This is a genomic window from Pseudomonas sp. BYT-1, assembly GCF_023611805.1.
GTDB classification, from domain to species: Bacteria; Pseudomonadota; Gammaproteobacteria; order Pseudomonadales; family Pseudomonadaceae; genus Aquipseudomonas; species Aquipseudomonas guariconensis.
This window is the reverse complement of the sequence record NZ_CP072559.1, coordinates 3,033,705-3,090,806: the sequence shown is the minus strand read 5'-3', so window position 1 is coordinate 3,090,806 and position 57,102 is coordinate 3,033,705. Positions and strand designations below refer to the sequence as shown.

Below are 57,102 nucleotides of genomic sequence, written 5' to 3'. Positions count from 1 at the left end.
CCTCTTTAACTGATGCAACGCTCTCGAGCGTGTGATTGTTTTTTATTAATACGTGATCAATAGCGTCGATCACACCCGGAAAGTTCGCGGGGATAAAGCCCTGGCGGCAGTGATAGATAAACCTGATCATGTCGTCATTACTTTTGATTTGACGGAGGGTGGCGGCAAAAATAGTCTGCGGCTGTCAAAGTTTGAAGTGTGTTTTTCAACTTCTGTACGTGAGTTGAACGTGAGCGCTTCAATTCGATCTCCCGCCGAGTATCAATCAAAGGGTAGCCCGATGAGCGAAGAAGAACATATCAGAAGTTACAACGGCCCGGCCGCCGGTTGGGGCGCGCTCAAGAGCGTGACCAAGGCCTGGCTGGGCAGCGAGAATGCCTTCAAGAACCTGCGCATGATGCTCAAGACCAACCAGAACAGCGGCTTCGACTGCCCCGGTTGTGCCTGGGGCGAATCGCCGGGAAGCGACATGGTCAAGTTCTGCGAGAACGGCGCCAAGGCGGTCAACTGGGAGGCCACCGGCCGTTCGGTGGACCCGGCCTTCTTCGCCAAGTACAGCGTCAGTGCCCTGGCCGAGCAGAGCGACTATTGGCTCGAATACCAGGGCCGACTGACCCACCCGATGCGCTACGACGCGGCCACCGACCATTACGTGGAAACCTCCTGGGACGACGCCTTCGCGCTCATCGCACAGCACCTGCAGGCGCTCGAGTCGCCCAACCAGGCCGAGTTCTATACCTCTGGGCGGGCCAGCAACGAAGCGGCGTTCCTGTACCAGCTGTTCGTGCGGGCCTTCGGTACCAACAACTTCCCGGACTGCTCGAACATGTGCCACGAAGCCAGTGGCGTGGGCATGGGCGAATCCCTCGGCGTGGGCAAGGGCACTGTGGTGTTCGATGACCTGGAGGAAGCCGACGCGATCTTCGTCATCGGCCAGAACCCCGGCACCAACCACCCGCGCATGCTCGAACCGCTGCGCGAGGCGGTCAAGCGCGGTGCCCAGGTGGTGTGCTTCAACCCGCTCAAGGAGCGTGGCCTGGAGCGCTTCCAGCATCCGCAGCACCCCTTCGAAATGCTCAGCAACGGCTCGGAGCCGACCAACACTGCGTACTTCCGCCCGGCGTTGGGCGGCGACATGGCGGTCATGCGCGGCATCGCCAAGTTCTTGCTGCTGTGGGAACGCGAGGCCCAGGCCAAAGGCGAGCCGGCGGTGTTCGACCACGCCTTCATCGAGGCGCACACCTCGGGTGTGGACGCCTACCTGGCAGTCCTGGATGCCACGTCCTGGGAACATATCGTCGAGCAGTCCGGCCTGAGCCTGGCCGAAATCGAGCTGGCCGCACGCATGTACCGCAAGGCTGAGCGGGTGATCATGTGCTGGGCCATGGGTGTGACACAGCATCGCCACTCGGTGCCGACCGTCCAGGAGATCATCAACCTGCAACTGCTGCGCGGCAACGTCGGCAAGCCTGGCGCGGGCCTTTCGCCGGTGCGCGGTCACAGCAACGTGCAGGGCGACCGCACCATGGGTATCGACGAACAGCCGCCGGCGCGACTGCTCGATGCGCTGCAGTGGCGCTTCCAGTTCGAGGTGCCGCGTGAGCATGGGCACAACGCAGTACTCGCCATCAAGGCCATGGAAGAGAAACGCGCCAAGGTGTTCATCGCCTTGGGCGGTAACTTCGCCCAGGCCACACCAGACACTCCGCGTACCCACGCGGCGCTGCGCAACTGCGAACTGACGGTGCACATCGCCACCAAGCTCAACCGCTCGCACCTGGTGACCGGCCGTGATGCGTTGATCCTGCCGTGCCTGGGCCGCACCGAAATCGACCTACAGGCCGAAGGCCCGCAAGGCATCACGGTCGAAGACACGTTCAGCATGGTGCACATCTCCCACGGCCAGCTCAAACCCCGCTCGCCGCACCTGCGCTCGGAGCCGGCGATCATTGCCGGCATGGCCAAGGCGACCCTTGGTAACCATCCGATCGATTGGGAATGGGTGATCGGCGACTATGCCCGCATCCGTGACCTGATCGCCGACACCATCGTGGGCTTCCAGGATTTCAATGCCCGACTGCAGCAACCGGGCGGTTTCCACCTGGGCAACGCGGCGGCCGAGCGCGAATGGAACACCGCCACCGGCAAGGCTCAGTTCACGCCCAGCGAACTGCCGGTGCACCTGGTCAACGAGGCCGTGCTCGAGCGTGGCGAGCGGCCCGATCTGATTCTGCAGACCTTGCGCTCGCACGATCAGTACAACACCACCCTGTACGGCCTGGACGACCGCTACCGGGGCGTGTTCGGCCTACGCGAGGTGGTGTTCGTCAACGAAGCTGACATCCGCCGCCTGGGCTTTGAGCCCGGCGAGCAGGTGGACATGGTCTCGCTCTGGGAAGACGGCCGTGAGCGGCGCGTATCGGGCTTTCAGTTGGTGCCCTACGACCTGCCTGAAGGCCAGGCCGCGGCGTACTACCCGGAAACCAACCCGCTGGTGCCCCTGGAAAGCTACGGCGACCGGACCTACACGCCCACGTCCAAATTCGTCGCCATCAGGTTGGAAAAGGCGCGGCCCGACAATCTGATCCACACCGTCGCCGAATAACCCTCACGTTCCCCTGTGCACAGGCCCTGGCCGGTAACGGCCGGCGGCCTGCAAGGATATTGTCATGTCGAATCTAGATGCGTTGGACCTGGCGCGGATTCAGTTCGCCTTCACGGTCTCGTTTCACATCATCTTTCCGGCCATCACTATTGGTCTGGCAAGCTTTCTGGCAGTGCTCGAAGGTTGCTGGCTGAAGACCGGCAACGCGGTCTACAAGGACCTTTACCACTTCTGGTCGAAGATCTTCGCCGTCAACTTTGGCATGGGCGTGGTCTCGGGCCTGGTCATGGCTTACGAGTTCGGCACCAACTGGGCGCGTTTTTCAGACTTCGCGGGCAGCGTGACCGGGCCGTTGCTCACCTATGAGGTGCTGACGGCGTTCTTCCTGGAGGCAGGCTTCCTGGGCGTGATGTTGTTCGGCTGGGACCGGGTAGGGCGCAAGCTGCACTTCTTCGCCACCATCATGGTGGCCATCGGCACGCTCATCTCGATGTTCTGGATTCTCTCGTCCAACAGCTGGATGCAGACACCGCAAGGTATCGAGATCGTCGATGGCCGTGTCGTGCCGATGGACTGGTTCAGGATTGTCTTCAATCCGTCGTTCCCGTACCGCCTGGCGCACATGGCGTTGGCCGCATTCCTGTCGACTGCGTTGTTCGTGGGCGCCTCGGCCGCCTGGCACTTACTGCGTGGCCGTGATACGCCACAGGTGCGCAAGATGCTGTCGATGGCCATGTGGATGATCCTGGTGGCCACGCCTGTGCAGGTCGTGGTGGGCGATGCCCACGGGCTCAATACCCTGGAGCATCAGCCGGCCAAGATCGCAGCCATCGAAGGGCACTGGGAAAATATCCCGGGTGAGGCCTCGCCACTGGTGTTGTTCGGCCTGCCGGACATGGACGCCGAAAGGACCCGCTACAGCCTGGAGGTGCCTTACCTGGGCAGCCTGATCCTGACCCACAGCCTGGACAAGCAGATTCCGGCGCTCAAGAGCTTTGCCAAAGAGGACCGACCCAACTCTACGATCATCTTCTGGAGCTTCCGGGTCATGGCTGGACTGGGCATGTTGATGCTGGCTTGTGCACTGCTGGCCTTGGTATTGCGCCGAGGCGGCGCTCTCTACCGCAACCGACTCTTCCTGTGGTTCGCCTTGCTCATGGGGCCTTCGGGCTTGATCGCCTTGCTCGCCGGGTGGTTCACCACCGAGGTCGGCCGTCAGCCGTGGGTGGTCTACGGCATGTTGCGCACCACTCAGGCGGCGTCCAATCACAGCGCCACCCAGATGAGCATCACCCTGGCGCTGTTCGTCCTGATCTACTTCTCGGTGTTCACGGTGGGTATCGGCTACATGATGCGTCTGGTACGCAAAGGGCCGAAGACCCATGAGGCGCACGTATTGCCTGAGCAACCGGGCCAACTTGCGACAGCGCGTCGTCCGCTGTCGGTAGCGGATTGATAGGGGAGCGCAAGCATGGCAATTCAAGGTATCGATTTGTCGGTCATCTGGGGCGTGATCATCGCCTTCGGCCTGATGATGTACGTGATCATGGATGGCTTCGACCTGGGCCTGGGGATCCTGTTTCCCCTGATCAGCGACTCCAGCGAGCGCGATGTGATGATGAACACCGTCGCGCCGGTCTGGGATGGCAATGAAACCTGGGCGGTGTTGGGGGCTGCGGCGCTGTATGGCGCATTCCCGCTGGCGTACTCGGTGATTCTCGAGGCGCTGTACCTGCCGCTGGTGCTGGTTTTGGCCGGGCTGATCTTCCGCGGCGTCGCGTTCGAGTTCCGCTTCAAGGCGCATCCGCGCAAGCGCCACCTCTGGGACAAGGCGTTCATCGGCGGCTCGGTGCTGGCCACGTTCTTCCAGGGCGTTGCCATCGGCACCTATATCTCGGGCATCCCCGTGCAGAACCGCCAGTTCGCCGGCAGCGCGCTGGACTGGCTGGCGCCGTTCCCGCTGTTCTGCGGCGTGGGCTTGATCCTGGCCTACGCGTTGCTCGGCAGCACCTGGTTGCTGATCAAGACCGACGGCATGCTGGAGTCGCGCATGCGCCATTACAGCCGTCCGCTGCTGTATTTGCTGGCAATGGTGATCGTGGTGATCTGTGCCTGGACGGCCTGGCTGCACGCCGACATTGCCCAGCGCTGGTTCGCCGGCAGCCACTGGATCCGCTCTGCGCTGATTGCCGGTTTGGCCGTACTGGCGGTGGTGGTGATCCAGAAGACCCTGCGCAAGCGCCATTCGCATTTGCCGTTCATGGGCGTGGTGACCTTGGTATTTCTCGGCTACCTGGGACTTGCGATCAGCATCTGGCCTAACATCGTGCCGCCCTCGATCAACCTCTGGCAGGCCGCCGCGCCGCTCACAAGCCAGCTGTTTGCCTTGATGGGCGCGCTGTTCATCATTCCCATCATCCTGGCCTACACGTTCTGGAGCTACCACGTGTTCCGCGGCAAGGTCAAAGCGGGGGATGCTTACCACTGACCGCGCCTGGTGTTTGGGCGGGCCTCTGACTGGCCTGTGCTATACCGATAGACCAAGCCTGCGTCGCACAGCCGTGCGCAGGCGAAGGTTCCTGCTAGCTGACTGTCAACAAGGCGAAAGCTGTGATGAACATTTCCGAGATCGAACCCCAGGCTGTCGAAACCCCGATCACCCACAGTGCCATTTTCCTCGTGGCTACCTTGAACCCCGGCGACGCCAGCCGGGATTGCGTCCGCGGTTTGTGCGGCGACCTTGCCGGGCTGGTTCGCTCGGTGGGCAAACGGGTACCTTCGGGCAACTTGTCCTGCGTCGTGGGTTTTGGTGCGAGCGTGTGGGATGTGCTGTTCCAGGTACCGCGCCCGGCGTCGTTGCATCCGTTTCGTGAAATCGGCAGTGGCGATCGCGTGGCGGTAGCCACTGCCGGGGACATTCTGCTGCACATCCGCGCCGAACAGATGGACCTGTGCTTCGAGTTGGCTGCGCAGATCATGAAGCGTCTGGAGGGCGCCGTAACGGTGGTCGACGAGGTCCAGGGCTTTCGGTACTTCGACATGCGCAGCATCATCGGTTTCGTCGACGGCACCGAGAACCCCACGGGCCGCGAGGTCGGCAAGTTCACCCTCGTCGGCGACGAAGACCCTTCGTTCGCGGGCGGAAGCTACGTGCTGGTGCAGAAGTACCTGCACGACATGACCGCTTGGAACGGGCTGTCCACGGCGGAGCAGGAACACATCATCGGGCGCACCAAGCTTTCGGACATCGAGCTGGACGAGTCGGTAAAACCCAGCAACTCGCATAGCTCGCTGACCACCCTGGAAGAAAACGGCCAGGAGGTGAAGATCCTGCGCGACAACATGCCGTTCGGGCGCCCTGGGGCAGGGGAGTTCGGCACCTATTTCATCGGGTATGCGCGCTCGCCGGCGCCGATCGAGCAAATGCTGGAGAACATGTTCATCGGCAAGCCGCCCGGCAACTACGACCGGCTGCTGGACTTCAGCCGTGCCGTCACCGGTGGGCTGTTCTTCGTGCCGTCGGCGACGTTCCTGGCCGTATGCGAACAGTGACCGGTTGATACGACAGCGCCCACGTGACGACGTGGGCGCTGTCGTATCCGGAACGTGCTCGATGTGTCCTTATCGCCTCTCCGAGCCCGCGACTGCGCGGCACTGAGCAAGGGCTACACATCGGGCCAGCACGATCGCGCTGGCTGATTACACTGTTGGAAGCGCCACACATGGAGTACCTGGGATGGGCTGTGTGCTGATCGTTGTCGCTCGCCAGTCGGCGGGCTTTGTGTCCGGGGTATGTGCGGCCAGGTGCTCAGGGGGGCTGCGGCGATGAACACCCCCGGGCGTGGCCTTTCTTTGCAGCTTCTGGTGGCGCTGGCAATCATGCTGGGCATGTTGCTGCTGGGCGCAGGCCTGGCCTGGCAGGGCTACAGCGGAGTTCGAGAGACCCTGCTGGCCGCCGCTGGGGATACTGCCCAGCAGGTGGGCAAGACGATCGACGAGCGTGCCCGCCGGCTGGTCGATCCGGTACAGAGCAGTCTGCGGTTGCTGGCCGCCGATCCGCTCGCCGGCGACCTGGCCCAACGTCTGGAGCGGCTCCCGCAACTGGTCGAGAGCCTGAACGCCAACAAGATGCTCAGCGCCGCCTATGTGGGTTACGCCAATGGCGAGTTCCTGCTCGTGCGCAGGCTTCGGGAGCCTCAGCTGCTCGAGCGTTTCGCGGCGCCACCTGGCACGGCCTTCCTGGTGCAGAGCGTTAGCCGGCAGGCGGGCGGGTCGATGTCGGGCCAATGGCGATTCTATGACCGCCAACTCAACCTGCTCCAGGCCCAGGACAAGCCGGACTACCAGTTCGATCCACGCGCGCGCCCGTGGTTCGTCGAGGCTTCAGGGCAAAGCACCACCGTGCTGACGCGCCCTTATGTGTTCTTCACCACCCGCGAGGTCGGCATGACCCTGGCCCAGCGCAGCGTCAAGGGCGAGGCGGTGATCGGCATGGATGTCTCGGTCGATGACCTGGCCAGCGAAAGCCGGGACCTGCGCATGACCGCAGGGACCGAGCTTGCGGTGATCGACGATCAAGGCAGCGTGGTGGCCTATCCGGATCTCAAGCGGGTCATCGTGCACGAGGGCGAGACGGTGCGCCTGTCGCGCATCAGTGAGCTGGGGATTCCCAGCCTTGCGCAGCTGTATGCCGACCAGTCCCAAGGCGCCAGCCCCAAGCGTTTCCAGGTAGACGGGGAAGCCTGGTACGGCATGCGTGTGCCGCTCACCAGCTTGGCCGGGCAGGACTTGCAGGTGCTGATCGCCGTGCCTGGTCATGAACTGTTGGCGGGTGCGCGCAAGGTGTTGTTCGAGCAGTTGCTCTGGACCGCGGCGCTGATGGCCGTTTTGCTGGTGCTGGGCGGCTTGCTCGGCCAGCGTATCGGTCGTCCGTTACGTCTGCTGGCCGAGCAGGTGCGCGGCCTGGCAGGTTTCGACTTCAGCCGCGAGGTGGGGGTCAGGTCACGGGTGTCGGAGGTGCGCGAGCTGAGCCAGGTGCTCAGCCGCATGTCCGGGACGATCCGCAGCTTTCAGGCGATCACTCTCACGCTCAGCCGTGAGAGCCAACTCGAACGCATGCTCGAAGGCGTGTTGGCGCACTTGGTCGATGCCGCTGGCGTGCACGCCGGAGCGGTCTACCTGTTCGATGCGGAGCCTGCGCAGTTGCGCCTGGCCACTTGCTGCGGTAGCGAGGCCTATCCAGCGCAGCTCCAGATTCAAGCGGACGATCACCGGGACTTGGCGGCAGTCGTCAGCCATGCCCTTGAACTGTGCGGGCGCAGCCTGGCGGTCGTGCTCAACGACCGAAGTCAGGCGCTGCTCGGCATTCTGGTGCTGCAATTGGAAGCTGATCGGACAGGCGAAGGGGTGGGGCAGCCATTTCGACGCTTTGTCGAGGAGTTGTCCGGCGCCGCGGCCGTGGCCATCGAAACACGTCAGTTGGTCGAGGCTCAGCAACGCCTGCTCGATGCCATGATCAAGTTGTTGGCCGATGCCATCGACGCCAAGAGCCCCTACACGGGAGGTCATTGCGAGCGGGTGCCGCAACTGGCCCAGATGCTGTTGGACAAAGCCGTGCAAGCCGACAGCGGCCCTTATGCCGACTTCACCCTGAGTGATGCCGAGCGCTATGAGTTCCATGTCGCTGCCTGGCTGCACGACTGCGGCAAGGTCACCAGCCCCGAATACGTGGTGGACAAGGCGACCAAGCTGGAAACCCTCTACAACCGCATCCATGAAATACGCATGCGCTTCGAAGTGCTCTGGCGCGATGCCGAGCTCGATTACTGGCGTGGGCTGGCCAGCGGCGCGGATCAACCGCCACTGCAGCGTACGCTCGAGCGCGCCCAGGCCGAACTGCAGGAAGCGTTTGCCTTCGTTGCCAAGGCCAATATCGGTGGAGAGTTCATGCAGGAGCAGGACATCGAGCGACTGCAGCGTATCGGCCAGCGGCGTTGGCAACGGCACTTCGACAATCGGCTGGGGCTCTCGCGGGACGAGGAAGAGCGATTGGCAGGTGTTCCTCCCGTGCCGTTGCCGGCCGATGAGCTGCTGCTGGCTGACCGCGATGATCACCGGATGCCCTGGGGGGCGCGCAAGCCACCTGTGGCCAAGGATGACCCGCGCAACATCTGGGGCTTCGACATGCGCCTGCCGGCTCATGCCAGTAACGCCGGTGAGCTGTACAACCTCTCGATCCGCCGCGGCACGCTCAACGAGGAGGAGCGCTTCAAGATCAACGAGCACATCGTGCAGACCATCATCATGCTCGACTCACTGCCGTTCCCACGTCATCTCAAGCGTGTCTCGGCCATCGCCGGCAGCCACCATGAGCGGATGGATGGCGCGGGCTATCCGCGCCGGCAGGGCAGGGATGACTTGGGGATTCCTGAGCGGATCATGGCCATTGCCGATATTTTCGAGGCTCTGACCGCTGCCGATCGGCCTTACAAACCGGCCAAGACCCTGTCCGAGTCGGTGAAGATCCTGGTCACGATGGCCCGCGACAACCACATCGATGGGCAACTGTTGCGGTTGTTCCTCACTAGCGGGGTGTACCAGGAATATGCGCAGCGGTTCTTGCGTCCCGAGCAGATCGACGAGGTGGATGTGTCGTATTGGGTGGGGCAGCTTTAACGTGTAACTGGGCCGTATCGGTCCGATCAGCCCACCCTGGGCGAGTCTCGTGAAGACGCGGTCGCTTGCCCGCGCTATTTGATACACCGCATCACAAATGAAGTGCTCCGGCCTGTATTTATCCTTCCATGGCAACTTTCTACAGTCTTCTCCACCTGCTGCCCCGTCATTCCGACACCGCAGCGAACGGAGAGCACACCATGCCTTTCATCAGCGTACGTATCACTCGCGACGGCGTCACCGCGCAGCAAAAGGCCCAGGTGATCCAGGAGATCACCCAAACCATGGAGCGTGTCCTGAACAAGGACCCAGCGCTCACCCATATCGTGATCGAAGAGATCGACACGGATAACTGGGGGTACGCGGGCATGACCACGACGGCCTATCGCAAGCAGCAGGCGCAGTGAGCTGTTCGCGCAAAACGCTAGCGCAACGCTTTTCCTGAACTCATCGCTTTGACCGAGGAATCACCATGAACACTTCAAGCAAGGTCGTCATTGTTACCGGCGCCTCCCAAGGCATTGGCGCAGGCGTCGTCAAGGGCTTTCGCGAACGCGGCTGGCAGGTGGTCGCCACCTCCCGCTCCATCCAGCCGTCGAGCGACCCGGACATCCTGACCATCGCTGGCGACATCGCCGACCCGCAGACTGCCGAGCGCGTCGTTGGCGAGGCGATCGCCCGCTTCGGGCGGATAGACACCCTGGTCAACAACGCCGGCATCTTTGTCGCCAAGCCGTTCACCCACTACACCCATGCCGATTACGCGCAGGTCGTGGCTACTAACATGAGCGGCTTTTTCTACATCACCCAGCAGGCGATGGTGGAAATGGAAAAACAAGGGCGCGGCCATGTCGTCAGCATCACCACCAGTCTGGTCGATCATGCGATCGACGGCGTGCCTTCGGTATTGGCGTCCCTGACCAAGGGCGGGATCAATGCGGCGACCCGATCCCTGGCGATCGAATATGCCAAGCGCGGCATTCGGGTCAACGCGGTCTCTCCAGGCATCATCAGAACGCCGATGCATGCTGCTGAAACCCACGAGGCGCTGGGCAAGCTGCACCCGGTCGGTCATATGGGCGGGATTGACGATATCGTGCAGGCGATCCTGTACCTGGAGGGCGCAGGTTTCGTCACCGGCGAGATCCTGCATGTAGACGGTGGCCAGAGCGCAGGCCATTGATCCGAAGGTGGCTTTACCGGCTCGCACGGGCGGTAAAGCCGTTGGGGTCACGATGCTTTTCTGTTGCCGGGTGTGGTAAAGATCTGCCTTAGGATCTTCCTACCCGGTACCTGTGATGAAGCGCCATTTCGACGATTTGCAGTTGGGCAGCATCGAATTGTTCTGCCTGGCTGCAGAGGCCGGTAGTTTCACTGCCGCGGCCCAGCTTGCCGGTGTTACCCCCGCGGCGGTCAGCCGCTCGATTCTTCGTCTGGAGAAGCGACTGGGGTCGCGACTCTTTGCCAGAACCACCCGCAGCATCCGCCTGACCGAGGCCGGGCGAACCTTCTTCGAGCAGTGCAGCCAGGCGCTCAGTCAACTGGTGGAAGCCCAGCAAACCGTCATGGGTGCGCAGGCGACACCGTCTGGGCGTTTGCGTATCAGCCTGCCGACCACCTACGGGCATCACCGCATCCTTCCGTTGCTGCCGCTGTTTCGCGAGCGCTATCCGCAGGTCACCGTGGAGATTCACCTGGGCAACCGGAACATCGACTTCGTGGCGGAGGGATACGATCTGGCGATCCGGGTCAGGGCTCAGCCGGATTCGACGCTGGTCGCGCGCTTGCTCGAAGACGCCAAGCTGGTCGTGGTGGCCTCGCCTGCGTATCTGGCCAAGGCCGGCACACCGCAGGTGCTTGAGGATCTGGAGGCTCACGAGTGCATTCAGTTCGAGCTGCCCAGCAGTGGGCGGCGGATTTCGTGGCTGTTCCAGGAGCAAGGCCGAGAGCGAGAGATCTTCACCGACGGTGGCTATGCCTGCTCCGACGATGTCCTAGGCGGCGTCACGCTCGCTGAACACGGTGCGGGGCTGTTCCAGACCTACAAGTTCATTGTCGAGCAACAGCTGGCCGATGGCCGTTTGATCGAGGTTCTCGCCGCTTATGGCGGGCGTTCCCGGCCCTATACCTTGCTGTATCCCCATGGGCGCTCCATTCCTCAGCGGGTCAGGGTCTTCGTGGACTTTCTGCTGCAGTACCGCGAGCAATGGGCAGCGCTGTAATCCGACGCCTGGGCTGAATGTATCTCTGTGTATCTAAGCGCCTGCTTGCAAGGCTTCGCTTACAAATGCCGCTACCTGCGGATACGTGCGCGATACACGCGTGAGGCCAAATGAACCTGCCTGAACGAAACGGCCCTAGGCCACGTTCCCCGGCACGTTCGCCCTAGCGGCCAATCGCATAGATATTTCGGAGAATCACCATGTCCCGTTCCCAGTTCCCAAGCAAGACCCGCCTCGGCCTGCTCACCATCGCCCTGGTCGGAGGCATCAACATGACATCCGCCGCCTTTGCCGTGGACGCAATGCCTCAGGGCTATCAGCTTGCTTCCGCGCAAAAAGCCGGGGAGGGCAAGTGTGGTGAGGGCAAGTGCGGTGCCAGTGGTGCCAAGGCGACCCAGACTGAAGGCAAGTGCGGCGAGGGCAAATGCGGTGCCGATGGCGCCCAGGCCAAGGCGACCCAGGCTGAAGGCAAGTGCGGGGAGGGCAAGTGTGGCGATGCCTCCTTTGCCCGTACCGACACCAACCATGATGGCCGGGTCTCGCGTGCCGAGCTGCTGGCGGTCGCGCCCAAGGCCAATGCCGAGTTCGATGCCATCGACGCCAATCACGACGGCTTCCTCTCCGAGGGTGAGGTGTACCAGTTCCGCAAGAACCAGTTCGACGCCAACGGCAAGCCATTCCCTTCCGATCTGTACAGCAAGTTGAGCCAGGCCAGGAACTGACCTTCGCTGATCGCCTCCCCGAGCACGTCGGCCGGGGAGGCGACAGCCCCCAGGAGATCACCCATGAGTACTTCGTTTGCCTTGCACGGTGCCGGGCTCGGCCTGCGTCGGTCGCTTTTGCCTGAGTTGTTGAATATGGATGTTGGGGCGGTGGATTTTCTCGAGTGTGCGCCAGACAACTGGATCGGTGTCGGCGGCGCCTACGGTGAGAGCCTGGCCCGCCTGGCCGAGCGCTTTCCGCTGTCCTGCCACGGCCTTTCGTTGTCCCTTGGTGGCCCCGAACCGCTGGATCATGAGTTCTTGCGGCGCATCCGTGCCTTTCTCGACCAGCATGATGTCCCGCTGTTCAGCGAACACCTGAGCTATTGCAGCGATGACGGCCATTTGTACGACCTGATCCCCATGCCTTTCACCGATGAAGCGGTGCGCCATACTGCCAGGCGCATTCGTGAGGTTCAGGATGCCCTCGGTCGACGCATCGCTGTGGAGAACATTTCCTACTATGCGGCGCCTTACCAGGCGATGTCCGAGATCGATTTCTTGTGCGCGGTGCTGAATGAGGCCGACTGCGATCTGTTGCTGGACATCAACAACCTGGTCGTCAACGCCTGCAACCACGGTTACGACGCTGACGCTTTCCTTGCCCGTGTGCCAGCCGGGCGGGTGGCTTGCCTGCATGTGGCCGGTCATTACGATGAAGCGCCTGATCTTAAGATCGATACCCACGGTGCTGCGGTGCAGCATGACGTCTGGCAATTGTTGCACAGCGCCTACCAGTACCTGGGGGTGGTGCCGACTTTGCTGGAGCGCGATTTCAATTTCCCGCCACTTGCCGAACTGCTCGGCGAGGTGGAGGCCATCCGGATGCTGCAGGTCGCCGCGCAAGCGCCGGAGGTGCGTCATGGCTGAGACTTTGCGCGAACAGCAACTGTGCATGAGCCGTTTCATTCGCGATCCGCACGCCAACCCTGCACCGCCCGGCATCGAAGCGCGGCGCCTGGCGGTGTACCGACAACTGTTTCTGGGCAATATGCGGTCGCTGCTGGCTGGCAGCTTCCCTGTGCTGAGCGCCACGTTGCCCCAGGCGCAATGGCAATCGCTGACTGCGGATTTCTATGCCAGCCACCGCTGCAAGACGCCGTTGTTCACTGAAGTGGCAGGCGAGTGGGTCAACTACCTGGAGACCCGCGCCGACCTGCCGGGCTGGGTCGCCGAACTGGCCCACTATGAATGGGTCGAGACCCTGTTGCTGCTTAGCGACGCCGCCGACGCGTCCCATGATCCAGAGGGCGACCTGCTCGACGGTGTGCCGCTGCTATCGAGCCTTGCCATGCCCTTGGCCTATGCCTGGCCGGTCAGCCATATCGGCCCCGACCACATTCCGCTGGCAGCACCAGCCGAACCCACGTTGTTGCTGGCGCGACGCGGTGCAGACCAGAAAATCCACTTCGCGCGGCTTGCGCCGTTGGCCCATGCGCTGCTGGTGTCAATGCAACAGCAACCGCTCACCGGTCGGGAACACCTCGCCGTGGTAGCTGATTGGGCGGGTGTCGAACGAGCGGCTATCGAATCCCACGGCAGTGCGTTGCTCCATAACCTCAAAGCCCAAGGCGTCGTCATCGGCACCGCGTGACCAATCAAGCGCTTGACGTCAGGCTGCAGGCTAGGAGGTCGTGGCGTTTTGAGCCGTAAATGCCGGGCCTGTGGTTGTTAAGGCATTTGGTCTGAAATTGCTGAAGAAAATGCATAGCGCGACGACTTCTGCCACTCATACAGGAACACAGATCTTCCTGTGTTTGACTTGAGGTAAGCGATCATGGCTAACAATCAAGACAACCGTGGCGACCAAGGCGGCAGCACCGGCGCAGGTCAACAAGGTGGCCAAGGGTCCAATCAGCAAAAAGGTGGCTCCGAATCCGGCCGTAAGCCTGAGGACAAAATGAACAAGGATTGGGATCGCTCCCGGGATTCGGGAAGCCAAGGTGGGCAGTCTGGCCAGAACATGACCGACCAAAAGAACCCCTCGCAGCAAGACCGCATGGGTGGGCAACAGCCGCAAGGCGACACTGAAAAGTGGGACAAAGACCGCTGATTGCCTTTGAACCGCGCTGGGGTGGATAAACCGCCCCGGCGCACCGGATTCACGCCATGGTGGCCGCCGCCGCTTCTTCCAACCACGTCAGCAACGCTTTCATTTCTTCCTGTCGCTCTCGGCCCGGCACGCACACCGCCATGTAACGTGGCCCTGGCAGGCTGATTTCAGGCCTGAAGGTCATCAGTTCACCTCGCTTGAGGCTGTCGGCCACCAGCACGTTGCTTGCCAGCACCAATCCATGGCCCGCGATGGCGGCCGCCAACGCATAATGCTCATCATCGAACTCACGCATGCGTGCCCGTCCCAGCCAGTGCGCACAGCCGGCGGCTGCACACCAGCTTTGCCAATTGATCGTGTCGCCTTGCGGAATCTGCCAGCGAAGGTCTATCAGCTGCAATTGGTCCTCATCCAGGCGGGCCAGCACGGCTGGTGCGGCATAGACCGAGAAGCGTTCGTTCATCAGTGGCTGGCTGAACAGCTTCGGATCTGGGCGGCTGACGGCTCGAATGGCGATGTCGACGCTGGAGTCACGTAACAGGTCCACCAGCTCGTTACGGGTGTCGACCCGTATGTCCAGCTGCGGGAAAGCACGATAGAAAGCGCCGAGCCTTGGGATCAGCCAGCTCGCGGCCAAACCGGGCGTCGTGGTGAGGGTGAGGGTCAGCGAAGTGGTTTTCGGCAGGAAGTGTTCCAGGCTCCGGCTGATATCGAGGAACGCTTGGTGGACCTGGCGATAGAGCTGTTCGCCTTGCTCGGTCAGTGCCACGCCTTGCCCGGAGCGCTCGAACAGCAACGTGCCAAGCCGGGCCTCCAGCGCCTTGACCTGGTGGGAAATGGCCGCCGGTGTGACAGACAGTTCCTCGGCGGCGGTCTTGAAACTGCCTAGGCGTGCCGCAGCCTCGAAGCTGCGCAGCGCGTTGAGCGCAAGCGTGGAGAACACCCACCACCTCCCTGGATGAATTGGATTGGGACCGGCTCAATTTATCTCATTTTTCCTGGCTTTCATCGGGCGCTAAGGTGAGCGGCACTCGCTCAATCATAGGTGTATCGTCATGCAAGGCCCTCTTCGAAAAGTCGTACAGGCTGTGCTTTATGAAGCCATCGCCGTCGCCGTTCTGTCACCTGCAATCGCCCTGGTCTACAAGAATGGCTTGGCGCATGCCGGTGCCCTGTCGTTGATGCTGTCTGCCAGCGCCTTGCTTTGGAACGTGGTGTACAACTACCTGTTCGAGTTCTGGGAGAGCCGTCAGGCGAACCGGGCGCGTACTGTCGGAAGGCGTCTGCTTCATTCGGTGGGGTTCGAAGGCGGGCTGGTGGTGCTGTTGGTGCCCTTGGTCGCCTGGTGGCTGCAGATCTCGTGGTGGGCCGCATTGGTGACCGATCTGGGGTTGTTCGTGTTTTTCTTCTTCTATGCACTGGTATTTCAGTGGAGCTTCGATCGTGTGTTCGATGTGCCTCTGTCGGCGCAGGGCAAGGCGCCGGCCGATGCGTGCACTGGGCCTTGAAAGCGACTTCGGTCTGCACGCTTGACCTTAGGTTAACTCGAGGTTTCAGAATGCCCGCTCTCACCACTGGAGTAGCCCTATGTTCAACGATTCTCGTCCTGTGTTCGAGCTGTCCAATCCAGCTGGGTTGTATGACCCGCGCGATAATGGATATTCCCACGTCGCGGCAGTGGCGCCTGGGGCCAGGCTGTTGTTCATCGCCGGGCAAGGCGGTGAGGATGTCCATGGGCGACTGCCATCGGCGTTCTCTGAGCAGGCCAGACAGGCATTGGCCAACCTGAGCACCGCACTCCAATCGCAGGGCGCAAGCTTGCATCAAGTGTTCAAGCTGACCTTGCTGATCGTCGATCATGATGAGCATCGCCTGCGCGAGTGGGTCAGGGAGGTCGATCGGGTCTGGAAGGACAGGGCGCCCGTCTGTACGTTGATTCCGGTGTCACGACTGGCGCTGGATGAGATGCTTGTGGAAATCGAGGCGGTGGCTGCTTGTAGCTGAGCGGCATTCGCGAAACGCTGGGGGCACGGGCTTCGCCCACGTCCATTGGATTGCGACAACTAAATTGAGCAAGACCATTTCTTGCACTTCGATCGCGGTAAGCGTTGTTGCAGTGTGTCGCAGTTCAGCCGCTGCGTTTGACCATGCCCAGTATGGTCTGGCGCAGCTCTTGCTTTGCCTGCTCTGCAGTGATGTCTCCCACTACCGCAGCATCGGACAGGGCGTCGGCGGCGCCAAGCATGGCCCACAGGCTAGCGCTCGATAGGCCAGCGGAGCCGGCGAAGGGCGCAAACACGTCCGCACATTTTTGGATGAATGCTTTCTGATATCGGCGTTTGACGGCCGCAAGCTCCGGAGACCCGCTGAGTGCCGCCAGGACCCCTTGGATCTCACGCCCTTGTGTCAGCACGCAATCGACATAGGCAGCGGCGAAGATACGTGCTTTGTCCGTCAACGTGGGCTCGGCGGTTGCGACGGCGGCATCGAAAAGGGCTGTCTGGCGGATGTCGTAGTCTTCGTAGAGGGCGGCGAGCAGGCCATTGCGGGTTCCGAAGTGATCGTAAACCACAGGTTTGGTGATGCCTGCTACATCGGCCAGGCGACCCAGCGTGAGGGCATCCGTACCCTCATCGCCGATCAATGCCCAGGAGGCCTCCAGCAACTGGCGGGTGCGGGCTTCTCGGGGCAGGCGTCGGCGCGAAGGTACGGAAGTTGGTGAAGTCATGCTGCCGATTGTCCCACTCTTGTTCAGTGCTGGGAAGCTGCCATACCGGCGCCTATCTTGTACGCAGTCTCCAGATGAACCTGCGGATAACCCTCATCCGATGCCAGAAGCAAGGTGGAGCTGTGCACACGGGCTCCGCAGTAATCGAAAATCCCGTGGTCGATCTGGGTCTTCATCGCAGGCCCGTAGCCGTGTCGAGTGAAGGTCCCTTCATCGGCGCCGCCAACGGCAACCAGGTGAACCTGCAGACGCTGCAGCTTTTTCACGACTTTGCCATTGCCACTGTCCTCGTAGGCCCAGCCCATCGAAAACACCCGATCAATCCAGCCTTTGAGCAAGGCAGGGAATGACCACCAATAGATCGGGTAAACAATGACCAAGGCATCGGCACGATCCAGTCGCTCTTGCTCACTGGCCACGTCAGCAGGCGCTGCGGCTTGTTTCATGAAGAGCGCTTGATCCTCTTGGTTGAAACGCGGATCGAAACCTTCGGCCGCGAGATCTGCAAATTCACTAGTGTGCTGCGCGTCAGAAGCGGCTATGCCCAGGGCGACGTGCCGGGCAATGGCATGAGTCAAGGAATCGGGATTGGGGTGGGCGACGACGATCAGGCTGTGCATGGCGATACTCCGGCAGTTTGGCGAGCGGCTGTCGAGATCATAGGTGTCCGCTGGCTGTTAGCTACGAAAAGTAACCTACCATTGGTAACTTGTCGAATGTCTTGCGCAGTGCCGGGCGACGGTACCGATTTGTAAGGTCGATCACTGTAGAACGGTGTTTCGGTAGAAGAGTTCTTGTTTTTGAACTATGCGGCTATAAAAACCCAATTATTCGAAGTGCATAGCAATATATGTTGGAAATTTGGCATTTTTGAGCTACAAAACGCAATCCTCCTGAAGCGGCCAGGGTTTAGATTGGATCCAATGTCGCTCCGGTTCTGTTCGGGCGGCTACACAGCAAACCCAGGCAGAGGAGAAGCCGCCATGATGTTGAAGGATCCTTCCCGTAAGTATCGCCATTTCGCCACAGTCAATTTGCCAGACCGCCAATGGCCCAATCGCGTTCAAAAGGCCGCTCCCCTGTGGTGCAGTGTCGACATGCGTGACGGTAACCAGGCACTGATCGAGCCGATGAACGCTGAACGCAAGCGGCGTTTTTTCGAGTTGCTGGTGAAAGTCGGTTTCAAACAGATTGAGGTAGGTTTCCCGGCCGCCTCACAAACCGACTTCGACTATGTGCGTGAATTGATCGAGAGCGGCGCCATTCCCGAGGATGTCACTATTCAGGTCATGACCCAGGCGCGCACTCACCTGATCGAACGTACTTTCGAAGCGCTCAAGGGCGTGCCACGGGCCATCGTGCATGTTTATAACGCCACTGCTCCCGTGTTTCGTGATGTGGTGTTCGGCGTGGATCGGGCTGGCTGCATCGAGATTGCCACTCAGGCCACCCGTGAGATCAAGGCGCTGATGCAGGCCAACCCGCAGACGCAGTGGACTTACCAATATTCGCCTGAAACCTTTTGCTTCACCGAGCTCGACTTTGGCCTGGAAATCTGTGAAGCGGTGATCGATGTATTCGATCCGACACCAACCAACAAGATGATCCTGAATCTGCCCACTACCGTGGAAGTCTCCACCGCTAACGTGTTCGCTGACCAGATCGAATGGTTTTGCCGCCATGTACGCAAGCGTGACAGTGTGATCATCAGCGTCCACCCACACAATGATCGTGGTACCGGCGTGTCTACTGCCGAGCAGGCCTGCCTGGCGGGAGCCGAGCGGGTCGAGGGGACGTTGTTCGGCAATGGTGAGCGTACCGGTAATGTCGATCTTCTGACCTTGGCGATGAACCTCTATACCAGTGGCATCAGTCCAGGGCTGGATTTCTCCGACATCATCCACGTCCAGCGCGAGGTCGAGTTCTGTAACCAGTTGCCGACCCACCCACGTCACCCCTACGCGGGAGAATTGGTATTCACGGCATTTTCCGGCTCTCACCAGGACGCTATCAAGAAAGGCTTCGCCCGCCGCCAAAGCGATCCCGACGGGTTCTGGGAGGTTCCGTACCTGCCGATCGATCCGGCCGACATGGGACGTAGTTATGAAGCCGTCATCCGGGTCAACAGCCAGTCAGGCAAGGGTGGTGTGGCCTATCTGCTGGAGCAGCAGGGTATCGTCCTGCCGCGCCGGTTGCAGATGGAATTCAGCGGGCTGGTGCAGCAGGTTGCCGATAGCGAAGGCAGGGAGATCACCCGTGAGATGATTTGGTCGTGCTTCACCGAACACTATCTGGAGCAGGGCAATCCATACACCTTGCTGCAACCGGTGCTCGCCACGGACGAAACCCGTACGTACCTTGACGCACAACTGGCAATTGACGGTGAGCACCTGGCGCTTGCTGGCGAAGGCAACGGCCCATTGGCCGCGCTGGTAGATGCGCTTGCCCAACAAGGTCTGGCCTTCGATATTGCCGATTACCACGAGCACGCTGTGCGTGATGGCGCCCAGTCCGAAGCCATCGCTTACATCGAGATACGTGTCAACAACCAGCTGCTGTTTGGAGTGGGCAGGGACGGCAGCGTGCTCCAGGCATCACTCATGGCTGTCGTGAGCGCTGTCTGCCGTGCCACGCGTCTGGGATTGCTCAAGTCTCTGAGCGTAACCGCCACGGCTTAGGCAGACCGCGCTTGGCGATCAAAGGCTGTCAGGATCGCCGAAGAACATCTGAATCCGCGACCTCAACCACCGCTCGGCCGGGTCGTTGTCCTGTGCGCCGCGCCAGGCCATGTGCAGCTCGAAGGTGCGCACGTCCAGGGGGAGGTCTTCGGCGCGCAGGCCGCCGGCGGCGGTCAGTGCGTCGGCGGTGTAGTCGGGCACCGTGGCGACGATGTCGGTGCCCGCCAACAGGCTACCCAGGCCGTTGAACTGCGGCACGGCCAGGACCACATGGCGCTTGCGGCCGATCTGTTCGAGGGCTTCGTCGATGAAGCCGGACAGATCGCCTGCGAACGACACCAGGGCATGGGGCCGTGCACAGAAGTCATCCAGGCTCAGGCTGCCGGGCATGCTATCGGCGCGCAGCAACTTGGGCTGGCTGCGGCGCAGGATCTTGCGCTTTGCGTTGGCTGGCAGTTCATTGGTGTAGCTCACGCCTACCGAGATCTCGCCAGAGGCGAGCAATGTGGGCATCAGCAGGTAGTTGACCCGACGCACCACCAGCACGATGCCCGGCGCTTCGGCGCGAATCCGTTTGAGCAACAGCGGCAGCAAGGCGAATTCGGCATCGTCGGAGAGGCCGATGCGAAACACCGAGGTGCTGGTGGCTGGGTCGAAGTCGGCGGCGCGGCTGACGGCCGTGGAGATCGAGTCCAGCGCCGGCGAGAGCAGGGCGAAGATCTCATGAGCCCTGGCCGAGGGCTCCATGCTGCGGCCGGTACGCACGAACAGCGGGTCATCGAAGAGGGTACGCAGGCGCGACAGGGCGGCACTGATCGCCGGCTGGCCGAGGAACAGCTTCTCGGCGGCACGGGTCACACTGCGTTCGTGCATGAGTGTCTCGAACACGATCAGCAGGTTCAGGTCTACGCGGCGCAGGTCGTTACGGTTCATCGAAGAGTGCTCGGCCTAGAGTAGGTCAGGGATGAATCTTAAGGCCAAAGGCTGGTACCCTGCACCGATTTCCGGGGACCAATGCACGGATTTGCCAGGAGCCCAATCGATGACAGGCATGTCAACTATTAATAGCCACTGATGGTCTTACGGTAAAAGCCCGGATAAAGTCCGTGGTAATACGAGATTCACGAAGGCGAGGTATGTGATGTCCCGCATGATTCGTTTCCACAAGTTCGGCGCCGCCGACGTTCTGCGCTGCGAAGAGCAGACCGAGCCGTCCCCCGCGACGGGCGAGGTGCAGATCCGCGTCCAGGCGATTGGCGTCAGCTGGTACGACGTGCTCTGGCGGCAGAACCTGGCACCCTCCCAGGCACGCCTGCCGGCGGGCATCGGTCATGAAATGGCCGGGGTAGTGACAGCGGTCGGCGAGGGCGTCGAGGATATCGCCGTGGGCGATCGGGTAGCCAGCTTTCCGGCCACCAGCGCCAACGAACACCCGGTCTATGGCGATGTCATCGTCCTGCCGCGTACCGCCATCACCCGTTATCCCGATATCCTGACGCCGATCGAAGCCAGCGTGCATTACACACCGCTGCTGATTGCCTACTTCGCCTACGTCGACCTGGCCCGTGCGAAAGCCGGCCAGACTGCATTGGTCACTGACGCCAGCCATTGCGCGGGGCCTGCCTTCGTGCAACTGGGCAAGGCATTGGGTCTGAAGGTGTTTGCCGCCACCAAGGACCCCGAGCAGCGCGACTACCTGCTGAGCCTTGGCGCCGAGAAAGTGATCGTCACCGAAGAGCAGGACCTGCTCATGCAGGTGGCCAAATACACCGATGGCCGTGGCGTCGACATGGTCCTGGACGGCATGGGCGGGCCGCAGATGTCGCTGCTTGGAGATGTCCTGGCACCGCGTGGCAGCCTGGTGCTGTACGGCCTGCAGGGCGGAAACCAGACGCCATTCCCGGCCTGTGCGGCGTTTCAGAAGAACATTCAGTTCTACGTGCACTGCATCGGCAATTTCACCGGTAAGCCGGAGCTGGGCATTGCGCAGGACCAGGTTGCCTTGCAACGTGCCCTGCGTGACATCAATCAGTTCACCGCCGATCAGTTGCTGACACCCCAGATCAGCAAGGTCTATCCATTCACCGATGTGGTCGAGGCACATCGCGAGATGGATGAATGCCCCTGTGGGGGGCGGATCGTCTTGACGATGGGTTAATGCCAAGCTTGTCATCGTGCAAAAAAAGCCCGGGCCTTTGGTCCGGGCTTTTTCTTTGGGTCGAGCTAAAGATAATTCCTACGCATCATTGAATATTGTCTTACAGGTAGAAGTTGACAATTAATAAATGAGGTGTGGGGCTGCAGTCATGCAATTACGTCTTAACTTTTAACGATTAAAGCGGACGTGGGTGAATGGTTTTTTTACCCAGATCTGTATCTTTTATTCGTAATGCAACCTTCGATAATGACCCTGTACGGATGATTCATAGGAGCGATGGATGGGCTTGGGAAGGCTTTGGCGCGCGTGCGCCAGTGTGCGGGGTGAATTGGCTTGGGTGGTGTGCTTCGGTATTTCCCAAGACTTTGTAGGAAAGGTCAGCAAAGTTGGGCTGGCCCAACTGTTTATTTCGCACTTTACGTTTAAACACCGTGATGAAGAACAGGGAGTGTTCCGATGAGCAGTCTTCATGACCAGGCCATGCAGTCCATCTATCAACAAGTATTGGACCGTGTATGTAATCAGATGCCCCGCGGGCAACACGCCTCGCTGCAATTGTTGATCCAGCGGTTGACGGTCGCCGCAGGCGGGGAGCCGTACATCGGTGAGTTCCAGCTGGTGGTGGTGCTGGGGGGTGACCGTCGCAGTGCGCATCTGCTGGCGAATTTACGCGCTGCACAGTTAAGTCTGGCCTTGCGTGGCGGCCGGACCTTCCGTTTGAGGGTGATCGTGAGCTGTCTGCCCGCGCCCGACCCACATATGCAACTGAGTCATGAGCGCCTGTTCAACGCGCTGTTCATGCAGGATGACCCCAGGGTACAGCTGCTCATGCTGGAAGATGACAAGGTGGTGCCGTTCAGCACCTGCGTGGCACAAGCCGTGCGGCCTTGGGTGGCTTCGCGGCAGGCCTTGCTGATGTTCGGGCACCTCACCGAGGCGACGCCCAAGGCCCTGCTGGGCTGCCGCTTGCATCTGCAACTGGCTGGCGCCTTGCAAGGGACGCTCGATCACAGCGGCGCTGCCACCGCCTTGATCACGGCCTTGCCTGATCGTGAGCGCAGACGTGTCATGGCCTGGGGGCGGCGGATCTTGCGACTGACTGGGGAGCTCGAGGGGCTTGGCGACGTGGCTCGGTGTGCTGCGGCCTTGGCTGAGGGGTTGAGTCGCCTGCATATGCGGGTCGGGGCACCATTGGGACGGTGTCTGGACATGCCCACGGCAATGCGCCCTGAGTTGCCGCTCAAGATGTTGACGGTGGACGACTTGCTTTGCCCCTCGAGCGAAGCGCATCACCTGGACGCGATGCTGGGCCCGCCAAAAGAGCATGGCTTAGCCAATACGCCACTGGGCGCCTGGACAGCGTCCGGCATCGTGGAAAACCTGACGGGGGCGCATGCACATCTGCGGGCGCGACAGCCCCGGGAGCGGGAGGGGCAGCTCTCTATTAAGGATGTACGCGCCAGCTGGTGGCTGCGGGTACAGCAGCAGGGAAGGGTGTCGTTCCTGCAGGGGCTGGGGCTCAATGAGGAGCAACTCACGTGCCTGCTGTTCACCCCCTTTAGCGGGCGAGGTAAAAAACTGGCGGACTTCGTGCACGCTTGCCATCCACGCATGGGAGTGGCCTTGCCTTATCTGCACAAGGCACTGCAAGGCAAACCTTGCCCTGAAACCATCAAGCACTGGCTGGTGGACGTCAGTGGGTTGAGCCTGGTGCAGTTGCAGGCGATCTACGCGGCTCGCCTCGAGCCATCCGCTTGGCGTCTGCTGGTGAGTTTGACGCGGCGGGATGCAGCGCTGCGGTGGTTGCCACCCCTGGACTCTACGCCTGTGATCGTCCGCCAGGCGGCATTCTGATGGGGCGTTCGGCGCGTGGGGAATTCGCCTACCAGGGCGTATATCGCTATCTGGATGCCCTGATTGCCCAAGCCGATTATGCAGAACGGGGGCGTCTACCCTCCTTGCGCGACCTGGCCCGGCGCCTTCGGGTTTCGCTGGCGACCGTACAGTGCGCGTACAGCCTGTTGGAGCGTCAAGGCCGGGTTCGTTCGGTGCCCAAATCAGGGTACTTCGTGAATTTCGCCGAACCGCAGATCGCTTCGACAGGGGCGCATGCGCCCTTGGTCCCTCCGGTATCCGTCCTGGCCATGCCATCGCCTCATACACTGGAACGCACGTTGCTCGCCCATGAACGACGCCTCTCGCGCCAGGGCGGGCAGGCGACGTGGCGCTTGGGCAGCGGCGCGTTGTTGCGTAGCGTTTTGGCCGCACGCTACACCCGCGCTTCTGGCCATTGCTGGAATGCTCGGCACGTGCACTTGGCCACGGATGTACAGGCCTTGCTTGAAACGCTGTTGCTTGCCCTGCGTCTTCAAGGGGCAACGGCTGTGGTGGCAACCCCTTGCTGCTGGCGCCTGTTGCATGGCTTGCAGCAGGCTGGCATGCGAGTACTGGAAGCACCGTTGGCTGCTCATGGGGGGATGGACATGGGCGCGTTCACACGCTTGCTCGAACATGAGTCGGTACAGCTTGTGGTGATGCCTTCCTGCTTGTCCATGCCACTGGGCCGCCTGACGCCTGTGCAGGATCAGCAGCAACTGGCCCGTGTGCTCGCCGAGCATCCCGCTTTGCTGCTGGAGAACGACATGGACAGCGACCACTGTTTCGCAGGCCCTCCGGCGTCGCGGCTACGCGATGACATCGACGCGAGTCGCCTGCTGATACTCGGTTCGCTGGAGGCCACGTTGGGCGCTGAAGCGCCTTACACCTACCTGCTGTGTCGCCAACCCTGCGTCGACGAAGCCATCACCAGACGAGGCTTTCTGTTACCCCCACTGCGTCAGCAAGCGGTAGCGCATACGTTCACAAAAGGGGAGGTCGACGATAGCTTGCCTGCCTTGCGCTTCGATCTGCAGACTCGAATGGACTACCTGTGCAGTCGAATCGAACTGCGTCTGGGCACGCACCTGGCGTTTGCCAAGCCTGATGGCGGGCGGGGGATCTGGGCACGCCTGAACCAACCGATCGATATGGACGCCATTCTGGCGGCAGTGGCGGGTAGCCCGTTGTCTGTCATTCCTGGGGAGTTGTTCGGGCTCAAAGGCAGTTTCCCGCAGCACGTGCTGTTGGTCTGGTGCGCCGAGTCATGGGAGGGGCTGGACCAAGTGTTGCGCCGGCTGGGAAGGGTACTTGTCGGTCGTTGAGTGAGTGCGTCCGCTGATCGGTTCCGCCAGGGATCATTGTGTTTTCAATATTAAAGTGGCCAAAGTGAGTTAAGTCTTCATTGTTGCCTGAGTACGACATTTAAATAGCCTTGTACGACGCACTTTCAAGTTGGTTAATAACATTGGCGTGTCTTTTTATAGGCGGTGTTGAAACACGTTTTCCTACACGCTATAAGGGGCGACACTTTGTCTGGAGTCGTCTACATGGCCGTCGTATTTCGTCCGGGTCGCAGCTCGGATGCGCGTGACATTGCTCGGTTGTTTCAAATAACTTCCGAAGGGGTAGCCGATTATATTTGGAGCCAGTTGGCAGAACCGGGCCAGGATTTGCTGGATGTCGGCACTGCCCGTTATGCCCGTGATAACGTGGATTTCTCCTATCAAAATTGCCTAATTGCAGAAGCCGACGGGCAGGTCATCGGCATGATGCATAGCTACGCGATGCATCACGATCCAGACCCAGCCCCGATGACTGACCCTGTATTGGCACCTTATGCCGATATGGAAGTTCCCGACACGCTCTATATTTCGAGCTTGGCTCTTCACGATGGCTGGCGTAATCAGGGCTTGGGTGTACAGTTCCTTGAGCAGGCTCAGCAACGCGCTGATCAACTGGGGCTCAAGGGCCTGAGCTTGATCGACTATGCTGCGAACACCGGTGCCCGGCGCTTTTACGAACGGCACGGTTTCAAGATCGTCAAAACCTGCACGATCGTGCCCCACCCGATGGTTCGAGTGAGCGGGGAAGCCTATCTAATGCACAGGCCTTGACGGCACTTGAACGGGCATTGCAGGCCCCGTTTCAACGCAGTAGGGGCGGGTGCGGATCCATTTTTTAAGACCCTGAGCTCACCAGCGAGGCGACCTGTAGCACTTGCCAGTGCTTGGGGTCTGTATGTATAACCAGTGCCTGTTCCCATACCTGAACGCGCACCGTGATTGCCCATTCCGTCGACGACCCTCTTTATTACCTGCATAACTTCCGGCAGGTCCTGGCCTGGGTCGAGCAGCGCTACGCCGATCTGCTCGATGAGGTCGAGCACTGCTTTCTACAGGCGTTCGAGCGGTTGCCCGAGCCTGCCCAGGCCTTGATGGTTCGAATGGTCATGCGCAAGGGCGAACTGTTTCGCAGTGACAGGCTCGACTACGCCGAAATCGGTGATTGCTCATCGGCATTGCAACCACTGCTGGCGTTGGGGTGGGTCAGCGACGACGCCGTCCTGACCCTGGAGCAATTGTTCGATGTGCTGCGCAAACAGGAGCTGGCCCAATGCTTTGCCGCACACCTGAGCAAGCCACGGGCCGCCAAAGGCGAACTGCTTGCGCAGTTGCAGCCGTTGGCGCTGGCGCCCCGCACGTTGACTGAGTGGTTTGCGCAATCTCCGATACGTATCTTCCATTGGCGCCTGCAGCCATTATGTGATCGCTTGCGCCTGTTGTTTTTCGGCAATCTTTATCAGGACTGGTCGGAGTTCGTGCTCGCCGATCTGGGTTTGCTGCGTTATGAGCAAGTGCCGCTGAGTGTCGATTCACGCGTCTTGCGCCAGCGCACGGAGATCGACCTGGCCATGGCGTTGCACCAGTGCGCCGACCGGCTGGAGCAAGGGGAGGACGCCGACTCGCTGCTGGCCACCCTGGAGGGACTGCACAGCGACAACCCGTGGTTGGTACGGCGACGCGGGCGATTGATGTACAGCATCGGTCAGCAGTGCGAGCGCCGGGGGGACTGGGACCAGGCCTTGGTGGTCTATGCTCGCAGTGATCATCCCGAAGCGCGTGTACGCCAGGTGCGGGTGCTGGAGCGCAGTGAGCAGTGGGACCGGGCGCAGGCACTGGCGCTGGAGTTGGCCGCCTCGCCTGTCAATGCGCAGGAACAACAAGCGTTGGCGCGCATGTTGCCACGCCTGGCGCGCAAGCTCGGTGGTCCGCCGCAAGCGCGCCGCCGCCCGGCGGACCTGGCGTTGATCGAGTTGCAGCTACCGATCGAACGTTCCGCCCTTGGTGTCGAAGAGGCGGTACGCCTGCACCTGGCTGAGGGCGCAAGCACCTGTCACTACGTCGAGAACACCCTGTTCAACAGCCTGTTCGGTCTTTTGTGCTGGGAGGCAATCTTCGCCCCGGTACCAGGCGCGTTCTTCCACCCTTTCCAGGCCGGCCCGCAGGATCTGCACGACAGTGACTTCCAGCAACGACGCGCGGCGTTGTTCCAGGCCTGCCTGAGTCGGCTCGACGATGGCAGCTACCGTCAGGCCATGCGCGACTGTTTCACCGCCAAGCATGGGCTGCAATCCCCGTTCGTATTCTGGCCGATGCTCACTCCTGAACTGCTCGAGCAAGCCCTGGCGTGCATACCGGCGGCTCACCTCAAACAGTGTTTCATCCGTCTTTTGCAGGACATCCGCAGCAATCGCGCGGGCATGCCTGACCTGATCCAGTTCTGGCCTGCCGAAGGCCGTTACCGCATGATCGAGGTCAAGGGGCCTGGAGACCGACTGCAGGACAACCAGTTGCGTTGGCTCGCTTTCTGCCGTGAGCACGACTTGCCGGTGGCGGTGTGCCATGTACGCTGGACCGAGACGCCGACATGACCTACACCGTGGCAGTCCGTGCGTTGTGCGAGTTCAGCGCTAAGGTAGGCGACTTGGACCTGCGCTTCACGCCATCGCCCACGGCCCAGGAAGGGATCGCCGGTCATCGTCGGGTTGTGGCGCGGCGCGGCGCAGACTACGAGGCGGAGGTAGCGCTGCAAGGCCAATACCAGAGCTTGTGCGTGCGTGGCCGAGCCGATGGATATGACCCGGTGCGCAATCGTCTGGAAGAGATCAAGACCCACCGCGGCGACCTTGCCCGTCAGCCGCACAACCATCGTCAGTTGCACTGGGCGCAGGCCAAGGTCTATGCCTGGCTGCTGTGCCAGGCCCGGGGGCTGGAGACGATCGACGTCGCGTTGGTCTACCTGGACGTGGACAGCGACCGCCAGACACTGATCAGCGAAGAGCACAGCGCTTCGGACCTGCAACGCTTTTTCGAGGTCCAGTGCCAGCGATTTCTGGTCTGGGCCGAAGTCCAGCAGCAGCGCCTGGTAGAACGTGACAGGGATCTCAAGGCTTTGGGGTTTCCCTACCCGCAATTTCGCCAAGGCCAGCGCCAGTTGGCCGAGACGCTGTACAAGGCGGTGAGCACTGGCCGCTGTCTGATGGCCCAGGCCAGCACGGGCATCGGCAAGACCCTAGGGACTTTGTTCCCATTGCTCAAGGCCATGGCACCCCAGCAACTGGACAAAGTGTTCTTCCTGACCGCCAAGACTCCAGGCCGGGCCCTGGCGCTGGATGCCTTGCGCCAGATCACCGATGCCACCCCGCAGCCGGCTTTGCGCACTCTGGAACTGATCGCGCGGGACAAAGCCTGCGAATACCCCGCAAACGCCTGTCACGGCGAGTCCTGTCCGTTGGCCCGAGGCTTCTACGACCGGCTGCATGCAGCGCGCGAGGAGGCGGGGCGCCGGCCGCTGCTCGACAAGGCGGTGCTCCGCGAGGTGGCGTTGGCGCACCAAGTTTGTCCTTATTACCTGGGGCAGGAAATGGCGCGTTGGGCCGATGTGCTGGTGGCCGACTACAACTATTATTTCGACGCCCACGCCTTGCTGCATGCCCTTACCCAAGCCAACCAGTGGCGTGTGGCGGTGCTGGTGGACGAGGCGCACAACCTGGTCGAGCGGGGGCGGGGGATGTACAGCGCAAGCTTGGACCAAGGCCAGTTGGCCAGCCTGCGCCAGAGCAACCCCCCTGGCGTGGGCAGTGCCCTCGAGCGTTTGAACCGGCAGTGGAACGCCTTGTACAAGGCGCAACAAGCCCCTTATCAGACGCTCGATCGGCTGCCTGAAGACTTTCTGCGCACGCTTGCGCAGTGCATCGGCCTGATCCAGGAACGTCTGGAGCAGGCGCCTGGCGAGGTCGACCCGGCGCTGTTGCAGTTCTTCTTCCAGGCCCTGCAGTTCACCCGGGTCGCTGAGCTGTTCGACGATCACTTCATATTCGACGTGACATTGCGCACGGGCCCGCGCAAGCGTCGCTTGTCGACCTTATGTCTGCGCAACGTGGTGCCGGCGCGGCTGCTGGGGCCGCGCATGCAGGCGGCGCGTAGCGTCACGCTGTTCTCTGCCACCTTAAGCCCACGGCATTACTACGCCGACCTGCTGGGTATGCCGACCGACACGGCCTGGCTGGAGGTGGCGGCACCGTTTCGCGCCGAACAACTGGCGGTGCGCATCGTCAGCGAGGTGTCCACCCGCTACCGGGAGCGCCAGGCGTCGCTGGAACCGATCGTCGAACTGATCGCCGAGCAGTACCGCGCCCGGCCGGGCAATTACCTGGCGTTCTTCAGCAGCTTCGAATATCTAGGGCAGGTGGCCACCTTGCTGGCCGAACGTTATCCGGCAATCCCTCGGTGGGAGCAGGCGCCAGGCATGGACGAAGGCGCGCGGGAGGCGTTTCTGAAGCGTTTCGTGCCCGATGGCAAAGGTGTCGGTTTTGCCGTGCTGGGCGGTGCCTTCGGCGAGGGAGTCGACCTGCCTGGCAGTCGTTTGATCGGTGCGTTCGTCGCCACCCTGGGGCTACCCCAGGTCAACCCGGTCAACGAGCAGTTCAAGCAGCGCCTGGGGCGCCAGTTCGGCGCGGGCTTCGACTACGCCTATCTCTACCCTGGCGTGCGCAAGGTGATCCAGGCTGCAGGCAGGGTCATTCGAGGCGATCAGGACCGTGGGGTGCTGCTGTTGATCGACGAACGCTTCGCCGAACCACGGGTGCAGCAGATGTTCCCGGCCTGGTGGCAGACCGGTGGCGAATAAACCGCGCAGGCCCCATCGCACGGCGTTGCAACTCCCAGTACACTGCGTGTTCCAACACCAACATCCTGTTGAACTCGAGGTTCTTGCATGACGCTCAGTCCTTTGGCAGGCAAGCCGGCTCCGGCCAGCGTGCTGGTCGATATCCCCCGCCTGCTCACCGCCTACTACACCGGACGTCCCGATGCCGCGGTGGCGGCTCAGCGTGTGGCCTTCGGCACCTCAGGGCACCGGGGTACGTCGCTGGAACTGAGCTTCAATGAAGATCACGTACTGGCCATCACACAGGCCATCTGCCTGTATCGCCAGGAAAAAGGCATCGATGGCCCGTTGTTCGTCGGCGCCGATACCCATGCGCTGTCGGCTCCGGCCGCAGCCAGCGCCCTGGAAGTACTCGCCGCCAACGGCGTGCAGGTGATGCTGTCCAAGGACGATGAGTACACACCGACTCCGGCCGTGTCCCATGCCATTCTCTGCCATAACCGTGGCCGCCAGCAGGGTCTTGCCGATGGCGTGGTCATCACGCCGTCGCACAACCCGCCGCAAAGCGGTGGTTTCAAGTACAACCCGCCCAATGGCGGCCCGGCCGACAGCGACGTGACCAAGTGGATCGAAGCCAAGGCCAACGAACTGTTGGCCGCAGGTCTTGCCGGCGTCAAGCGCATGGACCATGCCCAGGCCCTGCAGGCCGCCACCACTCAGCGTTACGACTATGTAGGCCGCTATGTGGCGGATCTTGAGAACGTCATCGACTTCGACGTCATCCGCGCTGCCAAGCTGCGCCTGGGTGTCGACCCGCTAGGCGGGGCAGGGGTGCGCTACTGGCAGGCGATCGCCGAGCACTACCGTCTGGATCTGGACGTGGTCAACACCGAGGTCGACCCAACGTTCCGTTTCATGACCGTCGACTGGGATGGCCAGATCCGCATGGACCCCTCTTCGCCCCATGCCATGCAAGGCCTGATCGGTCTGCGCGAGCGCTTCGACGTGGCCTTCGCCTGCGACCCGGACCATGACCGCCATGGCATCGTCACTCCCGATGGCTTGCTGCAACCGAACAATTACCTGGCCGTGGCCATCGATTACCTGTTCCGTCATCGCCCGCTGTGGCGCAGCGATGCGGCGGTGGGCAAGACTGTCGTCAGCAGCGGCCTGATCGACCGCGTGACCGCTCGTTTGGGCCGTGAGCTGTACGAAGTGCCGGTGGGCTTCAAGTTCTTTGCCCAGGGCCTGTTCGACGGTTCGCTCGGCTTTGGTGGTGAGGAGAGTGCCGGTGCTTCGTTCCTGCGCAAGGATGGCACGGTCTGGGCCACCGACAAGGATGGTCTGATTCCGGCGTTGCTGGCTGCGGAAATGACCGCCCGTACCGGCCGTAATCCAAGCCAGGCCTATGCCGACTTGACCGAGGCCTTGGGCAAGCCGTACGCGACGCGTGTGGAAGCCAAGGCCGATGCCCGGCAGAAGGCACTGTTGAGCAAGCTGGCGCCCGAGCAGGTGACCTCCACCGAGCTCGCCGGCGAGCCGATCGAACAGATCCTCAGCCATGCGCCAGGCAATGGCCAGGCCATTGGCGGTCTGAAGGTGATGACGGCCAACGGTTGGTTTGCAGCGCGGCCGTCCGGTACCGAAGACATCTACAAGATCTACGCTGAGAGCTTCATCGATGAAGCGCACCTTCAGCGCCTGGTGCAGGAAGCGCAGGTGTTGGTGGATTCGGCAATCGCCTGATGGACAGCGGGGCTGTCCAGTAGCCCCATCACGATCTGAGACTGCTCCCACCGACGGGGTGGGGGCGTCTTGGAGGTGATTCAACCGCCACCGGCAAAGCCGGTGACCACACTGAAGTCACTGACCTCGACCTTGCCCCCGCCATAACCCAACAGGTGGAACGAAAACGCCTTTCGCACCGACGGGTTGTCGAAACCGAATTCCAGCTCCAGCGGCTGATCGGCTGTAACGATGATTTCCTCGGGCAATCCCAACGGCACATCCTGCTCGAATTCCTTGGCCTTGAGTTGGATGTAGGCGTCGTGTTTCGGGTCGAGCGAGCGCACCTTCACGCGTACACGGGTATGGGTGCCCTGGGGCATTTCCAGGTACTGAGCACCGATGAGGTTGTCGGCCCAGTCATCGCGGATGCGCTTGTGCAGGGTGATGGCTGCCGGGCCACCAAACTGGTAGCGCAGATTGAGCGGGGTTTGCAGCAGCGATTGGTCCAGCGTGTTGGCCAAGGCAGTGAGCTGCTGGCCTGCGATCTCGTTGCCCCGGCCCAGGTACTGGGCATGGTCGGCAATGAAACCTTGGCTTGCGTAACGGCGGCAACGCTCCTGGAAGTCGCACTCGGTCAGGGTGCCGTGACCGTCGTGATAGCGCAGCATGCCGTTGGTGTAGGAGATCATTTCGCGCCCCGTGTCGTAATCGCGGAACAGCGAGCGTCCGCTCAAGGCGGCCGGGATGGGCAAGGCGAAGTAGTCGAGCAGGGACGTGGCGAGGTCCACATGGCCGTAGGTGCCTTGCTTGAGGCGCGGCAGTTGGGCCTGTTCCGGTGCCAACGTCAGATTGAACCCCCATGAAGAGGCCAGGCGTACGCCATCGATACCGTGGGACTCATCGGAGGTGATGACCACCAGGGTGTCCTTGAGCACGCCCTGGCGCTCGAGGTTGTCGAGGAAAGCGCCCAGGGCATCATCCAGGTAGGCCACTGCCGCCTGCTTGGCGGTGTCGTAGCGCTGCAGGTAGCGCTCCGGCGCTGAATAGGGCTGATGGGTGCCGACGGTCAGCAGGGTGAGCATCCAGGGCTGCTTTTGCTTGCGCAGCTTGGCGACGTACTTCTGGGCACCTTCGAAGAAGGCGCGATCGTCCTTGCCCCAAGGGAAATGCAGGTAGTTCTTGTTGGTGAACCACTCCTGGCCGTGCACTGACCCGAAGCCGATGTGCGGCATGATCCGGTCCTTGGCCATGAAGCGCAGGCCAGCACCTTGCAGGTAATGGGTGCTGAAGCCGGCCTGGCGCAGCTGCGCCGGCAGGCATGCCTGGTTGCGCAGGTCCTGGGTCAGCAGCTCCATGCCTTTGGGCGTGCCGTTGGCGAGCTTGTCGTAATCGCCGCAGAGCAGGGCGTACAGGCCGCGGATCGTCTGGTGGGTATGCAGGACATAATCGGGCGTGTTCATGCCTCGCTCCGCCCAGCGGCTGAGGTTGGGCATGAGCTCTTCGTCAAAATGGCTGTGCAGGGCTTGACGGTTGGCCCGTACATAGGCGCCAGGGATGCCTTCCAGGGCAATCACCAGCACGTTGCGGGCCTTGCCCGGCGCGTCCAGCAGCTTGCGCCCGTTGAGGTCCGACTGGGTCAGGCCGGCGATGGGCAGCACGGGCACGGGTTGCTCGTTGCCCAAGGCGCTGGAGGTGGCGCGCTGCACGTTGCCCACTGCGGCGGTCAATAGCTGGTGGGGTAGGTTGTACTGGCGCCATTGGTCGGCGTCGGAGGGGATCAGATGCTGGCCGGCCCAATGCACGCCCAGCAGCACGACGGGAATGGCCCAGGCCTTGCGCGGCAGGGGCGTGCCCCGCAGGCCACGGCTGCGCCAGGCGCTGATCAACCAGACCAGCAACCCGGCGAGCAACAGCCAGGGCAGCCAGGCGTGGGCCAGGGCGCCGCCGGTTGAATTTTCCATGAACTGCGGATCGAACAGGTAGGTGAAGTCTGCGCTGTTGGGTAGTCGACCGACTGCGCTCACCAGCTCTGCCGAAGCCACCAACAAGGCGCCCCAGATCAGCAGTACGGGCAGCGCCAGCCACCAGGCGCGACGATGCAGGAATAGCACCAACAGGCTTGCGACCGCGATATCGGACAGGTAGCCGAAGGGGTTGGACCAGCCGAGCAAGGCCCTTGTACCCAGTGGGATCACCAGCACCAGGACTGCCAAGGCGAGCAGTCGGGCACGGGGATGACCGAGTATGTTCTTCACAAAGACTTCCTTCTTGTCATGAAACAGTCACTCAAGTGTGCTCCATGATAACAGGCGTTCGGCGCTGGACAGGGCTTGCGGACAGAGGGCAAGGCGTGGCGCGGCCTGCAGACTCATTACAAAAGATTGCATAAAGGATGGCATTGGGGTGCTGGGCACCCCGGCTGTCATCAGAAGTAATAGGGAAACTTGAGGCTGAACGAGAAGTCCGGTGCATCGTCGGTTAGGCCGATGGCAAGGTTCGGGACAATGGTCAGGTTGTTGGTGGCCGCGAAGGTCATGCCGATGTTGAAGTTCGCGGCGTTGTAGTCGCTGTTTGAGATCGACTGCCAATCGCCGCCATCGGGCTTGATCTTGCTTTTACTGGAGAACTGATCGGTGAACGAGAACGACATGCTCATCTTTTCGTTCAGGGCAAACGCGATACCACCGCCGATCTGCCACGAATCACCGAGTTTCACATCGCCTTTGACCTTTGTGCCCACCTGCGGGCTGATGTCGCTGAACGAGTCCTGCATGTTGTAGGTGTATTGCAAGCTGGCGAACAGCACCGCCGGGTCGAAGGTCTTGACCAACGATATGCCAGGCGAGATCGACCAGACACCATTGCCGGTCGGCAGATCCTCGGGCACCGCCAGGTTGTCGTTGCCCGGGCTCTGGATCAGCTTGATGCCGTATGGGTCCTTGCCGGTCGGGGCCTTCACCCGCAGGGTTGCGACGGCGTCGGGCCAGGTTTCCGACTCGTCGAGGAACTTGTAGGCGATGCCGAAGTTGACGTCGCCGATGGTCGGGTCGCGGGTTACCGAATCGTCCGAGGTGACCCCGGCGGCGCCGCCAGCGCCACCGGAGGAGTAAGTGGACTCGCGATAGACAATGGGCACGTTTATGTCGAACTGCCAGCGTTGATCCAGGTTGTAGCGGCCGGTCAGGTCCAAGGTCCAGTTGTCCGCCTTGATGCGGTCGATGTTGATGTTGCCGAGGAAGATCGAGTCCAGCGCCAGGAACCCGTTGAGGGTCAGGGCCCGCGTGTCGTAGTGGGTATAGGTGATGCCCGTCTCGAAGCTGAACTTGCCTCCGCCGAAGAAGCCGCTGGCCTCGTCATACAGGTTGGAAACACTCTGCGCAGGCTCGGAGTTGTCCTGTAGCGATTGCCCGTAGGAGCTGCCGGTGGTGCCAGGCGCGCCGGAGGCGACGGTCTGGCTGCCCTTGACGCCCTCGGCGGGCGACTTGGTCAGGCGCCGCGGGGCCGGAGCCGGTGGTGCCTCTTCGACCTGACGCAGCCGTTGTTCCAGCACCATCAATGCGTTCTGTTGTGCTTCGTAGCGCTCCTTGAGCGCCATCAGCTCCTGTTTCAGTGCTTCGACCTGAGGATCGGTTGCTGCCTGCAGCAGGGTGGCCGGGGTCAGGGTACTCAAACAAACGATAGCTCTTAGCGTCAACAAACGGTGCATGGGTTAGCCGTCCCTTCTGACTGCATTCGATGAGACTGAGCGTAGATCAGTATCCAAGACCACGGAGGCCTTTAAGTTGGTCCAGATTGACGTTCATCGAGCCGGCCGCAGGGGCCTCTCGCAGCACGACATTGAACGAGGTCAGGTTGCTGACGCGGTTGCTTGAGCCGAGCAACGTGGTGTTCTGCATCAGGCCGCCCTGGCCAATGCGTTGGAAGGTGTTGCCCTGGTTGTTGTTGGCGACGATGTTCATCTGCACGCCGCTGCCGGAGGAGGAGACCTTCAGCGTTCCCGCGCCGTTGCTGCCGAGCAGCGTGGAGCCATTGGCAAGGGCCTGCCCCTGGGGTGTGCCGCTGGGGGCCTTGTCGCCCCTGGTCACGTTGATGGCGACATTGTTGTGGGCGGTGTTGAAGTCACCGGCGGCCCGCACCACCTGGGTCACGCCTTCGGTGGTGTTGAGCCCGCTGCCACCGGTGACTGTGCCTGTGCCATTGCTCTTGGGCTGGGAGGTACCGGTGCCTTTTTCGTTGATCAGTGACACGTAGAACTGCGGCTTGATGGTCGATTGCTGGATCTGCATCGCGGAGGTCGCGCCGATCACCTCGCCGTTGGCGTTCTGCCAGGTGCTGGTCATGACGATGCCGAAGCTGACGATCCGCCCCGGCATCACGTACCGACCTCGCAGGTTGGCCAGTTCCTGGTCCTTGAGCTCGATAGGTTTGAACGTCTCGGCTTGGGTCGGCAGGGCAGCCGCCAGGCAAGCGGCGACCAGCCAGGTTGAAGTCTTCATGGGAGCTCCCGGAGCGTCATGCCCATTCTGATTTAGAAGAAGTCGCTTTGGATAAAGCCAAAGTCCATCAACTCCGCGTCCTGCACAGGGGTGAAATTGCTGACGCGATTCTTGGCGCTCAGCGGCAGCGGCGGGTCGAGCAGGATGTTGTTCTTGTCATACCCCTGGCCGATGACGGCGAAGATGATGCCGTTCCAGCCCTTAAGGAAATCTTCGACCGTGAAGCGTTTGTGGCCCAGTACCGGGTCGCCGATGTAGACCCAGCCCCTGTCGACCTTCTGCATGACCACGAAGTGCTTGTAGCCCCGGATGTCCATCAACACGACCACCGGAATGCGGATGCTGTTCAGGGTGTCGGGGGCCACTCGGTAGCCGCGGGCGCGCATGCCGAGGCTTTCCACGTAGCGCTTCATGTCGAGCATCGAGAAGCCCTGCACCCGGACCAGGTCCTGGTCGGCGTGGGCGAGCATGCCCTCGATGATCTGTTGTTCGTCGACGTCCAGCCAGTAGGCCTGACGCAGGATGGTCGCCAGCGCCGCGGCGCCGCAACTGAAGTCGGTTTTCTGTTGCACCAGGTCGGCGAACTTGCGTTCGCGAATGCTTTGGATGGGTTTGTAGATCACTGCGCCGCCTGGCAGGACCGACAGCGGCATCTGGGCAGCCTCACCCACGCTGGTCACGCACAGCAACAACGCCAAGGCGAAAATACGCATGTCCCACGCCCCCTTTGCATTTCTGATTAGGAAGAGGCCCCCCGTAGGGGGCCTCCAGGTCGCAGTTACATCGAGGTGTTGGAGATGGCCAGCGAGTTGCTTTGCTGGTTGCCCACACCGGCTGCCACGTTGACGCCCAGGTTGCCGCTGCCGCCATTGACCGAACCACTGAGGGTTGCGGTGTTGGTCACAGGGTTGGCCCAGCCAGTCGGGGTCAGCACTTGGAACGACACGGTGTTGCTCAGCGCGTACTCGCTAGACTCGCTGTAGCTCTTCGAGATGGTGTCCGAAGATTGCGAGGCTTTTTCGCCGGCTTTCTCGTAGGCCGAAGCGTTCGCTTTTTCCCACGCCGATTCGCGCGACTTGTCGTACGAAGAGTCGCGAGCTTTCTCGTAGGAAGAGTCGCGGGTGCGGTCATACGAGGAGCTGAACGACTTGTCGAACGACGAATCGAACGACTTGTCGAACGCCGACTCATGCGACTGGTCGTGCGAGGTGTCGACGTTCACGTCGAGGTTGGCGTTAAGCGAACCGTCGAAGCTTTCGCTACGAGTCCGTACGAATGGACCGAACGTGCTGGTGCTGGTGGCGTCAGCACTGGCCGAAGCATCCAGCGACGCGTTCAACGAAGCACTCGACGAGGAGCTGGAGCTCGAGTTGTGCGAACCACTGGCATTCCAGCTGTTGGAGCCGTTGGCTGCCATGTTGTTGGAGCCGCTGGCACTGCTGCTGTGGGAGCCACTGGCAGTCATGCTGCTCGAGCCACTGGCGCTGCTGCTGTGGGAGCCGCTGGCACTGCTGCTGTTGGACCCAGACTCGCTGAAGCTCGAGCTGGAGCTCTTGTCGATGGAGGAATCGAACGTGCCGCTACTGGAGGACGAACCGCTCTTGGAGGTGGTGTAGGTCAGCGTATCCACCCGATAGGTGCGGTCTGCCTTGTTGATGACAGTCAGGCCTGGGCCGTTCTGGTTGGCGGTAGCGGTGGCGGTGGAGTTACCCATAGGCGCACTGTTGTTGGCAATGGCCATGGTGTTTTTTTGCTGATTCAGATCGCCACCAGCGATGTTGATACCCACGTTGCCGCTGCTGCCGTCTGCCGAGCCGCTCATGACTGCGGAGCTTTGAGTGGACCAGTTCTTGACGGTGTTGTTGTTGCTGCGCTGATCGACGCTGGCGGTTGCCACGGACTCGCCGAAGACGAAGCTGTTGTCGAGCGCGGAGTTGTCGGACGCGGTGTTGGCGATGGCCGCCGCGTTATCTTGTTGGTTGCCGTTACCGGCCGCCACGTTGATCCCGACGTTGCCGCTCGCGCCGCCGGCGGAGCTGCTCATTTCGGCTTCGTTGATGGTGCCTTCATTGAGGATGAAGTTGTTGGTACTTCGTTGAGTGTCCTCAGCATTGGCAGTGGCGCTGGTGTAGATAGGTTTTGGTGGAGGATTGTGGTGGCCATTGTGGCCATGTCCACGCCGATCGTTCTGATCCGCTTGTGCAGCAACAGCCATGACCGCAGCAATTGCGAAAACCAGAGGCTTGAGTGCCATCGAGGGTTTCATGGTGTTTCTCCATCTTTTTTAGGTTAAGTGTTGTTCCACCTGTTTGGGTCAGTTAGCGACCCGGACGCTCAGGGTGTTTGCCGTCTGGTTTCCCACCCCGGCGCTCTGATTCAACTGAATGACCCCACGGCTACCGGTGAAGGCCTGGTCACCGGTGGTGACCTGGCGATAGCCGGGAGAGGCATCGGTTGGATCGGAGCTGTTGATCAACGCAACGTTCTGCTGCAGCAGGACGCTGTCGTCGATGGCTTGTGGATGCGCACTGATGCTGATCCGCAGTGCGTTGGCTTGTTGGGTACTGGCGCCTGCGCTCTGGTTCACGCCCAGTGCGCCGCTGCCATGGCTGAAGGCGCTACCCTGGATGCTGGCTCGGGCCCCCATGTTGGGATCGACCACTGACTGCAGGCCCTGACGGATCTGCGTGGTTGCGCTGGCCTCGTGGCCATAGGCGAAGGCCCGTGCGTTGGCCTGCTGCTGCAGGTCGCCCGCTGCCTGGTTGAGGCTGAAGTTGCCCTGGTACTGCGCGCCGGAATTGTCGATGGTGGCGTCGTTGATCACAGGAGGTTGGGCCAAGGCCGATGCACTGCAAAACGCGGTAAGGATTAACAGCGTCTGCCTCATCTCATTTGCCTCCGGTCAGAATCTGCAGCGGTGCCAGGCCGCGTTGGACGCTTGAGTTGACCATGTTGGAAATGCCGTTGCCCGAGCCGGTGCCGCGGCCAGCGGCCATGTTGGGGAGTTGGTTCTGGTTGCCGATGGCGCCGCCCAGGTTGGTGGTCTGCTGGGTCACCATCGAAGAAATGCCCGTACCGCTGGTGATGCTGGCGAAGTCACCGTCACTGAGTTCGTTGGTCTGCCTGAGAATGTGCGCAGACGGGTTGGCATTGGCGGTGGTGGGATTGGGGTCTGGGGCCACAGGAGCACGGATGGCCATGCGGGGCTGGACATCGCGGGTGATCACGATGATGCCGTTGTCGGCTTGGGCGGGCAGGCTGAGGCATGAGCCGAATACGCAACCGACCAGCAGGTGGTGAATCAGGCCTTTATCGAATGTCCTCACGACGGCAATTCCTTCTCTTGAGCGCTGGCCTGGGTCAGCGTTGCCCTGATGAGAGCAGAAGGTGTGCCGTTTTTGGATTTACCCGTTAAATCAAGGCGTTGGAGAATCTAGCTACGGATGTTTGGATTTTGTTGTATCAGCCGTGAGACGGATATCCATTCGCGCGTGGCCTGATCCTGCATCGGTGTTGCTTGACGAGGCTTTTTTCACAAGTGTTTCATGCGCCTTACACCACCCCCAAAACTGGTGAAAAGCCCATGAATTCGGGGACTGGCGCCCTTGAGTGTGTGTCAGGTCCTTAACACTCGGTTGGGCAGGTGGGGGATTTGCCTTCTAACAGGCGTTGCACCGCGTTCAGGGCTGCCGCGCTTCTTTGCGGCCATTCTCCGCCGATGATCTGCACCGTTTGGCGATGCCGTGCCAGCCACGCCAGACTGTCGTCGAAGAACCGTTGGCGGTCATTGAGGTCGGGCTGGCTGCGCTGGCCATCGTCCACCCAGCCGACGCCTTGGGGGCTGAGCAGCAAGTGCAGGTCATAGTGACGTGCAAGCAAGGCCTGTTCCAGCCAGGGCGGGCAGTCATCGAACAGGGCATGGCTCCACAGCATGTTGCTGAGCAGATGGGTGTCGAGGATCAAGAGCTCTGGCGTCAGCTGACGGGCCTGGTCCTCCCAGGCCAGTTGACCCTGGGCGATGGTCGGGATGTCGGCGTAACAGGTGTCACGCTGTTCCTGGTCGATGAAATGGCGTACGTATTCGCTGACGACCACGCCACCGAAATGTGCCTGGATCTCCCCACTGAGCCAGCTCTTGCCGCTGGACTCCGGGCCGCACAGCACCACGACTTTCATGCCGCCACCAGCGCCGGGTCGCGCCGCCATTGCAGCCAGCCACGTACGGCGATCAGGGTGAACAATGCGTAGAGTGCGGCGGTCAGGTACAGGCCTTTGTAGAGGAACAGGCCAACGAAGATCACGTCCAGAACCATCCACAGTGCCCAGCACTGCAGGCGCTTTTGCGCCATCCACCACTGCGCCACCAGGCTGAACCCCGTCAGTGCGGCGTCCAGCCAGGGCTGGGCGGCGTCAGTCCAGTGTGCCATCGCCGCGCCGAGAGCAAGACTTGCCAGCAGGCCGACCCCAAGCCCTGTAAGCATCGGCCCTGTGGCCAGGCTGGACACCTGACGGGCGTACTCGACACGCTCCGGGCGTGTCCATTGCCACCAGCCGTACAACTGCAGTACGGCATAGACCAGTTGCAGGAGCATGTCGGAGTACAGCTTCACCTCATAGAAGATCCAGCTGTAGAGCAGCACCATCACCAAGCCGATCGGCCAGCACCACGGGTTCTGCTTGACCGTGAGCCACACGGCGATGACGCCGAGCACGGCGGCGAAGAGTTCGAGGCCGGACATCGGCGATCCTTGGGAGTGGGGAAGGTCGCGATTGTAGCCTGTGGGGCGGGGAAGCTGTAGTGGCTGATGGCGGCCTGTTCGCGGGCAACCCCGCTCCTAAGGTAGGAGCGGGTTCACCCGTGAACAAATCGATAAGCTGTCAGACCTTGAACTGGCGCAGCAACTGTTCCAAGTCTTCGCTCAGGCGCGCCAGGGAGGCACCCGCATCGCTGGACTGGCGGGCCGCCTCGGCGGTCTGCTGAGACAGTCCGGCGGTGTCGAGGACATTGCGATTGATCTCTTCGACCACATGGGCTTGCTGCAAGGTGGCACTGGCGATTGACGCGTTGAGCGCGGTGAGGTTGTTCAATGCCTGGCTGATAGCATCCAGGCTGGTGCCGGCCTCGCGGGCTTGATGGACGGTCTGGCGCGAGGCTTCGCTGCTGGTGTCGATGGCCTTGACGGCTGCTTCCGACTGGCTTTGCAGGTGCTCGATCATGGTCTGGATCTCGGCGGTCGACTGGGCGGTGCGCTGAGCCAGCAACCGCACTTCATCGGCGACCACGGCAAAACCTCGGCCCTGTTCACCCGCCCGGGCCGCCTCGATCGCGGCATTGAGGGCCAGCAGGTTGGTCTGTTCGGCGATAGAGCGGATCACTTCCAGCACGCCACCGATCCGAGTGCTGTGCCCGGCCAGTTCGCGGATCACCTGCACCGCCTGGTCGATGGTGCTCGACAGCCGGTCGATCTGCTGCAGGCTACTGTGGATGGCCTGCTGGCCATGATCGACCTGCACTTGGGCCGCGTGCATCTCGTTGGCTGCCTGTTCGGCGGTCTTGGCGACGTCTTGAACCGCATAGGTGACTTCGTTGACGGCAGTGGCCACCTGGTCCATCTGCAGCGATTGCTGAACGCTGCGCGCCTGGGCTTGGCCCGCGTTGTCGCCGACGTGGCTGGCGGACTGGGCCAGGGCATGGGCCGCGCCTTGCAGTTGGCCGACCACACCCTGCAGCTTGCCGTTGAAGCGGTTGAAGTGCTCGCCCAAATGCGTGAGCTCGTCTCTACCATGGGTATCCAGGCGCCGGGTCAAGTCGCTTTCGCCGCTGGCGATGTTGCCCATGGCCTGCACGGCATCCTGCAACGGGCGAGCGATGCTGCGGGCGATCAACAGCACCAGCAGGGCCATCAGCACGGCGATACCCAGGCCGAGCAGGGAGGCATCGCGCACTTGGCGGGCGAATTCGGCCTGAACGTCGTCGATATAGACACCCGAGCCGATAATCCAGCCCCAGGGTTTGAACAGCTGGATGTAGGAAGTCTTGGCCACCGGTTCGCTGGCGCCGGGTTTGGGCCAGCGGTAGTTGACCGAGCCTGCGTCCTGGCTGCGGGCGAGGGCGACCATTTCGTTGAAAACGGCAAAGCCGTCAGGGTCGCGGATGGCGGACAGGTCCTGGCCGTCGAGCTTGGGGTTGGTCGGATGCATGATCATCTTCGGCCCCAGGTCGTTGATCCAGAAATAGTCATCTTTGTCGTAGCGCAGGCCACGTACCACCTGCAACGCCTGTTGTTGGGCTGCCTCACGGCTGAGTGTGCCGGCGGCCTCCAAGCCTTGGTAGTAGGCCAGCACTCCGGCAGCGGTCTGTACCACGTGCTGGGTTTTCTGGGCCTTGGCCTGATACAGGTCGCCGTGGAGCTGGCGCAGCATCAACAGGCCCAGGATCACCAGCATGGCCACCGCCACCAGCAGGATCAGCGACAGGCGACGGCTGATCGACATCGACCTCAAGGTCTTCATGAAAGGTACTCCCGCATTGTTCTTGTTATCAGGCGCATCCAAGCATGCTTTACGCATCGCGACACACTCGACCAAGGGCTAAGTGCCGGAAGAGGCATTTCGTGTCGCATGCCGTGCGAGCGATTGACAAGCACCTCTGATAGGATTTCGGCCGCGCAAGATGAAACCTTTAGGCATCGGCGTATTTCCACTGGCAATGCGGCCGGCAGTCGCTGTAAAACGGCCGGGCCTTTCGCGGCAATCACTAAGCAAATCAAGTACAAGGGGCCAGCCAGGAGCTGCGCTCCATCGGGGGAATGATGGATTTTTGGAGTGCCTTGCAGGCAATCATCTTAGGCGTGGTCGAGGGTTTGACAGAATTCCTGCCGATCTCCAGCACGGGGCACCAGATTATCGTCGCCGATCTGATCGACTTCGGCGGCGAGCGCGCCATGGCGTTCAACATCATCATCCAGCTTGGCGCGATCCTGGCCGTGGTCTGGGAGTTTCGGCGCAAGATCTTCGATGTGGTCCTCGGCTTGCAGAGCCAACCCCACGCGCGTCGTTTCACTGCCAACCTGCTGATCGCCTTCTTCCCGGCGGTGGTGCTGGGCGTGCTGTTCGCCGATCTGATCCATGAATACCTGTTCAACCCGGTCACCGTGGCTGCAGCCCTGGTGGTTGGCGGGGTGATCATGCTCTGGGCGGAGCGACGCGACCACCGCATCGAGGTCGACCATGTCGATGACATGCGCTGGAGTCACGCGTTGAAGATCGGCCTTGTCCAGTGCCTGGCGATGATTCCGGGGACGTCGCGCTCAGGCTCGACCATCATCGGCGGCCTGCTGTTCGGCCTGTCGCGCAAAGCCGCGACCGAGTTCTCGTTTTTCCTGGCCATGCCGACCATGGTCGGCGCCGCAGTCTATTCGGGCTACAAGTACCGTGACCTGTTCCAGCCTGGCGATCTACCGGTGTTCGCCATCGGTTTCGTGGTCTCGTTCATCTTCGCCATGATCGCCGTAAGGGGTCTGCTGAAGTTCATCGCTAACCACAGCTATGCGGCATTTGCCTGGTATCGCATCGTTTTCGGCTTGCTGATCCTGGCGACCTGGCAATTTGGCTGGGTCAACTGGGCCACGGCGCACGGCTGAGATGGCCCGTTCGCACACTGTACCTCGGCGTGGCGGCAGCCGCGCCCAGGAGGGCGTACGCAACGTGCACCTGAAGTTGCTGGCCCTGGCCGGGCTGTGCCTGCTGCCGGCAGTGGGTGCCGCGCAAATGGCCTTCAGCGGTCAGTCCTGGGCGCCATTGGTGGTGTATCCGCTGGCGAGTCTGGTCAGCCTGTTGCTCTACTGGCAGGACAAACAGCAAGCCCGCACCCAGGCCTGGCGGACGCCCGAGAAGGTCCTGCACGCCAGCGAGCTGTGCGGTGGTTGGCCCGGCGCGCTGGTGGCGCAGCAGTTGTTTCGACACAAGACGCGCAAGGTGTCCTACCAGGCGACGTTCTGGGTCATCGTGATGTTGCACCAGGCGTTCTGGGCCGACCATTTGCTGCTGGGCGGCCGCTGGCTGGGTGGTGCGCTCGGCGTCCTGACCGGTCATTGATGTCGAGGCGGCAATGACTGCCCCGACGTGTCTTTTCATCCTTGCAACAGCCCAACCTGCAGCCGTTTGGGCAGCCGCTTCACTACCAACTGGTGTGAGCGTTGCAGCAGGTCGCACAATTCCGCGCGCCCCATGGGGTAGGGTGGGGCCATGCTGATCCAGCGCGCCCTTGCAAGATAAGGCGCCGGACGGATGCCGGGGCGGTCGCAATAGCCCAGGAACAGCTCATCGGCCACTTTGAAAGACAACCCCGCGCCCGCGAGGTCGAGTACCGCGAACATCTTGTTGCCCGCGACCGAAAACACCCGTACGCCGCCCCATTTATAGTCCTCCCGGGCACCGGGCAGGTTCAGGCAGAACGCTGCCACCTGTTCTGGCGTCATCCGCCGCTCAGACATACCGCTCTCCACAGGCTTCGAACGAAGCCGCCAGATGATCGATCCATACTCGCACCGCCGGGAGCAGGCCCCGGCGATGAGGGTAGACCGCCTGCAGCCAACCGCCAGGCAGCGACCAATCTGGCAACAGGCGTACCAGTTCGCCGCGTTCGAGTTCCTCTTCGCAGAACATGCTCGGCAGGGCGGTAAACCCCAGGCCTGCACGCACGGCCGCCTTGCGCACCAAGAAATCGTCCACCGCCAGGCGAGGTTCCAGGGCGAGCTCCTGTTGCTGTCCGCCAGGGCCGATCAGGCGCAGATGCACCAACCGATCTGCCTCCGCCGCACCAAGCACAGGCAAACCGGCCAGTTCCGACGGCTCGCGCAAGTGGTCGGCAAAGCCCGGCGCGGCCACCAGGTGAGTTTGCGCCGGGCGCAGGCGGCGAGTGACCAAGGCCGGGTCCTCATCACCTAGGTCACGCACGCGCAGGGCCACGTCGACCCCTTCGGAAATCAGATCGACCCGCCGATTGAGCAGGACCAAATCCAATTGCACCAACGGATACTGCTCAAGAAACCGGCTGACCACATCCGGCAGGAACGCATGGGCCAGCGCCACCGGGCACGACACCCGCAGACGCCCGCGCGGTTCGCTGCTCATGCTCGCCACCGCTTCGTCCGCGGCCTCGGCCTCCAGCAGCATGGCCTGGCAATGCTGCAGGTAGCGCTCGCCCACGGCGGTGAGCTTCAGTTGTCGGGTGGTGCGCTGCAGAAGGCGCGTGCCCAAGCGTTCTTCCAGCTCGGCGATGCGCCGCGACAGACGCGACTTGGGAATGCCCAACTGGCGGCCCGCCGCGGCGAAACCGCCTGCTTCGACCACGCGGGCGAAATAGAAGAGGTCATTGAGGTCTTGCATGGTTAACGTCTCATTGTTCCATCTGTAGGACAAACTAACGCATTTTTGCCCGCTTATCAGTCATTCGATGGTTCTATAGGATTCTCTCCATCGCGATCGCCCCTTGATGCGGTCTTCACTCACAGGAGAGTCCCATGAAACTGTTGCATATCGATTCGAGCATCCTGGGCGACAATTCCGCCTCCCGCCAACTGAGCCGTGAAGTCGTCCAAGCCTGGAAAGCTGCAGATCCGAGCATCGAGGTGGTGTACCGCGACCTGGCCGCCGATGCGATCAGCCACTTCTCCGCCGCGACCCTGGTTGCTGCCGGCACCCCGGATGAAATGCGCGACGCCGCTCAAGCCCACGAAGCCAAGCTCAGCGCCGAGACCCTGGAAGAGTTCCTGGCTGCCGATGCAGTGGTGATCGGCGCGCCGATGTACAACTTCTCCGTGCCGACTCAGCTCAAGGCCTGGATCGACCGCGTCGCCGTCGCCGGCAAGACTTTCCGCTACACCGAAGCCGGCCCTGAAGGTCTGTGCGGCGACAAGAAAGTGATTCTGGTGTCCACCGCCGGTGGTCTGCACCACGGCCAGCCGACTGGCGTCGGGCATGAGGAATTCCTCAAGGTGTTCCTTGGCTTCATCGGGATCACCGACCTCGAGATCGTCCGCGCCCACGGCCTGGCCTACGGCCCGGAACACCGCAGCAAGGCCATCGACGCCGCTCAGGCCCAGATCGCCAACGAGCTGTTCGCAGCTGCCTGATCGGTGCCTGAAAAAAACCGGCTGACGCCCTGGGCGCCAGCCGGTTTTTTTTCATTCAGGTTTCATCTGCCTGCCGTTTGGCTGGCTTTATGCTGGCGCTGTCCTTCGGCCTTGTGCGGAGCTCCCCGCCCATGAAGCGAACCTATGCCCTGTTGGCCTTGGTGTTGCTCGGCAGCTTGATGGCCCGCGCCGAGGCAGCATCTTGGGTCAGTGGCCTGCACCGGATGCAACTGGCCGATCCGCTGGATGCTCGACCCATGCAGGCGCTGGCGTTCTACCCGGCCAATGGCCCGACACGCGCCTTGCGCCTGGAAGGCTACCCACTGACCGTGGCAGAGGAGGCTCCAGTCGCCATGGGGCAGTTCCCTTTGCTGGTGTTGTCCCACGGCAATACCGGCAGCCCCCTGGCACTGCACGACCTGGCCACCGCCCTGGCGCGCCGGGGTTTTATCGTCGTGGCCGTGATCCATCCCGGCGACAACAACCGTGACCACAGCCGCCTGGGTACCCTGAGCAACCTCTACGGACGCCCCTTGCAACTGAGCGCGGCGATCAGCGCAGCCCGTGGCGACGCCCTGCTTGGCCCTTACCTGAACGAGGGCAAGGTTGGGGTGATCGGTTACTCGGCAGGAGGGGAAACCGCGTTGATCCTTTCTGGAGCACAACCGGACCTGGACCGTCTGCACCGGTATTGCCTGGAGCGCCCCAGCGATGCCGATGCCTGCAAGACCCATGGGGTTCTGATCGCCGACCGCGCCGAGCTCACGCCACAGGCCGACGCCCGTGTGGGGGCCGTGATGTTGATGGCGCCCCTGAGCCTGATGTTCGGCCGTCATGCCTTGGCCGGAGTGAGGGTCCCCGCATTGATCTACAGCGGCGACCGCGACCAGTTGCTGGCCTTGGACCGCAACGCCGAAGCCTTGGCGCGCAAACTGCCGGTAACGCCTGACTATCGCCTGCTGGCCGGTGCCGGCCATTTCGTGTTCATGGCGCCCTGCGACGAGGAGCAACATGCCCGTATGCCTGCGCTGTGCAAGGACGCTGATGGCGTCGACCGTCGCCATATTCACCATTCGTTGCAGCGTGAGGCCGCGCTGTTTTTCAGCCAAGCCCTAGGGGTGCCGCAGCCGGCCGAGCGCTCAGCCGCGATGGGCGCGGCGGGCGAGCAGTAGCACAAGACCCACCCCTGACAGTGCCAGCAAGGCGGCCACGCAGAAGATCGACGCATAGCCCTGGTGCGCAGCCACCGTACCCATCACTGGCCCAGCGATGGCCAAGGCCAAGTCGAAGAACACCGCATAGGCACCCAGGCCCGCGCCACGACTGCTGCTCGGTACCTGCTGGATCGCCTCAACCCCGAGCGCCGGGTACACCAGAGACAACCCGAACCCCGTCAGGCCCGCGCCGACCAGGGCCCAGGCAGGCGAGGGCGCCAGCCAGAGCAGGGTCAGCCCCAGCACTTCGGTGGCCATGCATGCGATCGCCACGTTGTAGCCGCCAAAGCGGTTGACCGCATTGACGAACAACAGCCGGGACACGATGAAGCACAGACCGAAGGCGCTCAGGCACCAGGCCGCGCCGATCCAGCCGCGCTCCAGGTAAAAGAGGGTGATGAAGGTGGTGAGGGTGCCGTAGCCGATCGAGGCCAGGGTCAGCCCCAGGCCAAAAGGCGCTACCCGCCCGAAGGCGGACCAGAACGGCAGACGTTCACCCCGCACCACCACGGCATCCGGGCGTGTGCGCAACGCCATTAGGGCAAGCAGTGCCAGCACCAGCAATGCAGGGCCTAGTACGCTGAAATCGATCCCGTCCACCAGCAGCACGCCGGCCGGCGCGCCAATGGCGATGGCGCCGTAGGAGGCGATGCCGTTCCAGGAAATCACCTTTGCGGTGTGCTCGCTACCGACTTGACCGATACCCCAGCTCAAGGTGGCGACCCCGATTAACCCTTGGGCGATGCCCAGCAGCACTCGGCCGGCGAGTAGCAGGAGCAGGCTCAGCCAAGGCAGGGCGAGGGTCCAGGCCGAAAACAAGGTCAGCACGCCGCAGCCGGCGATGCCGTAAAGCCCATAGCGAATCGCTCGCTTGCCACCCAGGCCATCGGCCACCCGTCCGGCGAATGGCCGACTCAGGAGCGTGGACAGGTACTGAAGGCCAATGGTCAGGCCGGCGATTACTGCGCCAAAGCCTAACTGATCATGGACATAGCTGGGCAGCACCGCGATCGGCAGACCGATGCACAGAAAGGCGATGAAGGTATAGAAGACGATCGAGAGGATCTGCAGGGTGACGCTGGAGGCAGGTTGTTGCGCGGTCATGGGCACGTTCGCGGGCAGGCGGTGGGGCGTCGCCCATCATGGCGTCTGCGCGGGATAAAAGAAAGCAGGCTAACGAGTTGTTCGTTAGCCGCAGGTACCGTGCCGTCCTTTAGAACGGCGCGGTACCTGAAGGAGCTGCTTTAGCCGCGAATCGGATCAAGCGCTCAGGCCGAGGCTGTCAGACCACAACACCCTGGCTACGCAGGTAGTCGTCGTAAGTGCCGCTGAAGTCCACCACGCCATCCGGGGTCAGCTCGATGATGCGCGTGGCCAGCGACGACACGAACTCGCGGTCATGGCTGACGAACACCAGCGTTCCCGGGTAGTTCTCCAGCGCCAGGTTCAGCGCCTCGATCGACTCCATGTCCAAGTGGTTGGTCGGTTCGTCCATCACCAGCACGTTGGGCTTTTGCAGGATCAACTTGCCGAACAGCATGCGGCCTTGCTCACCACCGGAGATCACCTTCACCGACTTGAGGATCTCGTCGTTGGAGAACAGCATGCGGCCCAGGGTACCGCGGATCAGCTGCTCGCCTTGAGTCCACTGGCCCATCCAGTCGAACAGGCTCAGGTCGTCCTCGAAGTCGTGGGCGTGGTCCTGGGCGTAATAGCCCACCTCGGCGCTGTCGGTCCATTTCACGGAGCCGGTATCCGGTGCCATCTCGCCGACCAAGGTACGCAGCAGGGTGGTCTTGCCGATACCGTTGGGGCCGATGATCGCTACGCGCTCGCCAGCCTCGACCACGAAACTGAAGTCCTTGAACAGGGTCTTGCCCTCGAAGCCCTTGGATACCTTCTCCACGGTCACCGCCTGGCGGTGCAGCTTCTTGGTCTGTTCGAAGCGGATGAACGGGCTGACCCGGCTCGACGGCTTGACCTCGGCCAGCTGGATCTTGTCGATCTGCTTGGCACGGGAGGTCGCTTGCTTGGCCTTGGAGGCGTTGGCCGAGAAGCGGCTGACGAAGGTCTGCAGTTCGGCGATCTGCGCTTTCTTCTTGGCGTTGTCGGCCAGCAACTGCTCGCGCGCCTGGGTGGCGGCGGTCATGTACTCGTCGTAGTTGCCTGGGAACAGGCGCAGCTCACCGTAGTCCAGGTCAGCCATGTGGGTGCAGACGCTGTTGAGGAAGTGGCGGTCGTGGGAAATGATGACCATGGTGCTGTTACGCGCGGTCAGAATGTTTTCCAGCCAGCGGATGGTGTTGATGTCCAGGTGGTTGGTCGGTTCGTCCAGCAACAGCACGTCCGGATCCGAGAACAGCGCCTGGGCCAACAGCACGCGCAGCTTCCAGCCGGGTGCCACTTCACTCATCGGCCCGAAGTGCTGCTCCAACGGAATGCCCAGGCCCAGCAGCAGTTCGCCGGCGCGCGACTCGGCGGTGTAGCCGTCCATCTCGGCGAATTCGGTTTCCAGTTCAGCGACGGCCATGCCGTCTTCTTCGGTCATTTCTGGCAGGGAATAGATGCGGTCACGCTCGGCCTTGACCTTCCAGAGCTGCTCGTGGCCCATGATCACGGTGTCGATCACGCTGAAGGCCTCGTAGGCGAACTGGTCCTGGCGCAGTTTACCCAGGCGGGTGTTCTGCTCGAGCATCACCTGGCCAGCGGACGGCTCCAGGTCACCGCCAAGGATCTTCATGAAGGTCGATTTGCCGCAGCCGTTGGCGCCGATCAGGCCGTAGCGGTTGCCGTTGTTGAATTTGACCGAGACGTTTTCGAAGAGCGGCTTGGCGCCGAATTGCATGGTGATATTAGCGGTGGAGATCAAGGAGCTTACCTATCAATAACTTACGTGGCTTCTTCGCAGCTGCGGACGCGTTTCGGACCAATCGAGAGCTTTTCGAGCTCCTGCCAGGCGTTGGCCGAATTAATCCAGCGTGCATGTCGATGAGCGCATCTGCACGCTTTGCCCGAGCTGTTGGGCGATGAATGTGGGGTTCAGACCAGACATTGCGCCTATTGTCGCATAGGTGTGACGGCAGTTATACGGGGCCGTCCCCTTTACTGCGTCTGAACGACAGCCTGTCTACCAAACATCCGCCTCCTCGGTCCTCGCCGCCGCTGCTCTCCCCGTGATCGCGCGATGTGGCCAAGCCGCGGATGAACAGCCCATGAATCCACGCCAGTCGGGCGCACATACTCCGCTCAGCAAGCACTTCATGACACGCTTGGCGGGCGGGTGAGTGACGATCATTGGCAATTGCTTTAATTGATGCAGATATTAGACGCCGAGGTCCGCGCCATAGATCGCAATACATTTTCAGGTTTTATTCATGGTTTCGCTAAACTGCTTAACTGTTTCCACGACTTGACGTGCACCGCTTTGGATTCTCTCAATTATTTCTCCCGCTTCACCGACCAAACCTACGCCGACATCAACCTTGTGCTGACTGGTTTGCATACCTTTCACGGCTTCTTGCGATAACTCATGATTGCGCTTTACTACGTCCCTGATTTCTACGGTGGCCTGGGCGGTGCGCACTGCTAGATGACGAACCTCGTCCGCTACGACAGCAAACCCTCTACCTTGCTCTCCGGCTCTCGCTGCTTCGATGGCTGCATTTAATGCCAGAAGATTTGTTTGATCAGCGATTTCACGTATGGTCTGGATAATGCCAGTAATCATGTCGGACTGCTTGCTCACCGCCGCTATATTGTCTGCTGCTTTCGTGATTTCATCAGCGATACCGCGTACCACGGCAACGGTTTCATTGATGACCAATGCACCATGCTGCGCACTGTGGTCGGTTTTTAAAGATATTTCGTAGGCAAGTTTGGCTGCGTCGGATTCGATGGTTTGTTGTTCAACCTGTGCGGTAATGTCGCGAGCAAATTTCACGATCTTGTAAAGTTTGTTGCTGGCATCAAATACAGGGTTGTAAGTGGCGCTCAGCCACACCGTATTGCCAGATCGGTTGACGCGTTGGAAGCGACCCGAGAAAAACTCGCCTTTGTTCAGGTTTCTCCAGAATTCTTTGTACTCGGGCGACGCGACCTCTTGCTGAGGGCAAAACAGTCGATGATGCTGGCCTAGAACCTCATGCAGGCTATAGCCTAGTGTGCGTAGAAAGTTCTCATTGGCGTCCAATACATATCCTTCCGGGGTGAACGAAACCATGGCCATCGATCGGCTTATGGCTTCGATTGTGCTTCGCTGTTCCTGTTCGTTTTTCACCTGATCTGTGACGAGGGTGGCGAATTTTAAAATGCTTATAATGCGTCCGTTGCTGTCTCTGATTGGGTTGTAGCTTGCCTCCAGCCATACCGCTTCCCCTAGCTTGTTTTTTCTGACGACGCGGTCGCGGATCGACGCTCCTTCGGCAAGCCTTCTCCAGAAGTCTCTGTATTCAGAGCTTGTGGTGTGACGTTCTAGACAGAATATACTGTGATGTTTTCCGATGACCTCTTCGAGGTGATAGCCCAGCGCGTCTAAAAAATTTTGATTGGCGGTGGTTACGAGTCCCGCTGGCGTAAATTCAATGATTGCAGTGGATCGGTTCACTGCTGACATTCTCGCGTCTTGTGCGTAGAGCGTTGACAAGGCTTCTTCAAGTTCGCGTTTTAAACGTTTGTTGAACATGGCGCACCGTTATGTGGATGGCTAAATCAGACCGTTGGGTGGTCGAACGTAAAGCGGTGTTCTCAAATGCGCTCAATCGTAGAGTTGCGCTTATGGCGTTTCTTTACATTACGAATAAGGAGTGGCAGTTCAATTAGCCTGATGTCAGTTCGAGTGCTGCATTGAAGCCTATAGTGCCGTCCATATTCGACCTAAGGCCATGCTATCGGAGGGAGCGTTTCGAGCTCCGGCTTCGCAAACAAGTAGCCTTGAAATAGGTGTATTCCGGCTTCCTGTAGAGTTTGCAGTTCTTCAATGTGCTCGATCCCTTCGGCTATCACCTGTATGTTTAGGTCCTTGCACAGCGTTACTATGCTCCTGGTTATCGCTTGCTTGGCTCGGCTTCTGTGAATGTTTCTAATCAATTCCATGTCGATTTTGATGATGTCTGGTTGGAAGTCGGCGAGTAGGTTCAAGCCCGAATATCCAGCACCGAAATCATCAATTGCAGTTTTGAAGCCTTGTTTTTTGTAAGATTCCATGATTTTTTTAATGTGGGCTTTATCGGTTATGTTTTCGTTCTCTGTGACTTCAAATATTATTTTTTCGATGGGAAAGTTGTACTTTTCCGCGGCTATCAGTGTTGTGCGTATGCAGGCCTCTGCCTGATAAACTGCATTGGGCAGAAAATTTATGCTCAAGTGTTCGGATATGCGTGTTTTGGCCGCGAGCTCGACAGCTTTAACCCGACACGCCTGATCAAATTTGTATCTGTTTGAGTCATTTATCTGCTGCATGACGGCGTTTGCACCCGCCCCATTCTCGCCCCGCACCAATGATTCATAAGCAAAAACGCTGTTGTTACTCGTATCGACAATGGGTTGGAACGCCATCGTGAAGTCGAAACCGATGGGTGATTTATCCCGGCAGCTGCGGCAACCATGGGGCCTTTGAGGTTCGATAGATATGAGTTGTATAGACATCTTTGGAGCCTCACAGGTAGGGGAACGGGGTGGTAGGGCTCCATGCCGGCATCTTGGAGAGCTCAAAAGCGCTTCTCAGTGTCGGCAGTATTGCGCCAATACCTATACAAAAGGAAGTCAAGTGTATAGATATTTTCACATTTTATGGGGGTGAATATGACAAATCAGGCAGTGAAAATGCCGGTCATGGCTTTTTTTGTTGTACTTAAGTCAGTTATTGTACAAATCGGCCCGACTGATGCCTGGTGACCTAAGGCGCTTCGCATAACCGCTGGCGAGTTCGCAGCAAAGCGCCATCGTTCATCAGACAAGGCGATTCCTCTCTCAAGCATCAATGCCTTGGTCTTGCCAGCCACGTGGGTTTTCTTCCACCAGCTTGGTCGAGTTCTCGCGTTATGGGCGGTAATGGGGCGTCCGATCCATTGCCATGAGCATCCTCCTTCAATCCACTGGGCGGCATGTGGACATGCAGTTGGTGGCGCCGCTGCTGCGCCAGTTTGTTCAGAGGTCTCATGATGGGCCTCCCTCTATAGGCGTTTTATTGGTGAGCCAGAGGGCTTGATCACCAGTAAACGCCTAATTGCATGACGTTTGCCCCGAGGCTGACCAGTGGACGTGGCCCTGATGGGCGGAGCCGGTCACGCCGTCGACCGTTGCGCTTTCCTGGCGATCTCTGATTTCGAAACCGTGCTGCTTGGCGACAGCATTCTTCAATCACCTCAGCGCGACCATGCACCGCTTTTGCTGAGCTCATGCGGCAGGGCGCTCTGACAACCTGCCCGCCCATCCAGCATGGATGGAAAGCCAGTAGCGACCTCCGCCGGGCCGTAGTACGGTCCGCCTTCAACAAACCACCCGGTTCGTTGCGTTCACGCCCATGGACCGGGGCGCTCATGACCTGGAGGGTCGAATGGAAGTCGCTCGAAAGATCAATCAAACAGAATTGGATGCTGCCCTGGTAGCGTTTGCCCGATACAAGATTGGAGAAATAAAGATCTTCGATCTAGAGCAGGCGATGAGCTTCGAAGCGGGGCAAGCGCTTTCCAAGAGCGGGCTGGTCCGGTTCTCCATTACCAAGATGGTGTCCGGTCGTTATCGCATCAGCGATGAAGGGGAGCATGCGATTACAGAGGCTGGCCGGGAGCGGCTGCAGGCGATCCGAGGGTAACGCGGTCGTCGGGCGGTCGCCGGGCAACCCAATACGGTGTACCGCCAGATGCGACACGTTGGCCCCACGACAATATTAGGTGTCTACACAGTCATCCGTGAGACCGAACGTGGTTGAAGCCACTCGTCTAACGCGGGGCACTCTATGCGCACCGATCATTCTCAGTTTTAGGCACAGGCTTCCTGTGCCACCAACGGGAGAATGATCATGGCAATCGAAAGCAACGATCCAGACGTGACACGTCCACCTGTTCCCAACAGCGTTCCCGACTCGGGAGAAGGCCATGGATCGGGTTTGGAGAAGGCCAAATCTGAGCCCAAGCAAGGGGTGGGCGAGGCATGGTCGGATAACCGGCCTGAAGATTGGAATCCTCCCCCTGGCGACCCTGGGGCTGGCCAAGGTGTTGGGGCTTCGCAGGATGACGACACGGCGCAAGTCGACGAAAAGCAGGGCGGCCCCGCGCCGCGTAGCAGCGATTCAGTACCGCTGGCGGCGGATGACGATGCTCCGGTAGAGCAGGAGATGAAGGATGTGGACGCTAACAATGCGGTGTCCAGTGAGCATCCGAAGCCAGCCTAAGCGGTTCCTGATTTTTCGAGCGAGTGTCCGGCGGACCTGGAATGCGAATTGCTCCTTCTCGAACACACCTTGCCGTGGGGGCTGCGCGATGCTTCGGGAGGAGATCTATTTCATTGTCGTGGTGGTCTCGATCGTACTGGCCATCGACCTGATGGCTCTGTACGTCTATTTCAAGCGCAGACCGTAGGGGCTGTTCGTTCAATGAACCTGGGTATCCCATTACCCAGGTCCGGGGAAAGATCCAAACCATCGGCCGTCAAAAGGTGGAGCGGTCATCACACAGGCCTGGCAGCAACTTATCGCGTCACTATACCTTTGGTGAAAATCGCCCGACGCTCGAGTCGATCAATCACCTGATGCTTGGCAACTTCATAGGTCTGGTCAAATGCCTTGCGGTCCACGTGTGGAAAGTACTTCGCAAGGCAGTGCGCTACGAGGTCGTCAAAAGCCGATTCTGTGATGTAGCGGTAGATATGGCGCAGATACAGGAAGCCAAACTGAAAGCCCAGGGTTTCACTGAAGTATGCAGTCGGTGTGAAGAAGCCGTTTTCCAGATCGATCGCCTGGGCAGGTCCAGAGCCGTGCAAGGGCAGCATGACGTTAGCCGCCCATAGGTCCATGTGGGAGATGCCGTGGTTGTGTAGTTCATGCAACAGCTCGGCGGTGGCCTCGATGACGGTGCGAACGGCTTGTGGGTTGGCTCGGATGAGCGCCATGCCATCGATATGGTCGGCCAGGGATCGGCTGATGATGAAAAAGTCCTTCATCAGGCCGAGCTTGCAACGACTGTAGCCGTAGCCAACCAGAGGCGGAACCCGGGCGCCGCGACGGGTTGCCTCGCGGGTGTTGATCAGCTCTTCCATGGGCCAGTCGTACATGCCATTGCGCTTGGCCGTGAAACGTTGCATGCGCCACTTTTTCTTGAACGAATCAAGCGGCTCGCGCTTGAAGAACAACGCGCTATCGGTGCACTCGAGCGGGGCGCTCATCCGTTTGGCGCCAGAGGGTTGCTCAATCAGGCGTATCAGCGCTTGTCGAGTGGGTGACGGGACGGGTGAGCGAAAATACAGCGTCGTGCGCTGATGTTTCACGCTGTGGCAGAACTCGTTGAAACAAAACTGAGCATTGCGTAACACGCTTCTTCCTTGATGGTGTCAATAGGCTATCAATTTTCGATTTTCACATTTCTTTCACATTTTTCCTATCCCTGGAACACTTTGGTTTTACCTGTCTAGCCACAACCCAGCCAGGCCATGGATAATCCGGCCGTTCAACGACAAGGTGTTGTATCCGTGGAAACGAAAAGCTTGATGGCCGAAGTGTTCTTCAGCCTGCCCACGCATATCTGGGTTCTGCCAGTGGCGGCTGTTATCGCCTATTTCGGATTGAAAATGGCCGAGGCTTCCAGCAAGCGAACGAATGCGCTTCGGCTCGCCACCTATGCAGCCCTGGTGCTGCTGGCAGTGGTCCCCAACGGCATTCATGCCGTCGCTGCTCCTCCTTTGCAAACCACTGGCGGAGCATTGCTACCTAACTATGCAGGGCTGTTCTATCTCGATGCCTTTTTCGTGTTCGCCGGCTGGGCCATCAGTGGCGTGATTCGCACCCGGACGTGAGCCGTGACAAGTGCGATACTGGCTTTTTGACGGGAGGCTCACAACACGGCGCGAACCTTTTCGAGCCGTTGGAGGTCCAGACCCAGGAAGCCGTCAAATCCATTACATAAGGCTTCGTATTGCCCTGTCGTGCACCGCTGGAAGACAAAGCCATGCCTGAAAGAGAAAAGCGCTACCGTGCCTACCACCTTTTGAGAGAACTCGATTCCTTGACCTCCTCGACCATGAACCAGATCGCCTACGGTCGTGTGGGCGGCGCCGAGTGGAAAGGGATGTGCCAGGCGCACCGCAAAGCCTTCGAGGATTGGATGACGTTCGCCGAATCGTTGCTCGAACCGGGCAGCGACAAAACCCCGGACTCTTCCTGACCTTCACGGCAGGTGCAGCACCGGTTGTCCGATTCTCCCCCTTGACCAGTCGTACGTGGTTGCGTGCTGGCAACCATCCGCTATGGTGCCACTACCAACACACATAAGACTAAAGTCGTAGGAGGCGGCATGAGAATTCGCGGTGACGTGTTCTGGTCCTGGGCAGACCCCACTCTTCATCATCGAACGCATGACGAAACGCTCGACAGCGGCTCGTGTATTGACGTG

General features: G+C 60.9%; 51 protein-coding genes and 3 pseudogenes (1 of these 54 cut by a window edge). 31 read left to right on the top strand and 23 right to left on the bottom strand.

Annotation, left to right across the window (positions count from 1 at the left end):
• Positions 1–280: 280 nt before the first annotated feature.
• From J5X93_RS14420 to J5X93_RS14365, 12 genes are all read left to right on the top strand, one after another.
• Positions 281–2,605 carry an FdhF/YdeP family oxidoreductase gene (locus tag J5X93_RS14420; RefSeq protein ID WP_182943137.1) on the top strand — a complete coding sequence of 775 codons (2,325 nt, stop codon included), beginning with the start codon at positions 281–283 and terminating at the stop codon, positions 2,603–2,605.
• Positions 2,606–2,669: 64 nt separating this feature from the next.
• Positions 2,670–4,061 carry a cytochrome ubiquinol oxidase subunit I gene (locus J5X93_RS14415; protein WP_043215736.1) on the top strand — a complete coding sequence of 464 codons (1,392 nt, stop codon included), beginning with the start codon at positions 2,670–2,672 and terminating at the stop codon, positions 4,059–4,061.
• A 15-nt stretch (positions 4,062–4,076) separates the two neighbouring features.
• On the top strand, positions 4,077–5,093 hold the full coding sequence (gene cydB / locus J5X93_RS14410; RefSeq protein WP_070574561.1) for a cytochrome d ubiquinol oxidase subunit II: 1,017 nt from the start codon (positions 4,077–4,079) through the stop codon (positions 5,091–5,093).
• 125 nt (positions 5,094–5,218) lie between these two features.
• The gene (locus tag J5X93_RS14405; protein ID WP_043215739.1) at positions 5,219–6,157 is read left to right on the top strand and encodes a Dyp-type peroxidase; all 939 of its coding nucleotides are present in this window, start codon (positions 5,219–5,221) and stop codon (positions 6,155–6,157) included.
• Positions 6,158–6,430: 273 nt separating this feature from the next.
• Positions 6,431–9,280 carry an HD domain-containing phosphohydrolase gene (locus J5X93_RS14400; protein WP_182943139.1) on the top strand — a complete coding sequence of 950 codons (2,850 nt, stop codon included), beginning with the start codon at positions 6,431–6,433 and terminating at the stop codon, positions 9,278–9,280.
• 200 nt (positions 9,281–9,480) lie between these two features.
• Positions 9,481–9,687, top strand: a complete 207-nt coding sequence (locus J5X93_RS14395; RefSeq protein ID WP_043215742.1) for a tautomerase family protein — start codon at positions 9,481–9,483, stop codon at positions 9,685–9,687.
• A gap of 65 nt (positions 9,688–9,752) precedes the next feature.
• Positions 9,753–10,463, top strand: coding sequence for an SDR family NAD(P)-dependent oxidoreductase (locus J5X93_RS14390; protein WP_043215743.1), 711 nt, complete (start codon positions 9,753–9,755; stop codon positions 10,461–10,463).
• A 115-nt stretch (positions 10,464–10,578) separates the two neighbouring features.
• Positions 10,579–11,502, top strand: a complete 924-nt coding sequence (locus J5X93_RS14385) for a LysR family transcriptional regulator (protein ID WP_090343024.1) — start codon at positions 10,579–10,581, stop codon at positions 11,500–11,502.
• 200 nt (positions 11,503–11,702) lie between these two features.
• Entirely contained in the window at positions 11,703–12,224 is a 522-nt protein-coding gene (locus tag J5X93_RS14380) for an HvfA family oxazolone/thioamide-modified RiPP metallophore (RefSeq protein ID WP_043211809.1), read from the top strand.
• A 63-nt stretch (positions 12,225–12,287) separates the two neighbouring features.
• On the top strand, positions 12,288–13,133 hold the full coding sequence (locus J5X93_RS14375; protein WP_090343021.1) for an HvfB family MNIO-type RiPP peptide maturase: 846 nt from the start codon (positions 12,288–12,290) through the stop codon (positions 13,131–13,133).
• Positions 13,126–13,857: an HvfC family RiPP maturation protein gene (locus J5X93_RS14370; protein ID WP_182943141.1), complete on the top strand. Its 732-nt coding sequence runs from the start codon at positions 13,126–13,128 to the stop codon at positions 13,855–13,857. The genes J5X93_RS14375 and J5X93_RS14370 overlap by 8 nt, the downstream gene beginning before the upstream one ends.
• Before the next feature lie 183 nt (positions 13,858–14,040).
• A complete protein-coding gene (locus J5X93_RS14365) occupies positions 14,041–14,316 on the top strand; it encodes a hypothetical protein (protein WP_043211816.1) in 276 nt (91 codons plus the stop codon).
• A 49-nt stretch (positions 14,317–14,365) separates the two neighbouring features.
• On the opposite strand, the gene J5X93_RS14360 is transcribed toward J5X93_RS14365, so the two are convergent.
• The gene (locus J5X93_RS14360; protein ID WP_043211818.1) at positions 14,366–15,259 is read right to left on the bottom strand and encodes a LysR substrate-binding domain-containing protein; all 894 of its coding nucleotides are present in this window, start codon (positions 15,257–15,259) and stop codon (positions 14,366–14,368) included.
• A gap of 112 nt (positions 15,260–15,371) precedes the next feature.
• Here J5X93_RS14360 and J5X93_RS14355 point away from each other — a divergent pair, with 112 nt between their 5' ends.
• Positions 15,372–15,824, top strand: coding sequence for a PACE efflux transporter (locus J5X93_RS14355; RefSeq protein WP_090343013.1), 453 nt, complete (start codon positions 15,372–15,374; stop codon positions 15,822–15,824).
• A gap of 79 nt (positions 15,825–15,903) precedes the next feature.
• Positions 15,904–16,320 carry a RidA family protein gene (locus tag J5X93_RS14350; RefSeq protein WP_182943143.1) on the top strand — a complete coding sequence of 139 codons (417 nt, stop codon included), beginning with the start codon at positions 15,904–15,906 and terminating at the stop codon, positions 16,318–16,320.
• A gap of 124 nt (positions 16,321–16,444) precedes the next feature.
• Here J5X93_RS14350 and J5X93_RS14345 read toward each other — a convergent pair whose 3' ends face one another.
• Positions 16,445–17,044, bottom strand: a complete 600-nt coding sequence (locus J5X93_RS14345; RefSeq protein WP_090343009.1) for a TetR/AcrR family transcriptional regulator — start codon at positions 17,042–17,044, stop codon at positions 16,445–16,447.
• A 23-nt stretch (positions 17,045–17,067) separates the two neighbouring features.
• Entirely contained in the window at positions 17,068–17,664 is a 597-nt protein-coding gene (locus tag J5X93_RS14340) for an NAD(P)H-dependent oxidoreductase (protein WP_090343007.1), read from the bottom strand.
• Between the two features lie 363 nt (positions 17,665–18,027).
• Between J5X93_RS14340 and leuA the strand changes: the two genes are divergently transcribed.
• The gene (gene leuA, locus J5X93_RS14335) at positions 18,028–19,722 is read left to right on the top strand and encodes a 2-isopropylmalate synthase (RefSeq protein WP_182943145.1); all 1,695 of its coding nucleotides are present in this window, start codon (positions 18,028–18,030) and stop codon (positions 19,720–19,722) included.
• Positions 19,723–19,740: 18 nt separating this feature from the next.
• On the opposite strand, the gene J5X93_RS14330 is transcribed toward leuA, so the two are convergent.
• Positions 19,741–20,655 (bottom strand): LysR family transcriptional regulator, encoded by a 915-nt coding sequence (locus tag J5X93_RS14330; protein ID WP_043211831.1) that lies wholly within the window; start codon positions 20,653–20,655, stop codon positions 19,741–19,743.
• A 208-nt stretch (positions 20,656–20,863) separates the two neighbouring features.
• Here J5X93_RS14330 and J5X93_RS14325 point away from each other — a divergent pair, with 208 nt between their 5' ends.
• From J5X93_RS14325 to pgm, 7 genes are all read left to right on the top strand, one after another.
• Positions 20,864–21,880 (top strand): zinc-dependent alcohol dehydrogenase family protein, encoded by a 1,017-nt coding sequence (locus J5X93_RS14325; protein WP_070574527.1) that lies wholly within the window; start codon positions 20,864–20,866, stop codon positions 21,878–21,880.
• 456 nt (positions 21,881–22,336) lie between these two features.
• Positions 22,337–23,734 carry a hypothetical protein gene (locus tag J5X93_RS14320; protein ID WP_182943147.1) on the top strand — a complete coding sequence of 466 codons (1,398 nt, stop codon included), beginning with the start codon at positions 22,337–22,339 and terminating at the stop codon, positions 23,732–23,734.
• Positions 23,734–25,080, top strand: coding sequence for an aminotransferase class I/II-fold pyridoxal phosphate-dependent enzyme (locus tag J5X93_RS14315; RefSeq protein ID WP_182943149.1), 1,347 nt, complete (start codon positions 23,734–23,736; stop codon positions 25,078–25,080). The genes J5X93_RS14320 and J5X93_RS14315 overlap by 1 nt, the downstream gene beginning before the upstream one ends.
• A 225-nt stretch (positions 25,081–25,305) precedes the next feature.
• Positions 25,306–25,872, top strand: a complete 567-nt coding sequence (locus J5X93_RS14310; protein WP_090342999.1) for a GNAT family N-acetyltransferase — start codon at positions 25,306–25,308, stop codon at positions 25,870–25,872.
• A 164-nt stretch (positions 25,873–26,036) separates the two neighbouring features.
• Complete coding sequence (locus J5X93_RS14305; protein ID WP_182943151.1) at positions 26,037–27,689, top strand: VRR-NUC domain-containing protein; 1,653 nt, start codon at positions 26,037–26,039, stop codon at positions 27,687–27,689.
• A complete protein-coding gene (locus J5X93_RS14300) occupies positions 27,686–29,947 on the top strand; it encodes an ATP-dependent DNA helicase (RefSeq protein ID WP_182943153.1) in 2,262 nt (753 codons plus the stop codon). The genes J5X93_RS14305 and J5X93_RS14300 overlap by 4 nt, the downstream gene beginning before the upstream one ends.
• A gap of 87 nt (positions 29,948–30,034) precedes the next feature.
• Complete coding sequence (gene pgm / locus J5X93_RS14295; protein WP_043211843.1) at positions 30,035–31,672, top strand: phosphoglucomutase (alpha-D-glucose-1,6-bisphosphate-dependent); 1,638 nt, start codon at positions 30,035–30,037, stop codon at positions 31,670–31,672.
• Between the two features lie 80 nt (positions 31,673–31,752).
• On the opposite strand, the gene J5X93_RS14290 is transcribed toward pgm, so the two are convergent.
• The 10 genes from J5X93_RS14290 to J5X93_RS14245 all read right to left on the bottom strand — a co-directional run bounded on the left by J5X93_RS14290 (position 31,753) and on the right by J5X93_RS14245 (position 42,663).
• Positions 31,753–33,909 (bottom strand): LTA synthase family protein, encoded by a 2,157-nt coding sequence (locus tag J5X93_RS14290; protein WP_182943155.1) that lies wholly within the window; start codon positions 33,907–33,909, stop codon positions 31,753–31,755.
• A gap of 170 nt (positions 33,910–34,079) precedes the next feature.
• Positions 34,080–35,360 carry a fibril amyloid transporter FapF gene (gene fapF / locus J5X93_RS14285; RefSeq protein ID WP_043211844.1) on the bottom strand — a complete coding sequence of 427 codons (1,281 nt, stop codon included), beginning with the start codon at positions 35,358–35,360 and terminating at the stop codon, positions 34,080–34,082.
• 46 nt (positions 35,361–35,406) lie between these two features.
• Positions 35,407–36,150, bottom strand: a complete 744-nt coding sequence (gene fapE / locus J5X93_RS14280; protein ID WP_043211846.1) for a fibril amyloid subunit FapE — start codon at positions 36,148–36,150, stop codon at positions 35,407–35,409.
• A 32-nt stretch (positions 36,151–36,182) separates the two neighbouring features.
• A complete protein-coding gene (fapD, locus tag J5X93_RS14275; protein WP_043211848.1) occupies positions 36,183–36,863 on the bottom strand; it encodes a fibril amyloid maturation endopeptidase FapD in 681 nt (226 codons plus the stop codon).
• A 65-nt stretch (positions 36,864–36,928) separates the two neighbouring features.
• The gene (gene fapC, locus J5X93_RS14270) at positions 36,929–38,416 is read right to left on the bottom strand and encodes an amyloid-like fimbrin subunit FapC (RefSeq protein WP_090342979.1); all 1,488 of its coding nucleotides are present in this window, start codon (positions 38,414–38,416) and stop codon (positions 36,929–36,931) included.
• Positions 38,417–38,464: 48 nt separating this feature from the next.
• Positions 38,465–39,037 carry a fibril amyloid subunit FapB gene (gene fapB / locus J5X93_RS14265; protein ID WP_043211853.1) on the bottom strand — a complete coding sequence of 191 codons (573 nt, stop codon included), beginning with the start codon at positions 39,035–39,037 and terminating at the stop codon, positions 38,465–38,467.
• A gap of 1 nt (position 39,038) precedes the next feature.
• Complete coding sequence (gene fapA, locus J5X93_RS14260; protein WP_043211856.1) at positions 39,039–39,476, bottom strand: functional amyloid chaperone FapA; 438 nt, start codon at positions 39,474–39,476, stop codon at positions 39,039–39,041.
• A 298-nt stretch (positions 39,477–39,774) separates the two neighbouring features.
• On the bottom strand, positions 39,775–40,326 hold the full coding sequence (locus tag J5X93_RS14255; RefSeq protein WP_043211858.1) for an AAA family ATPase: 552 nt from the start codon (positions 40,324–40,326) through the stop codon (positions 39,775–39,777).
• Positions 40,323–40,889, bottom strand: a complete 567-nt coding sequence (gene pnuC / locus J5X93_RS14250; protein WP_043211861.1) for a nicotinamide riboside transporter PnuC — start codon at positions 40,887–40,889, stop codon at positions 40,323–40,325. The genes J5X93_RS14255 and pnuC overlap by 4 nt, the downstream gene beginning before the upstream one ends.
• A gap of 139 nt (positions 40,890–41,028) precedes the next feature.
• A complete protein-coding gene (locus tag J5X93_RS14245; RefSeq protein WP_182943158.1) occupies positions 41,029–42,663 on the bottom strand; it encodes a methyl-accepting chemotaxis protein in 1,635 nt (544 codons plus the stop codon).
• Between the two features lie 299 nt (positions 42,664–42,962).
• On the opposite strand from J5X93_RS14245, the gene J5X93_RS14240 reads away from it, so the two are divergent.
• The gene (locus J5X93_RS14240; RefSeq protein ID WP_102082092.1) at positions 42,963–43,793 is read left to right on the top strand and encodes an undecaprenyl-diphosphate phosphatase; all 831 of its coding nucleotides are present in this window, start codon (positions 42,963–42,965) and stop codon (positions 43,791–43,793) included.
• Position 43,794: 1 nt separating this feature from the next.
• On the top strand, positions 43,795–44,247 hold the full coding sequence (locus J5X93_RS14235) for a DUF1294 domain-containing protein (protein ID WP_090342971.1): 453 nt from the start codon (positions 43,795–43,797) through the stop codon (positions 44,245–44,247).
• Positions 44,248–44,282: 35 nt separating this feature from the next.
• Here the strand turns inward: J5X93_RS14235 and J5X93_RS14230 are convergent, their stop codons facing one another.
• Positions 44,283–44,645: an MmcQ/YjbR family DNA-binding protein gene (locus J5X93_RS14230; RefSeq protein ID WP_090342968.1), complete on the bottom strand. Its 363-nt coding sequence runs from the start codon at positions 44,643–44,645 to the stop codon at positions 44,283–44,285.
• The gene (locus J5X93_RS14225; RefSeq protein ID WP_043211867.1) at positions 44,638–45,540 is read right to left on the bottom strand and encodes a LysR substrate-binding domain-containing protein; all 903 of its coding nucleotides are present in this window, start codon (positions 45,538–45,540) and stop codon (positions 44,638–44,640) included. Before J5X93_RS14225 ends, J5X93_RS14230 begins: the two co-directional genes overlap by 8 nt.
• Before the next feature lie 134 nt (positions 45,541–45,674).
• On the opposite strand from J5X93_RS14225, the gene J5X93_RS14220 reads away from it, so the two are divergent.
• Both J5X93_RS14220 and J5X93_RS14215 read left to right on the top strand, forming a co-directional pair.
• Entirely contained in the window at positions 45,675–46,286 is a 612-nt protein-coding gene (locus tag J5X93_RS14220; protein WP_182943160.1) for an FMN-dependent NADH-azoreductase, read from the top strand.
• A gap of 131 nt (positions 46,287–46,417) precedes the next feature.
• Positions 46,418–47,458, top strand: coding sequence for an alpha/beta hydrolase family protein (locus tag J5X93_RS14215; RefSeq protein WP_090343067.1), 1,041 nt, complete (start codon positions 46,418–46,420; stop codon positions 47,456–47,458).
• Here the strand turns inward: J5X93_RS14215 and J5X93_RS14210 are convergent.
• The 6 genes and pseudogenes from J5X93_RS14210 to J5X93_RS14190 form a co-directional block, all read right to left on the bottom strand.
• On the bottom strand, positions 47,426–48,604 hold the full coding sequence (locus J5X93_RS14210) for an MFS transporter (protein WP_043211872.1): 1,179 nt from the start codon (positions 48,602–48,604) through the stop codon (positions 47,426–47,428). The genes J5X93_RS14215 and J5X93_RS14210 overlap by 33 nt on opposite strands.
• Before the next feature lie 178 nt (positions 48,605–48,782).
• Positions 48,783–50,369 carry an ABC-F family ATPase gene (locus J5X93_RS14205; protein WP_043211874.1) on the bottom strand — a complete coding sequence of 529 codons (1,587 nt, stop codon included), beginning with the start codon at positions 50,367–50,369 and terminating at the stop codon, positions 48,783–48,785.
• A gap of 20 nt (positions 50,370–50,389) precedes the next feature.
• Positions 50,390–50,594, bottom strand: a pseudogene (locus J5X93_RS14200) (site-specific integrase); the annotation flags it as partial.
• 267 nt (positions 50,595–50,861) lie between these two features.
• Positions 50,862–51,293: pseudogene (locus J5X93_RS28580) on the bottom strand (methyl-accepting chemotaxis protein); the annotation flags it as partial.
• A gap of 117 nt (positions 51,294–51,410) precedes the next feature.
• A pseudogene (locus J5X93_RS28575) lies at positions 51,411–52,112 on the bottom strand (PAS domain-containing protein); the annotation flags it as partial.
• 260 nt (positions 52,113–52,372) lie between these two features.
• Positions 52,373–53,143 (bottom strand): EAL domain-containing protein, encoded by a 771-nt coding sequence (locus tag J5X93_RS14190; RefSeq protein ID WP_182943164.1) that lies wholly within the window; start codon positions 53,141–53,143, stop codon positions 52,373–52,375.
• Between the two features lie 910 nt (positions 53,144–54,053).
• On the opposite strand from J5X93_RS14190, the gene J5X93_RS14185 reads away from it, so the two are divergent.
• Together J5X93_RS14185 and J5X93_RS14180 are read left to right on the top strand one after the other, a co-directional pair.
• Positions 54,054–54,311 carry a hypothetical protein gene (locus J5X93_RS14185; RefSeq protein ID WP_043211878.1) on the top strand — a complete coding sequence of 86 codons (258 nt, stop codon included), beginning with the start codon at positions 54,054–54,056 and terminating at the stop codon, positions 54,309–54,311.
• 207 nt (positions 54,312–54,518) lie between these two features.
• Positions 54,519–54,890, top strand: coding sequence for a hypothetical protein (locus J5X93_RS14180; RefSeq protein WP_182943165.1), 372 nt, complete (start codon positions 54,519–54,521; stop codon positions 54,888–54,890).
• A gap of 296 nt (positions 54,891–55,186) precedes the next feature.
• On the opposite strand, the gene J5X93_RS14175 is transcribed toward J5X93_RS14180, so the two are convergent.
• Positions 55,187–56,026, bottom strand: a complete 840-nt coding sequence (locus tag J5X93_RS14175; RefSeq protein ID WP_182943167.1) for a lipopolysaccharide kinase InaA family protein — start codon at positions 56,024–56,026, stop codon at positions 55,187–55,189.
• A gap of 183 nt (positions 56,027–56,209) precedes the next feature.
• On the opposite strand from J5X93_RS14175, the gene J5X93_RS14170 reads away from it, so the two are divergent.
• From J5X93_RS14170 to J5X93_RS14160, 3 genes are all read left to right on the top strand, one after another.
• Positions 56,210–56,506: a hypothetical protein gene (locus tag J5X93_RS14170; protein ID WP_090343064.1), complete on the top strand. Its 297-nt coding sequence runs from the start codon at positions 56,210–56,212 to the stop codon at positions 56,504–56,506.
• Positions 56,507–56,658: 152 nt separating this feature from the next.
• Positions 56,659–56,874, top strand: coding sequence for a hypothetical protein (locus J5X93_RS14165; protein WP_043211886.1), 216 nt, complete (start codon positions 56,659–56,661; stop codon positions 56,872–56,874).
• A 129-nt stretch (positions 56,875–57,003) separates the two neighbouring features.
• Positions 57,004–57,102: the 5' portion of a hypothetical protein gene (locus J5X93_RS14160; protein ID WP_052352471.1), read on the top strand. Its footprint extends 228 nt past the window's final position; the window shows 99 of its 327 coding nt (coding positions 1–99); the start codon lies at positions 57,004–57,006; its stop codon lies beyond the right edge, outside the window.

Excerpts from the sequence above, each read along its gene's own strand:
- fapF (WP_043211844.1), bottom strand. The coding sequence starts at position 35,360 with ATGCACCGTTTGTTGACGCTAAGAGCTATCGTTTGTTTGAGTACCCTG.
- J5X93_RS14320 (WP_182943147.1), top strand. The coding sequence starts at position 22,337 with ATGAGCAGTCTTCATGACCAGGCCATGCAGTCCATCTATCAACAAGTA.
- fapC (WP_090342979.1), bottom strand. The coding sequence starts at position 38,416 with ATGAAACCCTCGATGGCACTCAAGCCTCTGGTTTTCGCAATTGCTGCG.
- J5X93_RS14245 (WP_182943158.1), bottom strand. The coding sequence starts at position 42,663 with ATGAAGACCTTGAGGTCGATGTCGATCAGCCGTCGCCTGTCGCTGATC.
- J5X93_RS14380 (WP_043211809.1), top strand. The coding sequence starts at position 11,703 with ATGTCCCGTTCCCAGTTCCCAAGCAAGACCCGCCTCGGCCTGCTCACC.
- J5X93_RS14165 (WP_043211886.1), top strand. The coding sequence starts at position 56,659 with ATGCCTGAAAGAGAAAAGCGCTACCGTGCCTACCACCTTTTGAGAGAA.
- J5X93_RS14395 (WP_043215742.1), top strand. The coding sequence starts at position 9,481 with ATGCCTTTCATCAGCGTACGTATCACTCGCGACGGCGTCACCGCGCAG.
- J5X93_RS14330 (WP_043211831.1), bottom strand. The coding sequence starts at position 20,655 with ATGAACCGTAACGACCTGCGCCGCGTAGACCTGAACCTGCTGATCGTG.
- J5X93_RS14400 (WP_182943139.1), top strand. The coding sequence starts at position 6,431 with ATGAACACCCCCGGGCGTGGCCTTTCTTTGCAGCTTCTGGTGGCGCTG.
- pnuC (WP_043211861.1), bottom strand. The coding sequence starts at position 40,889 with ATGTCCGGCCTCGAACTCTTCGCCGCCGTGCTCGGCGTCATCGCCGTG.
- J5X93_RS14230 (WP_090342968.1), bottom strand. The coding sequence starts at position 44,645 with ATGTCTGAGCGGCGGATGACGCCAGAACAGGTGGCAGCGTTCTGCCTG.
- fapB (WP_043211853.1), bottom strand. The coding sequence starts at position 39,037 with ATGAGGCAGACGCTGTTAATCCTTACCGCGTTTTGCAGTGCATCGGCC.
- J5X93_RS14350 (WP_182943143.1), top strand. The coding sequence starts at position 15,904 with ATGTTCAACGATTCTCGTCCTGTGTTCGAGCTGTCCAATCCAGCTGGG.
- J5X93_RS14340 (WP_090343007.1), bottom strand. The coding sequence starts at position 17,664 with ATGCACAGCCTGATCGTCGTCGCCCACCCCAATCCCGATTCCTTGACT.
- J5X93_RS14375 (WP_090343021.1), top strand. The coding sequence starts at position 12,288 with ATGAGTACTTCGTTTGCCTTGCACGGTGCCGGGCTCGGCCTGCGTCGG.
- J5X93_RS14415 (WP_043215736.1), top strand. The coding sequence starts at position 2,670 with ATGTCGAATCTAGATGCGTTGGACCTGGCGCGGATTCAGTTCGCCTTC.
- J5X93_RS14310 (WP_090342999.1), top strand. The coding sequence starts at position 25,306 with ATGGCCGTCGTATTTCGTCCGGGTCGCAGCTCGGATGCGCGTGACATT.
- J5X93_RS14315 (WP_182943149.1), top strand. The coding sequence starts at position 23,734 with ATGGGGCGTTCGGCGCGTGGGGAATTCGCCTACCAGGGCGTATATCGC.
- fapE (WP_043211846.1), bottom strand. The coding sequence starts at position 36,150 with ATGAAGACTTCAACCTGGCTGGTCGCCGCTTGCCTGGCGGCTGCCCTG.
- J5X93_RS14210 (WP_043211872.1), bottom strand. The coding sequence starts at position 48,604 with ATGACCGCGCAACAACCTGCCTCCAGCGTCACCCTGCAGATCCTCTCG.
- J5X93_RS14235 (WP_090342971.1), top strand. The coding sequence starts at position 43,795 with ATGGCCCGTTCGCACACTGTACCTCGGCGTGGCGGCAGCCGCGCCCAG.
- J5X93_RS14405 (WP_043215739.1), top strand. The coding sequence starts at position 5,219 with ATGAACATTTCCGAGATCGAACCCCAGGCTGTCGAAACCCCGATCACC.
- J5X93_RS14225 (WP_043211867.1), bottom strand. The coding sequence starts at position 45,540 with ATGCAAGACCTCAATGACCTCTTCTATTTCGCCCGCGTGGTCGAAGCA.
- J5X93_RS14370 (WP_182943141.1), top strand. The coding sequence starts at position 13,126 with ATGGCTGAGACTTTGCGCGAACAGCAACTGTGCATGAGCCGTTTCATT.
- J5X93_RS14420 (WP_182943137.1), top strand. The coding sequence starts at position 281 with ATGAGCGAAGAAGAACATATCAGAAGTTACAACGGCCCGGCCGCCGGT.
- J5X93_RS14180 (WP_182943165.1), top strand. The coding sequence starts at position 54,519 with ATGGCAATCGAAAGCAACGATCCAGACGTGACACGTCCACCTGTTCCC.
- J5X93_RS14220 (WP_182943160.1), top strand. The coding sequence starts at position 45,675 with ATGAAACTGTTGCATATCGATTCGAGCATCCTGGGCGACAATTCCGCC.
- J5X93_RS14390 (WP_043215743.1), top strand. The coding sequence starts at position 9,753 with ATGAACACTTCAAGCAAGGTCGTCATTGTTACCGGCGCCTCCCAAGGC.
- J5X93_RS14345 (WP_090343009.1), bottom strand. The coding sequence starts at position 17,044 with ATGACTTCACCAACTTCCGTACCTTCGCGCCGACGCCTGCCCCGAGAA.
- J5X93_RS14190 (WP_182943164.1), bottom strand. The coding sequence starts at position 53,143 with ATGTCTATACAACTCATATCTATCGAACCTCAAAGGCCCCATGGTTGC.
- J5X93_RS14355 (WP_090343013.1), top strand. The coding sequence starts at position 15,372 with ATGCAAGGCCCTCTTCGAAAAGTCGTACAGGCTGTGCTTTATGAAGCC.
- J5X93_RS14385 (WP_090343024.1), top strand. The coding sequence starts at position 10,579 with ATGAAGCGCCATTTCGACGATTTGCAGTTGGGCAGCATCGAATTGTTC.
- pgm (WP_043211843.1), top strand. The coding sequence starts at position 30,035 with ATGACGCTCAGTCCTTTGGCAGGCAAGCCGGCTCCGGCCAGCGTGCTG.
- J5X93_RS14240 (WP_102082092.1), top strand. The coding sequence starts at position 42,963 with ATGGATTTTTGGAGTGCCTTGCAGGCAATCATCTTAGGCGTGGTCGAG.
- J5X93_RS14185 (WP_043211878.1), top strand. The coding sequence starts at position 54,054 with ATGGAAGTCGCTCGAAAGATCAATCAAACAGAATTGGATGCTGCCCTG.
- J5X93_RS14215 (WP_090343067.1), top strand. The coding sequence starts at position 46,418 with ATGAAGCGAACCTATGCCCTGTTGGCCTTGGTGTTGCTCGGCAGCTTG.
- J5X93_RS14365 (WP_043211816.1), top strand. The coding sequence starts at position 14,041 with ATGGCTAACAATCAAGACAACCGTGGCGACCAAGGCGGCAGCACCGGC.
- leuA (WP_182943145.1), top strand. The coding sequence starts at position 18,028 with ATGATGTTGAAGGATCCTTCCCGTAAGTATCGCCATTTCGCCACAGTC.
- J5X93_RS14300 (WP_182943153.1), top strand. The coding sequence starts at position 27,686 with ATGACCTACACCGTGGCAGTCCGTGCGTTGTGCGAGTTCAGCGCTAAG.
- cydB (WP_070574561.1), top strand. The coding sequence starts at position 4,077 with ATGGCAATTCAAGGTATCGATTTGTCGGTCATCTGGGGCGTGATCATC.
- J5X93_RS14255 (WP_043211858.1), bottom strand. The coding sequence starts at position 40,326 with ATGAAAGTCGTGGTGCTGTGCGGCCCGGAGTCCAGCGGCAAGAGCTGG.
- J5X93_RS14325 (WP_070574527.1), top strand. The coding sequence starts at position 20,864 with ATGTCCCGCATGATTCGTTTCCACAAGTTCGGCGCCGCCGACGTTCTG.
- fapD (WP_043211848.1), bottom strand. The coding sequence starts at position 36,863 with ATGCGTATTTTCGCCTTGGCGTTGTTGCTGTGCGTGACCAGCGTGGGT.